The organism is Streptomyces sp. CB01201, from assembly GCF_002803085.1.
Taxonomy (GTDB): domain Bacteria; phylum Actinomycetota; class Actinomycetes; order Streptomycetales; family Streptomycetaceae; genus Streptomyces; species Streptomyces hundungensis.
Genome location: NZ_NNBJ01000028.1, coordinates 1 through 56102 on the forward strand (window position 1 = coordinate 1; position 56102 = coordinate 56102).

The 56102-nt window shown below is 71.2% G+C and carries 53 protein-coding genes and 3 pseudogenes; 24 read left to right on the top strand and 32 right to left on the bottom strand.

Going from position 1 to position 56102, the window contains the following annotated elements:
- Positions 1–180 precede the first annotated feature (180 nt).
- From CG740_RS36330 to CG740_RS41325, 3 genes and pseudogenes are all read right to left on the bottom strand, one after another.
- The gene (locus tag CG740_RS36330) at positions 181–534 is read right to left on the bottom strand and encodes an ASCH domain-containing protein (RefSeq protein ID WP_100579652.1); all 354 of its coding nucleotides are present in this window, start codon (positions 532–534) and stop codon (positions 181–183) included.
- Positions 531–1642: pseudogene (locus CG740_RS36335) on the bottom strand (hypothetical protein). The gene CG740_RS36330 and the pseudogene CG740_RS36335 overlap by 4 nt, the downstream one beginning before the upstream one ends.
- Before the next feature lie 28 nt (positions 1643–1670).
- The gene (locus tag CG740_RS41325; protein WP_324901211.1) at positions 1671–2612 is read right to left on the bottom strand and encodes an ATP-binding protein; all 942 of its coding nucleotides are present in this window, start codon (positions 2610–2612) and stop codon (positions 1671–1673) included.
- Between the two features lie 266 nt (positions 2613–2878).
- Between CG740_RS41325 and CG740_RS41795 the strand changes: the two are divergent.
- Together CG740_RS41795 and CG740_RS41800 are read left to right on the top strand one after the other, a co-directional pair.
- Positions 2879–2980, top strand: a pseudogene (locus CG740_RS41795) (XRE family transcriptional regulator); the annotation flags it as partial.
- Positions 2981–3001: 21 nt separating this feature from the next.
- A pseudogene (locus CG740_RS41800) lies at positions 3002–4155 on the top strand (tyrosine-type recombinase/integrase).
- A 7-nt stretch (positions 4156–4162) separates the two neighbouring features.
- Here CG740_RS41800 and sodN read toward each other — a convergent pair.
- On the bottom strand, positions 4163–4558 hold the full coding sequence (gene sodN / locus CG740_RS36365; RefSeq protein ID WP_053730656.1) for a superoxide dismutase, Ni: 396 nt from the start codon (positions 4556–4558) through the stop codon (positions 4163–4165).
- Between the two features lie 175 nt (positions 4559–4733).
- On the opposite strand from sodN, the gene sodX reads away from it, so the two are divergent.
- Entirely contained in the window at positions 4734–5159 is a 426-nt protein-coding gene (sodX, locus tag CG740_RS36370; protein WP_100579597.1) for a nickel-type superoxide dismutase maturation protease, read from the top strand.
- Here sodX and CG740_RS36375 read toward each other — a convergent pair.
- The gene (locus tag CG740_RS36375; protein ID WP_100579598.1) at positions 5078–5692 is read right to left on the bottom strand and encodes a CGNR zinc finger domain-containing protein; all 615 of its coding nucleotides are present in this window, start codon (positions 5690–5692) and stop codon (positions 5078–5080) included. The two genes, sodX and CG740_RS36375, sit on opposite strands and share 82 nt — an antisense overlap.
- 185 nt (positions 5693–5877) lie before the next feature.
- Here CG740_RS36375 and CG740_RS36380 point away from each other — a divergent pair, with 185 nt between their 5' ends.
- Positions 5878–6567, top strand: a complete 690-nt coding sequence (locus CG740_RS36380; RefSeq protein ID WP_100579653.1) for a class I SAM-dependent methyltransferase — start codon at positions 5878–5880, stop codon at positions 6565–6567.
- A 58-nt stretch (positions 6568–6625) separates the two neighbouring features.
- Here the strand turns inward: CG740_RS36380 and CG740_RS36385 are convergent, their stop codons facing one another.
- From CG740_RS36385 to CG740_RS36395, 3 genes are read right to left on the bottom strand one after another with little or no spacing between them, the layout of a single operon-like run.
- A complete protein-coding gene (locus CG740_RS36385) occupies positions 6626–7393 on the bottom strand; it encodes an amino acid ABC transporter ATP-binding protein (protein WP_100579599.1) in 768 nt (255 codons plus the stop codon).
- Between the two features lie 4 nt (positions 7394–7397).
- Entirely contained in the window at positions 7398–8330 is a 933-nt protein-coding gene (locus CG740_RS36390) for an amino acid ABC transporter permease (RefSeq protein WP_100579600.1), read from the bottom strand.
- Between the two features lie 27 nt (positions 8331–8357).
- The gene (locus CG740_RS36395) at positions 8358–9314 is read right to left on the bottom strand and encodes an ABC transporter substrate-binding protein (RefSeq protein ID WP_100579601.1); all 957 of its coding nucleotides are present in this window, start codon (positions 9312–9314) and stop codon (positions 8358–8360) included.
- 618 nt (positions 9315–9932) lie between these two features.
- On the opposite strand from CG740_RS36395, the gene CG740_RS36400 reads away from it, so the two are divergent.
- The 4 genes from CG740_RS36400 (at position 9933) to CG740_RS36415 (ending at position 13187) form a co-directional block, all read left to right on the top strand.
- Positions 9933–11141, top strand: coding sequence for an NAD(P)-dependent malic enzyme (locus tag CG740_RS36400; protein WP_100579602.1), 1209 nt, complete (start codon positions 9933–9935; stop codon positions 11139–11141).
- Between the two features lie 153 nt (positions 11142–11294).
- Positions 11295–12260 (top strand): zinc-binding dehydrogenase, encoded by a 966-nt coding sequence (locus CG740_RS36405; protein WP_100579603.1) that lies wholly within the window; start codon positions 11295–11297, stop codon positions 12258–12260.
- A gap of 151 nt (positions 12261–12411) precedes the next feature.
- The gene (locus CG740_RS36410; protein ID WP_100579604.1) at positions 12412–12621 is read left to right on the top strand and encodes a helix-turn-helix domain-containing protein; all 210 of its coding nucleotides are present in this window, start codon (positions 12412–12414) and stop codon (positions 12619–12621) included.
- Positions 12621–13187 carry a Clp protease N-terminal domain-containing protein gene (locus CG740_RS36415; RefSeq protein WP_100579605.1) on the top strand — a complete coding sequence of 189 codons (567 nt, stop codon included), beginning with the start codon at positions 12621–12623 and terminating at the stop codon, positions 13185–13187. The genes CG740_RS36410 and CG740_RS36415 overlap by 1 nt, the downstream gene beginning before the upstream one ends.
- A 718-nt stretch (positions 13188–13905) precedes the next feature.
- Here CG740_RS36415 and CG740_RS36420 read toward each other — a convergent pair.
- Positions 13906–14967 (bottom strand): PadR family transcriptional regulator, encoded by a 1062-nt coding sequence (locus CG740_RS36420; RefSeq protein ID WP_100579606.1) that lies wholly within the window; start codon positions 14965–14967, stop codon positions 13906–13908.
- Position 14968: 1 nt separating this feature from the next.
- Complete coding sequence (locus CG740_RS36425) at positions 14969–15874, bottom strand: DUF4097 family beta strand repeat-containing protein (protein ID WP_100579607.1); 906 nt, start codon at positions 15872–15874, stop codon at positions 14969–14971.
- 265 nt (positions 15875–16139) lie between these two features.
- Here CG740_RS36425 and CG740_RS36430 point away from each other — a divergent pair, with 265 nt between their 5' ends.
- Entirely contained in the window at positions 16140–16958 is an 819-nt protein-coding gene (locus CG740_RS36430) for a hypothetical protein (protein ID WP_100579608.1), read from the top strand.
- Between the two features lie 109 nt (positions 16959–17067).
- Here the strand turns inward: CG740_RS36430 and CG740_RS36435 are convergent, their stop codons facing one another.
- Complete coding sequence (locus tag CG740_RS36435; protein ID WP_003961784.1) at positions 17068–17250, bottom strand: DUF6104 family protein; 183 nt, start codon at positions 17248–17250, stop codon at positions 17068–17070.
- Positions 17251–17411: 161 nt separating this feature from the next.
- Between CG740_RS36435 and CG740_RS36440 the strand changes: the two genes are divergently transcribed.
- Both CG740_RS36440 and CG740_RS41345 read left to right on the top strand, forming a co-directional pair.
- Positions 17412–17909 (top strand): hypothetical protein, encoded by a 498-nt coding sequence (locus CG740_RS36440; protein WP_100579609.1) that lies wholly within the window; start codon positions 17412–17414, stop codon positions 17907–17909.
- Between the two features lie 176 nt (positions 17910–18085).
- Positions 18086–18433: a DUF6191 domain-containing protein gene (locus tag CG740_RS41345; RefSeq protein ID WP_100579610.1), complete on the top strand. Its 348-nt coding sequence runs from the start codon at positions 18086–18088 to the stop codon at positions 18431–18433.
- 114 nt (positions 18434–18547) lie between these two features.
- Here CG740_RS41345 and CG740_RS36450 read toward each other — a convergent pair whose 3' ends face one another.
- From CG740_RS36450 to CG740_RS36465, 4 genes are all read right to left on the bottom strand, one after another.
- Positions 18548–22414, bottom strand: a complete 3867-nt coding sequence (locus CG740_RS36450) for a multifunctional oxoglutarate decarboxylase/oxoglutarate dehydrogenase thiamine pyrophosphate-binding subunit/dihydrolipoyllysine-residue succinyltransferase subunit (RefSeq protein WP_100579611.1) — start codon at positions 22412–22414, stop codon at positions 18548–18550.
- Between the two features lie 280 nt (positions 22415–22694).
- Positions 22695–23885, bottom strand: a complete 1191-nt coding sequence (locus CG740_RS36455; protein ID WP_234376702.1) for a HAMP domain-containing sensor histidine kinase — start codon at positions 23883–23885, stop codon at positions 22695–22697.
- Positions 23882–24619 (bottom strand): response regulator transcription factor, encoded by a 738-nt coding sequence (locus tag CG740_RS36460; protein WP_053730675.1) that lies wholly within the window; start codon positions 24617–24619, stop codon positions 23882–23884. The genes CG740_RS36455 and CG740_RS36460 overlap by 4 nt, the downstream gene beginning before the upstream one ends.
- A gap of 90 nt (positions 24620–24709) precedes the next feature.
- Complete coding sequence (locus CG740_RS36465) at positions 24710–25378, bottom strand: spermidine synthase (protein WP_100579655.1); 669 nt, start codon at positions 25376–25378, stop codon at positions 24710–24712.
- A 255-nt stretch (positions 25379–25633) separates the two neighbouring features.
- Here CG740_RS36465 and CG740_RS36470 point away from each other — a divergent pair, with 255 nt between their 5' ends.
- The gene (locus tag CG740_RS36470; RefSeq protein WP_324901213.1) at positions 25634–26491 is read left to right on the top strand and encodes a rhomboid-like protein; all 858 of its coding nucleotides are present in this window, start codon (positions 25634–25636) and stop codon (positions 26489–26491) included.
- Here CG740_RS36470 and CG740_RS36475 read toward each other — a convergent pair.
- Both CG740_RS36475 and CG740_RS36480 read right to left on the bottom strand, forming a co-directional pair.
- A complete protein-coding gene (locus tag CG740_RS36475) occupies positions 26475–27503 on the bottom strand; it encodes a DUF3626 domain-containing protein (RefSeq protein WP_100579612.1) in 1029 nt (342 codons plus the stop codon). The genes CG740_RS36470 and CG740_RS36475 overlap by 17 nt on opposite strands.
- 56 nt (positions 27504–27559) lie before the next feature.
- Entirely contained in the window at positions 27560–28270 is a 711-nt protein-coding gene (locus CG740_RS36480) for a GNAT family N-acetyltransferase (RefSeq protein ID WP_107488381.1), read from the bottom strand.
- A 189-nt stretch (positions 28271–28459) separates the two neighbouring features.
- Here CG740_RS36480 and lon point away from each other — a divergent pair, with 189 nt between their 5' ends.
- Positions 28460–30874 (top strand): endopeptidase La, encoded by a 2415-nt coding sequence (lon, locus tag CG740_RS36485; RefSeq protein ID WP_100579614.1) that lies wholly within the window; start codon positions 28460–28462, stop codon positions 30872–30874.
- Between the two features lie 72 nt (positions 30875–30946).
- Here the strand turns inward: lon and CG740_RS36490 are convergent, their stop codons facing one another.
- Together CG740_RS36490 and CG740_RS36495 are read right to left on the bottom strand one after the other, a co-directional pair.
- Complete coding sequence (locus CG740_RS36490; protein ID WP_100579615.1) at positions 30947–31750, bottom strand: trypsin-like serine peptidase; 804 nt, start codon at positions 31748–31750, stop codon at positions 30947–30949.
- 125 nt (positions 31751–31875) lie between these two features.
- Entirely contained in the window at positions 31876–32709 is an 834-nt protein-coding gene (locus CG740_RS36495; protein ID WP_100579616.1) for a lysozyme, read from the bottom strand.
- Between the two features lie 294 nt (positions 32710–33003).
- Here CG740_RS36495 and CG740_RS36500 point away from each other — a divergent pair, with 294 nt between their 5' ends.
- A complete protein-coding gene (locus tag CG740_RS36500) occupies positions 33004–33456 on the top strand; it encodes a MarR family winged helix-turn-helix transcriptional regulator (RefSeq protein WP_100579617.1) in 453 nt (150 codons plus the stop codon).
- A gap of 41 nt (positions 33457–33497) precedes the next feature.
- Here CG740_RS36500 and CG740_RS36505 read toward each other — a convergent pair whose 3' ends face one another.
- The gene (locus CG740_RS36505; RefSeq protein WP_100579657.1) at positions 33498–34283 is read right to left on the bottom strand and encodes a hypothetical protein; all 786 of its coding nucleotides are present in this window, start codon (positions 34281–34283) and stop codon (positions 33498–33500) included.
- A 337-nt stretch (positions 34284–34620) separates the two neighbouring features.
- Between CG740_RS36505 and CG740_RS36510 the strand changes: the two genes are divergently transcribed.
- Genes CG740_RS36510 through CG740_RS36530 form a run of 5 tightly spaced genes read left to right on the top strand, consistent with a single transcriptional unit; the run spans position 34621 to position 40109 of the window.
- On the top strand, positions 34621–37284 hold the full coding sequence (locus CG740_RS36510; RefSeq protein ID WP_442802875.1) for a nitrate- and nitrite sensing domain-containing protein: 2664 nt from the start codon (positions 34621–34623) through the stop codon (positions 37282–37284).
- Complete coding sequence (locus CG740_RS36515; protein WP_100579619.1) at positions 37281–37823, top strand: roadblock/LC7 domain-containing protein; 543 nt, start codon at positions 37281–37283, stop codon at positions 37821–37823. Before CG740_RS36510 ends, CG740_RS36515 begins: the two co-directional genes overlap by 4 nt.
- Complete coding sequence (locus tag CG740_RS36520; RefSeq protein ID WP_100579620.1) at positions 37820–38227, top strand: DUF742 domain-containing protein; 408 nt, start codon at positions 37820–37822, stop codon at positions 38225–38227. The genes CG740_RS36515 and CG740_RS36520 overlap by 4 nt, the downstream gene beginning before the upstream one ends.
- Positions 38208–38825 (top strand): GTP-binding protein, encoded by a 618-nt coding sequence (locus CG740_RS36525; protein WP_100579621.1) that lies wholly within the window; start codon positions 38208–38210, stop codon positions 38823–38825. Before CG740_RS36520 ends, CG740_RS36525 begins: the two co-directional genes overlap by 20 nt.
- Positions 38826–38873: 48 nt before the next feature.
- Positions 38874–40109: a styrene monooxygenase/indole monooxygenase family protein gene (locus tag CG740_RS36530; protein ID WP_100579622.1), complete on the top strand. Its 1236-nt coding sequence runs from the start codon at positions 38874–38876 to the stop codon at positions 40107–40109.
- Between the two features lie 199 nt (positions 40110–40308).
- On the opposite strand, the gene CG740_RS36535 is transcribed toward CG740_RS36530, so the two are convergent.
- The 5 genes from CG740_RS36535 to CG740_RS36555 form a co-directional block, all read right to left on the bottom strand.
- Positions 40309–40803 (bottom strand): hypothetical protein, encoded by a 495-nt coding sequence (locus CG740_RS36535; RefSeq protein ID WP_100579623.1) that lies wholly within the window; start codon positions 40801–40803, stop codon positions 40309–40311.
- Between the two features lie 310 nt (positions 40804–41113).
- Positions 41114–42283: a C40 family peptidase gene (locus tag CG740_RS36540; RefSeq protein WP_100579624.1), complete on the bottom strand. Its 1170-nt coding sequence runs from the start codon at positions 42281–42283 to the stop codon at positions 41114–41116.
- A gap of 100 nt (positions 42284–42383) precedes the next feature.
- The gene (locus CG740_RS36545) at positions 42384–42683 is read right to left on the bottom strand and encodes a hypothetical protein (protein WP_100579625.1); all 300 of its coding nucleotides are present in this window, start codon (positions 42681–42683) and stop codon (positions 42384–42386) included.
- A gap of 10 nt (positions 42684–42693) precedes the next feature.
- Positions 42694–43419 (bottom strand): TetR/AcrR family transcriptional regulator, encoded by a 726-nt coding sequence (locus tag CG740_RS36550; RefSeq protein ID WP_100579626.1) that lies wholly within the window; start codon positions 43417–43419, stop codon positions 42694–42696.
- Between the two features lie 29 nt (positions 43420–43448).
- Positions 43449–44378, bottom strand: coding sequence for an AurF N-oxygenase family protein (locus CG740_RS36555; protein WP_100579627.1), 930 nt, complete (start codon positions 44376–44378; stop codon positions 43449–43451).
- A 190-nt stretch (positions 44379–44568) separates the two neighbouring features.
- Between CG740_RS36555 and CG740_RS36560 the strand changes: the two genes are divergently transcribed.
- On the top strand, positions 44569–45675 hold the full coding sequence (locus tag CG740_RS36560; protein WP_100579628.1) for a ferritin-like domain-containing protein: 1107 nt from the start codon (positions 44569–44571) through the stop codon (positions 45673–45675).
- Between the two features lie 132 nt (positions 45676–45807).
- The gene (locus tag CG740_RS36565) at positions 45808–46407 is read left to right on the top strand and encodes a Uma2 family endonuclease (protein WP_100579629.1); all 600 of its coding nucleotides are present in this window, start codon (positions 45808–45810) and stop codon (positions 46405–46407) included.
- A gap of 39 nt (positions 46408–46446) precedes the next feature.
- Here CG740_RS36565 and CG740_RS36570 read toward each other — a convergent pair whose 3' ends face one another.
- From CG740_RS36570 to CG740_RS36600, 7 genes are all read right to left on the bottom strand, one after another.
- Entirely contained in the window at positions 46447–47904 is a 1458-nt protein-coding gene (locus tag CG740_RS36570; protein ID WP_100579630.1) for a penicillin-binding transpeptidase domain-containing protein, read from the bottom strand.
- On the bottom strand, positions 47901–49289 hold the full coding sequence (locus tag CG740_RS36575; RefSeq protein WP_100579631.1) for an FtsW/RodA/SpoVE family cell cycle protein: 1389 nt from the start codon (positions 49287–49289) through the stop codon (positions 47901–47903). The genes CG740_RS36570 and CG740_RS36575 overlap by 4 nt, the downstream gene beginning before the upstream one ends.
- Positions 49290–49458: 169 nt before the next feature.
- Entirely contained in the window at positions 49459–49812 is a 354-nt protein-coding gene (locus tag CG740_RS36580; protein ID WP_100579632.1) for an SH3 domain-containing protein, read from the bottom strand.
- 100 nt (positions 49813–49912) lie between these two features.
- The gene (locus tag CG740_RS36585) at positions 49913–51232 is read right to left on the bottom strand and encodes a sensor histidine kinase (protein ID WP_100579633.1); all 1320 of its coding nucleotides are present in this window, start codon (positions 51230–51232) and stop codon (positions 49913–49915) included.
- Positions 51229–52008, bottom strand: coding sequence for a hypothetical protein (locus CG740_RS36590; protein WP_100579634.1), 780 nt, complete (start codon positions 52006–52008; stop codon positions 51229–51231). The genes CG740_RS36585 and CG740_RS36590 overlap by 4 nt, the downstream gene beginning before the upstream one ends.
- 80 nt (positions 52009–52088) lie before the next feature.
- Positions 52089–52733: a class F sortase gene (locus tag CG740_RS36595; protein ID WP_100579635.1), complete on the bottom strand. Its 645-nt coding sequence runs from the start codon at positions 52731–52733 to the stop codon at positions 52089–52091.
- Positions 52734–52977: 244 nt separating this feature from the next.
- Entirely contained in the window at positions 52978–53283 is a 306-nt protein-coding gene (locus tag CG740_RS36600; protein WP_100579636.1) for a zinc-ribbon domain-containing protein, read from the bottom strand.
- A gap of 156 nt (positions 53284–53439) precedes the next feature.
- Here CG740_RS36600 and CG740_RS36605 point away from each other — a divergent pair, with 156 nt between their 5' ends.
- The 3 genes from CG740_RS36605 to CG740_RS36615 all read left to right on the top strand — a co-directional run bounded on the left by CG740_RS36605 (position 53440) and on the right by CG740_RS36615 (position 56064).
- Positions 53440–54261 carry a nuclease-related domain-containing protein gene (locus CG740_RS36605; protein ID WP_100579637.1) on the top strand — a complete coding sequence of 274 codons (822 nt, stop codon included), beginning with the start codon at positions 53440–53442 and terminating at the stop codon, positions 54259–54261.
- Between the two features lie 241 nt (positions 54262–54502).
- Entirely contained in the window at positions 54503–54910 is a 408-nt protein-coding gene (locus CG740_RS36610) for a YciI family protein (RefSeq protein WP_100579638.1), read from the top strand.
- A gap of 8 nt (positions 54911–54918) precedes the next feature.
- Positions 54919–56064 (top strand): RNA polymerase sigma factor, encoded by a 1146-nt coding sequence (locus CG740_RS36615; protein ID WP_100579639.1) that lies wholly within the window; start codon positions 54919–54921, stop codon positions 56062–56064.
- Positions 56065–56102 lie beyond the last annotated feature (38 nt).

Genomic DNA, 56102 nt, shown 5'->3' on the forward strand with positions numbered 1-56102 from the left:
TTCATGTCGACGCACCACGAACGGAGCAACGAACCATCGACTTTACGGACACGGCCTAGGGCCTGGGACAGCTCCTCGAACCGATGGGACCCGAGGTTGGTGAGGGCGTAATCTGTCATGTCGAGCATGATGAGGCACGGCACTGACAATGAGATTGTCTCTTGGCCTGAGCTGTATCAATCATGGCTGGTCGCGCGACAACTCGATCTCGATGGCCAGGGCGCCGAGGGCTTTCTTCTCGGTGCCGTAGATGGACCGGATGTTGGCCAACTGCTCGTCGCGGCTCGCGCTCGGGTTCACGTTGGCTGGGCCCTCGCCATCGAGCAGGGTCTCGTACTCGGTGACGCGCAGGACACGGACGTCGCAGGTCTCGTCGGTACCTTTGATGCGGAAGCGGATGATGTCGCCTGCGGCGAGGTCCTCCAGGTGCGGGTACTTGACCCGCACCTCGATGGTCTTGGTGCCCGCGGCTACGAGGTCGAAGTACTTGCGGTAGAGGTTGAGTTCGCGGACTCGGGCGGTCGTGTCGCTTATGCTGCGGGAACGCTCCTGGGTGCTGGGGCTGCCATCATGCGACCGATCTCGGCGGCTGAGTACGAGCGGAAGAAGTGGCGAGGGTCTGCGAGCAGGGTCTCGGTCAGGGCGAGCAGTTGGTGGGCGTACTCGGGCAACGAGCCGGGCCACTGCCGGGTGTCGAGCATCCAGTCGGCGGCGCCGTCGGGCAAGGGCGCGCGGCCCTCGCGTATCAGGGACTTGGACAACTTGGCGCCGGTGTCGGTGACGATCTGGGGGCAGAAGAGGCGGGCGGGGAGCTGGGCTCGCGTGAGGCCAATGGCCTGGAGGGCTTCGTCGACGAGGTGGGAGCCGAAGACCCAGTCGCCGCCCTTGACCATGACGCGGAGCGTGCCGCGTGGGCTGGACAGGGCGAGTTCCTTGACGAGGTTGCGGTACAGCGTCGCAAGGTCCAGGTATGCGCCCGTAGTGGGGGTGATGGTCGCCTCGTACGGGCCGTGGTGGAGGCAGACGGCTGTGATCGTGGCGGCCTCCGTGTCGGTCGGGCGAGCTTGGGTGCGTTCGGCGTGCTTCTCGGCCCAGCCGCAGCCGGGGAGCGGGCACGGAACGCGGATGTGCGGGGTGCCGGTCGAGCGAGCCACCAGCGGGCGGCGTCGATGCGCGGCAAGACTCGTAACCAGGTGCGGCGGAAGTGCTCGCCGGCCTGCTGCTGGCTGTACGTCTCGATCCGATACGGGATGCCCAGGCGCCGGGACAGCGCGGTGAACAGCGGTTCGTAGAGGGCGGCGACTAGGTCGGAGAGAGCCTGCTCGCCGAGTGCCTGGGCGTATGCGCGCTGGTAGCGGTGACCGGTTGCCAGGTCGGTGGTCAGGTCGTACGGGGCGTTGTCGAGGGCGCTGAAGAGGACTTCCGTCGGCAGGCCGAAGCGGCTTCGGAGGCGGGCGGCCATGGCGAAGGCGAGGGACTGGACCAGCGAGGTGCCGAGGTGCGGGGCACCGTTGATCTGAGTGCCGACGACCAGCACGATCCGTTCCGGTGGTTCGGCCAGGACGCGCGGAGTGAGGACGTCCTCGGCGTGGTGGAGTGCGTTGGCGAGCACGGTGTTCGGTGAGACGGGGTGCATGGTCACGGCGGATTCCCTTGCGTTGGGGAGCAGTTCATTCGCCTGGGTGCGGCCGAAGAGGAGCCGTTGCTGGAGCGTGGAGTGGTCGAGGTACGCGTCGATCTCGGCGGGTGAGGCGGCGCGTGAGGGGGCGTCGAGGCCCAGCACGAGGGCGGCCGGGGTGCGCTGCCGAAGAAGCAAGGTCCAGGGCCTGCCTGCGGGTATGCGCTTGCGGTACGCAGTTCCGTCGAAGCGCAGGGCGACGTCGGTCGGGCTGAGCGGGCGCAGCCTTGGCCCGATATCGGGCGGTGGCGGGGCCGAGGCCGACTGAGGTCGCGACGCGCGCATGCGCTGCTCGATGATCACGGGTGTCTCGTACGGGCTGCGGGGAGGCTGCGGCACGAGCAGCAGACAGCACAGGGTGGCGCCGGCCGGATCGGTGTCGATCCAGGTGGCGGTCGCGAGGGAGGCGATCAGGCCAGCGGACATCGTGGGGTGAGCGGAGCGGACGGGCGTCAGCATCGTGTCGCCTCGGTGTAGTGAAAGACGGCCCACACACGCTTACCGGGCCTTGGCGGGTGGCCACGCCCCAGTCGTCGGCGATGGCGGAGACGAGGAAAAGACCACGACCGTCGTCGCTGGTGTCCGGTGCCTTGTGTTGCTTCGGGGTTCCATCGCCGGCGTCGTGCATTTCCAGCAGCAGGTGGGTGGTGTGGAGCTCCAGGCGGACGAGGATCAGACTTCCGGCGGGGCCGCCGTGCAGCAGGGCGTTGGTCACCAACTCCGAGGCGCACAAGTGGATGTCATCGAGGCGTCGGGTCATCGCCCACTGGGTAAGGGCCTCGGCGACGAACTCACGGGCGGCGTGCGCTGCGGGCCTGTATCGGATGGGAAGTGTCGAGCGTTGCTCGTCGGCACCACCGCCCTCGGCGTCGTCCGGCGAATGTGTCTCGGCTTCTCGCGTGCTCTGCTGGCCATGCCAACAGCCAATCGCCATCGCTCGTTTGGGTCGGGAGCCAGCGCGGGGGCCAAGCGGGGTCCACTACGGGGGCCAGGATCCAGCTCCGAGGAGATGGGATGGGCGACACGGGTATCGGTGCCCTGCTCCTCCGCCTGCGCAAGGAGCGCGGCTGGACCCAGCAGAAGGTTGCCGACGAGTACAACGCCCGCGAGGGCCGCGCTGCCATGACCGGCAAGGAGATCGGGCGCTACGAGCGTGAGGTGCGAATCCCGGTCCCGTACACGCGAAGGCACTTGGCCCACAGCTCAAGGGCGGTCCACGAACAGTGCCTTCGCCTCACAGGCGAAGAGCGCGATGCTCGCGCCCTCACCGAGTACATCGAGGGCGGCGGCTACTGCCACTAACCGACCCATAGGAGAACGAACTTGGCCAACGTCCAGAAGCGCCCCAACGGCAAATGGCGGGCCCGCTACCGCGACCTCGACGGCAAGGAACACGCCCGCCACTTCGAGCGCAAGGTCGACGCCCAGCGCTGGCTCGACGAGGTCACGACCAGCATGGTCACCGGCCTGTACGTCGACCCGCGCGCAGGCAAGATCTCCTTCGAGAAGTACACGACGAAGTGGGAGGCGGAGCAGATCGCAGGCGAGGCCGGTACCCGCATCACCGACAACGCCCTGCGGGTGCACCTGATACCCGCGCTCGGCGGCTACGCGATGGCGTCCCTGCGTCGCAGCCACATCCAGGCTCTCTTCAAGAAGCTCTCGGATCAGCTCGGGCCCGGCAGGGTGCGCAACGTCTACGACGTCCTCGTCCGCGTTATGACGGCGGCCGTCGAGGCAAGGTCATACCCGCCAGCCCTTGCAAGCGGATCACCCTCCCGCCCATGCCGGACGAGGAGATCACGCCACCCATGGTCGCGCAGGTCGAGGCGATGCTCGGCGAGATGCCGCCGTACATCCGCTCGGCGATCATCGTCCTGGCCGGATCGGGCTTGCGCATAGGCGAGTTGCTCGGCCTGAAAGTCTCGGACGTCGACTTCAAGAACGGCACCATCCGCGTCGAGCGGCAGCGCCTGCAGCCCGGCCTGATCGGGCCGCCGAAGACCGGCAAGTCCCGGCGCACGGTCCGGGTCGGCGAGGTCGTAACCGACACGCTCCTCGCGCATCTCGCCGCACGGCCCTCGAAAGAGTGGCTGTTCACGATGGAGGAGGGGGAGCCGCTCAACTACCGACGGTGGAAGACGGAGTGGAACTGCGCCCGCAAGGCGCTCCAAGAGGCGGAGAAGGAGGCGGCCGAGCGCGAGGGCCGTAAGCCCGTCGAGCTGCCGCACATGGTGACCCACGACCTGCGGCACTTCTTCGCCTCCGCGCTCATCGCGGGCGGGGCGAGCGTCAAGCAGGTGCAGATGGTCCTCGGCCACGCGTCCGCCGTCATCACGCTGCGGATCTACGCACACCTCTGGCCGGGTGAAGAAGACCGCACCCGCTCCGTCATGGACGCCGTGCTCGGCGGCCTGCGGACCGGGTGCGGACAGGTAAGCGATCTGACTAGCGAAACCGCAGGTCAGACGGCCTAACCAAAGATCAGGCCTTCTTGGTCTCCCAGAAGATGCGGTCGATCTCGGCGATGAGGTCGAGCGCCTTCTGGCCGGTCGCCGGGTCGGTCGACGCCTTGGCGGCCGAGAGGGCCTTCAGGGTGTCGTTCACCAGCTGGTGCAGCTCCGGGTACTTCTCGAAGTGCGGCGGCTTGAAGTAGTCGCTCCACAGCACCGACACGTGGTGCTTGGCGAGCTCGGCGCGCTGCTCCTTGATGACCACGGCACGGGCACGGAAGTGCGCGTCCTCGTTGGCCTGGAACTTTTCCTGCACGGCCTTGACCGACTCCGCCTCGATGCGGGCCTGGGCCGGGTCGTACACGCCGCAGGGCAGGTCGCAGTGGGCGCTGACCTTCACCTTGGGGGCAAACAGGCGGGAAAGCATTGAGCTGTCCTTCCTCGTGATCGTCTTCTCAGGTGGGACATTACTCGGTGAGAGGCGGTATTTCGCGGGTGCCCCCATGGGCTTAGGTCAAAAGTCCAGGGGCACCCCGGGACTCGTGGCGGAACGTACCGTGGGATCGGCGGCGGGGTGCCGGTGGCCTGGAGGTGGGTGAGGTATGACGGATGAGGGGCGGGAGCCGAGGGTGCCGTTGGGGATCGCCGAGGTGCTGGGAACCTCGATGGTTCCCACGCTGCTGCACGGGGATCAGCTGCTCGTGCACTACGGCGCGGAGCTGCGGACCGGCGATGTGGCCGTGCTGCGGCACCCTTTGCAGCAGGATCTGCTGATCGTCAAGCGGCTCATGGAGCTGCGCGAGAGCGGCTGGTGGGTGCTGGGCGACAACACCGACGACGAGGTCGTGGACAGCCGGGCCTTCGGCGCGGTGCCGGTCGACCTCGTGCTCGGCCGGGTGCGCGGGCGCTTCCGGCCGATGACGGCGGGGCGCCGGCGCACGGTCGGCTACCTGGCGTCCTGGGTGGTCTCCTCGGTGCGGCCGGTGCTGTCCGACCGTTCGGTCTCCAGACGCTTGCGGGCCCGGTAGGCGGCCACGTTGGCGCGGGTGGCGCAGCGGTCCGAGCAGTAGCGGCGCGAGCGGTTGGTCGAGGTGTCCAGATAGGCGTTGCGGCAGGGTGCGGCCTGGCACAGGCCGAGCCGGTCGACCCCGTACTCCGTGAGGTGGAAGGCGAGCCCCATGGAGGCGATCGCGGCGTAGCCCGCCGTCGCGTTGGAGGGGTGGTCGGCGAGGTGCATGTGCCACAGCGGGCGGTCGTCCTCGTCGCGGTGCTCATGGCCGGACACCTGCGGGCTGACCGGGAATTCGAGCAGCAGCGAGTTGAGCAGGTCCACCGCCTGGACCTCCTCGCCCCGGTCCGCCGCCTCGAAGACCGCCCGCAGCCGGGCCCGTACCGAACGGAAGCGCGTGACGTCCGCGTCCGTCGCCCGGCGGGCCGCCGACTGGTTCCCGCCGAACAGGTCCCGGACCGCCTCGACCGAGGTCAGGGCGTCCTTGTTGCGGGCCGGCTCCTCGGTGTTGACCAGACGCACGGCGTAGTCCGAGTAATAGGCCAGTTCCACTTGTAGTCCTTACGGCGGCGGTCTAGGGTCTGAGGTGTTCATAAGTAACGGCTGGATACCCTTTGAGGGTATTACAGAGTGGCTGTATAGGAGGGATCGCGGTGTCGGAGACTGTCACTGGGGCCGGTACGGGCACCGACTGGCGGGGCTGGCAGAACAGCTGGGACCGGCAGCAGGAGTGGTACATGCCGGACCGCGAGGAGCGCTTCCGGGTCATGCTCGACATGGTCGAGGCCTGCGTCGGTCCCGCGCCGCGCGTGCTCGACCTCGCGTGCGGTACGGGGAGTATTACGGACCGGCTCCTCCAGAGGTTCCCGGACGCGGTCAGCACCGGGGTCGACCTCGACCCCGCGCTCCTCGCCATCGCCGAGGGCACCTTCGCCGGGGACGGGCGGGTGGGCTTCGTGTCCGCCGACCTCAAGGATCCGCACTGGGTCTCGCTGCTCCCGTACGACTCCTATGACGCCGTTCTCACGGCGACCGCCCTGCACTGGCTGCACGCCGAGCCGCTCGCCGCGCTCTACGGGCAGATCTCCGGGCTCGTCCGGGACGGGGGCGTGTTCATGAACGCCGACCACATGATCGACCCCGCGACCCCGCGCATCAACGCCGCCGAACGGGCCCAGCGGCACGCCCGGATGGACCGCGCGAAGGCGGACGGCGCCCTCGACTGGGCCGAGTGGTGGGCGCTCGCCGCCGAGGACCCGGTGCTCGCCGGGCCCACCGCCAAGCGGTACGAGATCTACGGCGAGCACGCCGACGGCGACATGCCCGCCGCCGGCTGGCACGCCGAGACCCTGCGTGCGGCCGGCTTCGCCGAGGCCCGCCCGGTCTGGGCCTCGCCCTCGGACACCCTGCTGCTCGCCCTGAAGTAGCGCACAGGGAAGGGGGGTTACGAGCGTCGGCCCGTAACCCCCCTTGTCCATGGGCTGCTTACAGCACCTTCGACAGGAACGACTTCGTCCGGTCGTGCTGAGGGTTCGTCAGGACATCGCGCGGATTGCCCGCTTCGACCACCACGCCGTCGTCCATGAAGACCAGCGAGTCGCCGACCTCGCGTGCGAAGCCCATCTCGTGGGTGACCACGATCATCGTCATGCCGTCCTCGGCGAGGCCGCGCATGACGTCCAGGACATCGCCCACCAGCTCGGGGTCGAGCGCCGACGTCGGCTCGTCGAAGAGCATCAGCTTCGGGTCCATCGCCAGCGCGCGGGCGATCGCCACGCGCTGCTGCTGGCCGCCGGAGAGCTGCGAGGGGTAGTTGCCCGCCTTGTCGGCGAGGCCCACCCGGTCGAGCAGCTTCAGGGCCCGCTCACGGGCCACCGCCTTCGACTCCCGCTTGACCTGGACCGGTGCCTCCATGACGTTCTCGACGGCCGTCATGTGCGGGAACAGGTTGAAGCGCTGGAAGACCATGCCGATGTCCCGGCGCTTCAGGGCGACTTCGCTGTCCTTCAGCTCGTAGAGCTTGTCGCCCTTCTGGCGGTACCCGACCAGCTCGCCGTCGACGTACAGACGGCCGGCGTTGATCTGCTCCAGGTGGTTGATGCACCGCAGGAACGTCGACTTGCCGGAGCCGGAGGGGCCGATCAGGCAGAACACCTCGCCCTCGGCCACCTCCAGGTCGATGCCCTTGAGGATGTGGGCGGGGCCGAACGACTTGTGGACGCCCTCCGCCTTGACCATCGGTTGTGCAGTCATGGGGTCACCGCCGCCAGTTGGAGAGGGAGAGCAGGTTCGACTTGATGCGCTGCAACGGCGTGGGTGGCAGGGCGCGCAGCGAACCGCGGGCGAAACGGCGCTCCAGGTAGTACTGGCCGACGCTGAACACACTGGTCAGGGCCAGGTACCAGAGGGAGGCCAGGAAGAGCATCTCCATCACCGCGAACGAGGTCGCGGCGACGTCCTGGGCGCTGCGCAGCAGGTCCTGGTACTGGACGGCGACGACCAGGGACGAGGTCTTCAGCATGTTGATGAACTCGTTGCCCGTCGGCGGGATGATCACCCGCATCGACTGGGGCAGCACCACACGGCGCATGGTCTGCGTCTGGGTCATGCCGAGCGCGTGCGCGGCCTCGGTCTGGCCCTCGTCCACCGACTGGATGCCGGCCCGGACGATCTCCGCCATGTACGCGCCCTCGTTGAGGCCGAGGCCGAGCAGGGCGGCGAGGAACGGAGTCATGACCGCGGTCATGTAGTCCTTGTAGAACCCGAGGTTGAGGATCGGGAAGATCAGCGCCAGGTTGAACCAGATCAACAGCTGTACGTAGACCGGGGTGCCGCGGAAGAACCAGATGTACAGCCAGGCGACCGAACTGGTCACCGGGTTCTTCGAGAGCCGCATCACGGCGAAGAGCACACCGAGGATCAGACCCACGGCCATGGAGACCACGCTGATCAGAATGGTGTGCCACAGGCCGGTCAGGATGCTGGGGTCGAACAGCTTGTCCGTGACGGTCGCCCAGCGGACGTTGCCCTGGGCGAACGCGTAGACCAGCGCGCCGAGCACGGCGACGACGACCACGGCGCTGACCCAGCGGCCGTAGTGGCGCACCGGGATGGCGCGGATGATGTCCGGCGGGACCTGCTCCGGGGCGGCTTCCGCCGGGCCCGGAGTCTTGTCGAGCTTGTCAGTCACAGCGACTGCCCTTCAGTGGTGCGCGGGTCAGGAGCCGCCGTTGATGGCTGCCTTGGTGACGGCGCCCTGCGCGCCGCCCCACTTGTCGATGGCCGTCTTGTACGAGCCGTCCTTGATGATCGCGTCGAGGGCCTGGGAGAGGGCGTCGCGCAGCTGGGTGTTCTTCTTGTCCACCGCGATGCCGAACGGGCCCGCGTCCGAGGGGTTGGCGACCGACTCGAAGTCGGCGCCGCCGCCCGCGGTCTTCGCGATGTACGCGGCGACGGGGGAGTCGTTCAGGTCGGCCACGGCGCCGCCGGCCTTGACGCGGGTCTGCGCCTCGGCGTCGGTGGCGAAGGGCTCGAAGGCCAGCTTGCCCTTGCCGTCCTTCTCGCACTTGGCGGCGAGGTCCTTGGCGGCCTGCTCGTAGGTGGTGCCGCGCTGCACGGCGATGGTCTTGCCGCACAGGTCGTCGGTGGACTTGATGCCCTGCGGGTTGCCCTTCTTGACCAGGATGCCGGTGCTGGCCGTGTAGTAGTCGACGAAGTCGACGCCCGTACCGGTCTTCTTGCCGTCCTTGTCGAGGCCCTCCTGGCGGGCCTTGGTGTCGCTCACCGAGGACATGACCGCGTCGTAGCGGCCGGTCGGCAGCGCGCCGAGGAGGGTGTCGAAGGTGCCGCTGGTGAACTCGAACTTCACGCCGAGCTGCTTGCCGAGGGCCGCGGCGATGTCGGGGTCGATGCCGACGATGTTCTCGCCCTGCTTGAACTCCATGGGCGCGTACGTGGCGTCCGTACCGACCTTGATGACGCCGGCCTTCTGGATGGCGGCGGGCAGCTTCGAGAAGAGCGGGGCGGAGCTGGAGCCCGAGGACTCGGGGGCCGAGCCCTTCTTCGTCTGGTCGCCGCAGCCGGTCACCAGCAGGGCGCCCGCGACCGCGATCGCTCCGACCGCGGCAATCCGGGACTTCGAGGCGGTCGAACGGCGGGTGGTGCTTGCGGTCATGGTCGGGTTCCTCCGGCAGGTGTTGAGTGGAGTGGCCATGGAGTGCGTACGGACAACGAACGCACAGGTCCTGGGCGGTGGTCGTGCACGCATCCTCGGGTGTCGCGACCGCGGTGTGAACCGCGTGTGAAGTCGCATCTTGCCATTCGGACCTCTGAATTCAGGGTCGCAGCCATGTCAAAATCGGATAACGGGTCACCCCCCGAAGCCCACAAGCCCGGTACCCCAAGGCACACCGGGCCGGACCATGTGCGGAAACCGTCCTCGCAGGCCGGAGATCCTCCGGTTCATCTCGCGTTCTGGACACGTTTCGTGCCGCGTAGCCGACTTGTCGTGACATCCCACCAAGAGTCGTGTCACGGTACGGAGGCCGGCTCCGACCGCGCGGCCCCGCTGAGCCAATATGGACTCGTCGGCGGACGCTTCTGTCCGGTAAGAAGGATCCTTACACCCCTCATCCGGGGCTCAGGGCGCGTGTGCGGCGCGCCCGCGCGTACGTACCTCCACCCCGCGGGGCGGGCCAACCGCCCTCAGCGGGGAACGTACGCGGGTCCGCCCACCCCTCCTCAACAAGGAGTGGCCACCCTCAACTGATGAAGACTTAAGGGGTAAAACACAATGGCAGCGGAGATCGTCAATCCTCGCAGCGACAGCAGCACGGAGGGTTCGGACGAGCCCTTCGACCCGGCCTTCGCGCTCCACCGCGGCGGCAAGATGGCCGTGCAGGCCACCGTGCCGATCCGGGACCGGGACGACCTGTCCCTGGCCTACACGCCCGGCGTCGCCAAGGTGTGCAGCGCGATCGCGGAGAACCCGGAGCTGGTCCACGACTACACCTGGAAGTCCCAGGTCGTCGCCGTCGTGACGGACGGTACCGCGGTGCTCGGCCTCGGTGACATCGGCCCGGAGGCATCCCTCCCGGTCATGGAGGGGAAGGCCATCCTCTTCAAGCAGTTCGGCGGCGTCGACGCGGTCCCGATCGCGCTCGCGACCACGGACACGGACGAGATCATCGAGACCGTGGTCCGGCTCGCCCCGTCCTTCGGTGGGGTGAACCTGGAGGACATCTCCGCCCCCCGCTGCTTCGAGATCGAGCGCCGGCTCCAGGAGGCCCTGGACATCCCGGTCTTCCACGACGACCAGCACGGCACGGCCGTGGTCACCCTGGCCGCCCTGCGCAACGCCGCGAAGCTCACCGGACGCACCCTCGGCGACCTGCGCGCGGTCATCTCCGGCGCCGGCGCGGCCGGTGTCGCCATCGCCAAGTTCCTGCTCGAAGCGGGCCTCGGCGACGTGGCGGTCACGGACCGCAAGGGCATCGTCAGCAGTGACCGTACGGACCTGACGGACGTCAAGCGCGAGCTCGCCGAGCTCACCAACAAGGCGGGCCTGACCGGCTCCCTGGAGACGGCCCTGGCCGGCGCCGACGTCTTCATCGGCGTCTCCGGCGGTACGGTCCCCGAGCCCGCGGTCGCCTCCATGGCGCCGGGTGCCTTCGTCTTCGCGATGGCCAACCCGAACCCCGAGGTGCACCCCGACATCGCGCACAAGTACGCGTCGGTCGTGGCCACCGGACGCTCGGACTACCCGAACCAGATCAACAACGTGCTCGCCTTCCCCGGCATCTTCGCGGGCGCCCTCCAGGTCCGGGCCTCCCGGATCACCGAGGGCATGAAGATCGCCGCGGCGAACGCGCTGGCCGACGTCGTGGGCGACCAGCTCGCCGCCGACTACGTCATCCCGTCGCCGTTCGACGAGCGGGTCGCCCCCGCCGTCACCGCGGCGGTCGCGGCCGCCGCCCGCGCCGAGGGCGTGGCCCGCCGCTAGCGCCGGGTCCTGCGCCACCTGCCGTGCCGGGTTCCCCTTCGGGGGAGCCCGGCACGGCTGTTTTCCCCGCTCCTCGCGACTCCTCCCGGCGTGCGGGGCGTCACAGCCGTGGGAGGTTCCGGCGGCCGGGCCGCGCACCCTAGGGTCAGGGCCATGTTCGCCGCATACGCCGCCCGCATCGACCGTGACCAGCCGCTCAGCGGCCTTGAGTTGGGGGAGCGGCCGGCCCCCGAGGTACGTCCCGGCTGGACCCTCGTGAACGTACGGGCCGCCTCCCTCAACCACCATGACGTCTGGTCGCTGCGCGGGGTCGGGCTCTCCGAGGACAAGCTGCCGATGATCCTCGGCTGCGACGCGGCCGGCGTCGACCAGGACGGCAACGAGGTCGTCCTGCACTCGGTGATCGGCCAGACCGGCCACGGCGTCGGCCCCGCCGAGGGTCGCTCGATCCTCACCGAAAAGTACCAGGGCACCTTCGCCGAACAGGTCGCCGTGCCCACCTGGAACGTACTGCCCAAGCCGAAGGGGCTGAGCTTCGCGGAGGCCGCCTGCCTGCCGACCGCCTGGCTGACGGCGTACCGGATGCTGTTCACCAACGCCGGGGTGCGGCCCGGGGATTCGGTCCTGGTGCAGGGCGCGGGCGGCGGCGTGGCCACGGCCGCGATCGTGCTCGGCAAGGCGGCGGGCCTGCGGGTCTTCGCGACCAGCCGCGACGAGCACAAGCGCAGGCGGGCCGTGGAACTGGGCGCGGTCGAGGCGTACGAGCCCGGGGCGCGGCTGCCGCAGCGGGTGGACGCGGTGATCGAGACGGTGGGCGCCGCGACCTGGTCCCACTCCGTCAAGTCCCTGCGTCCGGGCGGCACTCTGGTCATCTCCGGCGCCACCAGCGGCGACCGCCCCGCCCACGCCGAACTGACCCGCATCTTCTTCCTCGAACTCAAGGTCGTGGGCTCGACGATGGGCACGAAGGACGAGCTGGAGGACCTGCTGGCGTTCTGCGAGGCGACGGGCGTACGACCCGTCATCGACGAGGTGCTTCCGCTGGACCGGGCGCGGGAGGGCTTCGAGAAGGTCGCGTCGGGCGACCTGTTCGGGAAGGTGGTCCTCACGGTGGGGTGAGGCCGGTACGGGGTATCCGCTGATCTTCGGGGCCGCCACCCCGCGCGAAGGGCCGCGCGGGGTGGCGGCCCTTTCGTCCGTCTGCCCGCTCTCCCTCCGCCGATGTCAACCAGGGTTGACAGGCCCTCGCCTGTCAACGTAAATTGACAACATGACCGAGGCAACCGATCTGGCCGCACGAGCCGGCGACCGCGACCCGAGGGTCGGACTGCGAGCCGTCGCCGCGCTGCGACGGCTTCTGGAACAGCTCGAATCCGTACAGGTGCGAAGCGCCCGCAATCAGGGCTGGTCATGGCAGGAGATCGCCGCAGAGCTGGGGGTCAGCCGTCAGGCCGTCCACAAGAAGCACGGGAGGACTTGATGTTCGAGCGATTCACGGCGGATGCGCGGGGGGTGGTGGCGGGTGCGGTCGAGCACGCGTCGCGCGCGGGGTCCCCGGTAGTGACCGAGGAACACCTGCTGCTCGCCCTCCTCGACCGCGAGGGCACGAGGGCGTCCTTCGCGCTCGCCTCCCTCGGCGTGACCGATCGCCGCGCCGAACTCGCGGAGGCGCTGGCCGCCGGGCGGCGCCGGGGCGGCATGTCCAGGGCGGAGGAGGACGCGCTGGCCGGCCTCGGCATCTCCGTCCAGGAGATCGTGGCGAGGGTGGAGGAGGCCCACGGCCCCGGCGCGCTGTCCGGCGAGACGCTGTCCGGCGAGACCCGGGGCAAGGCGTGGCCCTCGGGCCGGCCCTCCTTCACGAAGGGGGCGAAGAAGGTGCTGGAGAAGGCGCTCGGACTGGCGGTCGCCCGCAGGCAGAAGCACATCGGGGATGAGCATCTGCTGCTCGCGCTCGCGGTGCTGCCGGGGCTGGCGGGGGAGGCCCTGGCGGAGTGCGGCGGGACGTACGCGAGCCTGGCCCGACTGCTCTCGCCCCCGGCCGCCTGACCCTGGCCCCCGGGCGCGGGCCTGTTCGCGCCGTTCCCCGCGCCCCTGGCTCCGCGTTCGGCTGGGGGCCGTGGGGGTTGGTTGCGCAGTTCCCCGCGCCCCGGCCCCGCTTTTGGCTGCGGGCTCTGGGGTGGCTGGTTGCGCAGTTCCCCGCGCCCCTGAAACCCGACTCCACCTGCGGGCCGTGGCCGCTTTCTCGCGCCGTTCCTCGCGCCCCCAATCCCGATGTCGACTGCGGGCCGTGGCCGCTTTCTCGCGCCGTTCTCCGCGCCCCCAATCCCGATGTCGACTGCGGGCCGTGGCCGCTTCTCGCGCCGTTCCTCGCGCCCCTAACCCTGATGTCGACTGCGGATCGTGGCCGCTTCTCGCGCCGTTCCTCGCGCCCCTAACCCTGATGTCGACTGCGGATCGTGGCCGCTTCTCGCGCCGTTCCTCGCGCCCCCAATCCCGATGTCGACTGCGGGCCGTGGCCGCTTCTCGCGCCGTTCCCCGCGCCCCTAACCCTGATGGCGACTGCGGATCGTGGCCGCTTCTCGCGCCGTTCCTCGCGCCCCTAAGGGCCTCGGTGCTGGCCCGCATCGGGCATTTCAGCCCGTCCGGCGATTGAGGACGAGCGCCCTTTAGGCGCGATCGGGGTCTGGGGCGGAGCCCCAGGGGGAGCCGGAACCAACCAGCCCCGGGTCACGGGCGGGAGGGTGGGCAAACCCCCCCGGCCCCGTCAGGGGCGGAGCGCCGCGCCGATGTGGCCCGCCGCAGCGGCCAAGTGGCGCCGGGCCTCAAGCAGTTGGGCCTCCGTCACCCCGTGGTCCCGGGCCGCATCCCGGATCTCGTCCCGGAACCGATCGAGCAGCCGGTCGAGATCCCGCGCCGGGTCACCGGACGACTCCTCCCGCGCCCACTCCGGCCCGGCCTCCGGTCCGGCCTCGGGCCCCGGCTTGCCGAGATCCACCCGCTCGTCCGCCTCCGACGGCGCCGCCTGGCCGAACCCGAACCGCCCGAACTCCTTCGTGATCTCGGCGAGCCCGTCCCGTACCCCCTTGGGCCAGTCGCCCCGAGCGAAGTGCTCCTGCACCTGGCGCTGGACGTTCTGGGCGACGCGCTGCATCTCCTCGTACGCCTTGTCCTGCGCCTCCTTGGCCTGGCGCCGAGCCTCCTTGGCCTCGTCGCGGGCCCGCCGGGACTCGTCCTTGGCCCGGCGCGCCTGCTCCTTCCACTCCTGCTTCGCGCGCTTGAACTCCTCCTTGGCCTGCTGCCACCCCTCCGCGTCGCCCCACGAGCCGTCGAAGAAGTCGGAAGCCTCGGGGAACCCCCTCCGGGCACCACGGCCCGCACCGGCGCCCGCACCCGCACCGGCGCCCGCCCCAGCCCCGGCGCCCGCCCCGGTCTGCCCCGTACGGGCCTCACGGGCCGCCCGGCGCATGTCGTCCCGCAGGCTGCCCGCCGCACCGCGTACGTCGTCGCGGATCTCGGCGGCGAGTTCGGAGACCGACTCGCGGATCTCCAGCTCCAGATCGGCGAGTTCACCACCCCGGCCCGCCAACTCCGCGCGGCCCGCGTCGGTGATCGAGTAGACCTTGCGGCCGCCCTCGGTGGTGTGCGTGACCAGACCCTCTGCCTCCAGCTTGGCGAGCCGGGGGTAGACCGTGCCGGCGCTGGGCGCGTACAGCCCCTGGAAGCGCTCTTCGAGCAGGCGGATCACCTCGTACCCGTGACGCGGAGCCTCGTCCAGCAGCTTGAGCAGGTAGAGACGCAGACGTCCGTGGGCGAAGACGGGGGGCATGTCAGAGCACCTTCTTGTTCGGGTCGGCCGGGCCGGACTGGTCATCGGGCGAGGGTGCTTCCGCGAAGTGCGGCTCCTCCTCCGCCGGCCTGCGCAGGAGCGCGATCGAGCCGGAGACCGTCGTCGCCCTCAGCGTGCCCGTGCCCGCCCCCAATGTGCCGGTGATCTTCTTCGTGCCCCACTGCCCGCTGATCCGCAGGTCCTCGAACGCGCTGGAGACCGCCCCGCTCGTGGTGTTGGCCTCGACGTGCGCGTCGGCCGGGTGCGGCAGTCGGATGGCCACCTCGCCCGAGACGGTGGTCAGCCGGATGTCGGTGGACTTCGCGCGGGGGTCGAGATCGAGCAGCATGTCGCCGCTCACCGACTCCGCCTGCACGTGGCCCCCGGCTCCCTCGATGACCGTCAGGTCGCCGGAGACCGACTTGAAGTGCAGTTCGCCGGTGACCGCCTGGGCCTCCAGGTTGCCGGACACGCTCTCGGCCCGGACCGGTCCGGCGAGCTTGACCAGGGTGGCGTCGCCGCTGACCCCGCGTACCTCGGTACGTCCGCGGACCCCGGACACCACGGCCCCCGCGCCGACCGTCCCGACCTCGACATCGGCACCGGCGGGCACCGCGAGCGAGACCACGGCGCTGCGGCTCCAGCTCTTGCGCTCCAGCCACTTGAGGATGCCGCGCCACGGCAGGTCGTCATAGCCGACGGTGAGCGTGGAGCCCTCCCGCGTCACGATCAGCGGTGGTCCCTCGACCGCCGAGACCTCCAGCCGGGCGGAACTTTCCTCGGTGCCGACGACGTTCACAGTTCCGTTGACGATGCGGACCTGGACCTTCGTCACCGGCCCGGCGGCGTCGGACGCGTCGAAGGTGAGCTTCCGCGAATCTGGGACGGCCCACGTGGACTCGGACATGTGCTGACCTCCTGAGCGCTGTGACTGAACAGGGCGAGGAACGATGGCTGCGGCTGCGGCTGCGGTGAAACGGCAGACGCAACATATCGCGTCTCTCGCTAGACACGATATATCGCGGTTGTCGAAAGTCAAGACGGTCCGGGTCGGTCCGGCCGGTTCGGGCCCACCCCCGCCGTCATGCACCCGCACCGCGCCCCTGCTGCCGTGCACCCATAAGCGGCCGTACAAGGAGAAAACGCCCCAAAGGTGGCTTAGCGTATGGATCATGCCCGTCGCCGATGCCGCCGCCCCCGGTGCCCTGCTCCTCTGCCGTGCCGAGCCTCCGGTGGTCCGACCGGTCGCCCATCTGCTGCGCGAGCGCATGCTGCTGGCGCCGGCGGGGGACGGCTGGAGCGTGCTCGTCCCCGCGGCCAAACCCTGGCTGACCGGCGCGGGCCCGGTCGACGAGGTGCTGGCGGGCTGGGCGGGCGCGCTCACCGTCGCGGCGGGCCGGCCGGTGATCGCGCTGTGGTGGGACGACACCCGGGCCGGCTACACCCTGGCCTCGGGCTTCCGCCGGACGGTCGGATACGTCTGGCTGTCCGACGGCACACCGCTCGGCGAGGGCGAGGCGATGCGTACGTTCGCGGCCCGGCTGGGCCTCGATCCCGTACACGACATGGAGGCGCTCGACGGCCTGACCCGCCCCGATTCCGCCGCCGACGCCCGGGCCCGCCTCCTCGGCCTGGTCGCGATCCTGGCCCGCACGGGCGTCGTGCTGCCGGCCGGACTCGGCCCCGGGGAACCGACGGACCGGCTGCGTTCGGTGGCCGCGGCGCACGGTGCCGAGGCGATCGAATGGTCCGGCTGGCGCGATGCCGTACGCGCCGAACTCGACGCGGTCGAGGAGGGGCCGCTCGGCCCCTGGGTGCGGGGCCCCAAGGCCCGCCTGGTCGGCGCGGTCCAGCTGGCCGCGGGTCTCCCGCTCACGGCCTGGGGCCTCGTCCGCCGAAGCGGCGGCTGGACGACGGCGGGCGCGGTCCTGCTCGCCCACGGCGCCCTCGGCCTCGCGTACGACCGGATGCGGGCCCGGCCGGGCGCCTGATCCGGGCCGGGCGCCAGACCGGTAGCGCGGCCGGTATCGCGACCGGCATCCCGATACGCAGGACGCGTGGGGCCGTTCCGCCGGGGACGGCTGGACGGGACGCCCCGGACTACTCGTCCTCGTCCTCGTCGTCGAGCCGGGCCAGCCAGGTGGCGAGCCGCTCCACCGGGACCTCGAAGTCCGGGTTCAGATCGACGAAGGTGCGCAGCTGCTCGGCGAGCCACTCGAAGGTGACCTCCTCCTCGCCGCGCCGCTTCTCCAGCTCCTCGATGCCGCGGTCGGTGAAGTACACAACTTGCTCCTGGGACGCCGTACCGGATGTTCGCCCTTCAGCGTATCCGGCGCCCGCCGCCCCCGTTGAACGCCCTTTGCGTCCGCTTGGGATCCCCATGGGTCGATCATCGGAGCGTCACTGATAGCTTCCGATCGATTTGTGTTCCGGGGGGAGATTCGGTGAAGGTCCAGGTATTCACGACGCGCCAAGCGGTGAGCGCGTCCGTTTTCGCGGGTGGTGTGCTGTTCGCCATCGCCGTCAGCCTTTCGTCCGCCGTCCTCCAGGCCGTGATCGGAGTGGCCGCGCTGGCTCTGGTCGTACGGTTCCTCGCGTTGCCCTCCCAGGTGTGGGTGCGAATCGACGCCGACGCCATCTCGTGGCGTACGCCGCGGTCCGGCGTGAAGAACGGTTTGCCGCCGTCCGGCACCGTGGCCCTGTCGGACGTGGCCGAGGCCACCGTGGTCAGGGACCGCACGACCATACGGACCTTCGGGGCTGCCAAGCAGATGGAAATGCGGGGGGTACGGCTGACCCTGCGGTCCGGGGAGACCGTCATGCTGCCGGTCCGCGCCGCCGCCTCCAATGTGAGCGCCGCGTCGCCGCTCCGGCGGCTCGTCGACGAACTCCGGCGCCAGCACCCCGAGTTGGCCACCGGCCTCGCCGTGCCGACCATGTGAGCGGCCCGGTACCCGATTCGCCCGGCGGGTCCGGGGTACCGCGAGGTCACCGTGCCCGAGCGTTTCCGCGGGGCCTTCCCGGGACGCGGCCGGCGGATCCGGTCGTCATGATCGGGATCTGACAGGGCCCGCACAGCGTTGTGTGAGTACGGGACGGCTGACGGAGGTGGCTTCGGATGTTCGGTGGGCTCGGCGAGATTTTCGCGCCCGGGCGGCGGCACACGGAAGAGGAGCGCCGGCGTCAGGAGATCACCCTCGACGAGGTCGGCGACTCCGATCCCGGCCGTGGCCCGATAGACCTGGCCAGCGGCAGCGTGGTCATACGGGTGTCCCCGTCCCCGAGCGGGGGCGCCGGGCCCACCCATGAGGACGCCGTGGCACCGGACGGTGACGGTCCCGTAGGCCCCACAAGCCCCGCAGACCCTGGCGGTCCCGCTGGGCACGACGGCCCCGGTCCCGATCCTCATGCTCCCGCGGGCCGCGACGACCCCGGCGCCCCCGACGATCACGACGGCGGGCGCTGAGCACGCCCGTCCATGCCGAAGGGCCCGGCATCCCGATTCCACGGGATGCCGGGCCCTTCGGCATGCGTACGGCCGTCGGCGACCAGTCGGTGACCGGTCGCCGACCTGCTGGGGCTAGGCCTCGAAGACCTCGTTGACCAGCTGCTCCTGCTCCTGCTCGTGGCGCTTCTTCGAGCCCACCGCCGGGGACGAGCCGTGCGGCCGCGAGATGCGGCGCAGGCGCTCGCCGTGCGGCACGTCCGCGCCGACGGCCAGGTCCAGGTGGTCGATCAGGTTGAGCGCGATGAACGGCCAGGCACCCTGGTTCGCCGGCTCCTCCTGGGCCCACAGGTACTTCTCGGCGTTCGGGAACTTGGCGATCTCCGCCTGGAGCTCGGCACCCGGCAGCGGGTACAGGCGCTCGATGCGGATAATCGCCGTGTTGGCAGCCGCAGCGTCGTTCGCGCCGCGCTTGTCGCGCTCGGCGGCCAGGTCGTAGTAGACCTTGCCCGCGCAGAAGACGACCTTGCGGACCGCGTTGGCGTCCACGTGCTCGTCGCCGATCACCGGGCGGAAGCCGCCGTTGGTGAACTCCTCGGCCTTCGACGCCGCCGCCTTCAGACGCAGCATCGACTTCGGGGTGAAGACGATGAGCGGCTTGTGGTGCGGGTTGTGGACCTGCCAGCGCAGCAGGTGGAAGTAGTTCGACGGCAGCGTCGGCATCGCGACCGTCATGTTGTTCTGCGCGCACATCTGGAGGAAGCGCTCGGGGCGGGCGGACGAGTGGTCCGGGCCCTGGCCCTCGTAGCCGTGCGGCAGCAGCAGCGTGACGCCGGAGGTCTGGCCCCACTTCTGCTCGGCCGAGGAGATGAACTCGTCCACGACCGTCTGGGCACCGTTGACGAAGTCGCCGAACTGCGCCTCCCACATCACCAGGGACTCGGGACGGGCCAGCGAGTAGCCGTACTCGAAGCCCATCGCCGCGTACTCGGAGAGCAGCGAGTCGTAGACGTTGTAGCGCGCCTGGTCCTCGGACAGGTACATGAGCGGGGTGTAGTCCTCGCCCGTGACCTGGTCGACCAGGACCGCGTGGCGCTGGCCGAAGGTGCCGCGGCGGGTGTCCTGGCCGGAGAGCCGGACCGGGACGCCCTCGATGAGCAGCGAACCGATGGCCAGCGTCTCGCCCATGCCCCAGTCGATCGTGCCGTCCTCGACGGAGGCGGCGCGGCGCAGCATCTGCGGCATCAGACGCGGGTGCACGGTGATCCGGTCGGGGATGTTCACCTGAGACTCGGCGATCCGCTTGACGACCTCCTGGGAGACCGCCGTGGAGACCGCGACCGGGAACTGGGCCTGCGCGTCGGTCGAGTGGATCTCGCTCGGCGCCGAGGTGGCCTCGCGGACCTCCGCGAACACCTTCTCCAGCTGGCCCTGGAAGTCCTGGAGGGCCTGCTCGGCCTCTTCCAGGGTGATGTCGCCGCGACCGATGAGCGACTCGGTGTAGAGCTTGCGCACCGAGCGCTTCTTGTCGATCAGGTTGTACATCTGCGGGTTGGTGAACTGCGGGTTGTCGCCCTCGTTGTGACCGCGGCGGCGGTAGCAGATGAGGTCGATCACGACGTCCTTGTTGAACGTCTGGCGGAACTCGAAGGCGAGCCGCGCGACGCGGACCACGGCCTCCGGGTCGTCGCCGTTCACGTGGATGATCGGCGCCTCGATCATGCGGGCCACGTCGGTGGCGTACATGGAGGAGCGCGACGACTCCGGGGCGGCGGTGAAGCCGACCTGGTTGTTGATGACGATGTGGACCGTGCCGCCGGTGCGGTAGCCGCGCAGCTGCGACATGTTCAGGGTCTCGGCGACCACACCCTGGCCGGCGAAGGCCGCGTCACCGTGCAGGGCGACCGGCAGGACCGTGAAGTCCGTGCCGCCCTTGTTGATGACGTCCTGCTTGGCGCGGGCGACACCCTCCAGGACCGGGTCGACCGCCTCCAGGTGCGAGGGGTTCGCGACCAGCGAGACCTTGATCTGCTCGCCGTCCAGGCCGGTGAAGGTGCCGGAGGCGCCCAGGTGGTACTTCACGTCGCCGGAGCCGTGCATCGACTTCGGGTCGAGGTTGCCCTCGAACTCGCGGAAGATCTGCGCGTACGACTTGCCGACGATGTTGGCGAGGACGTTCAGGCGGCCGCGGTGGGCCATGCCGATGACGACCTCGTCCAGGCGCGACTCGGCGGCGCTGTCGATGACGGCGTCGAGCAGCGGGATGACCGACTCGCCGCCCTCAAGGGAGAAGCGCTTCTGGCCGACGTACTTGGTCTGGAGGAACGTCTCGAACGCCTCCGCGGCGTTCAGGCGGCGCAGGATGCGCAGCTGCTCCTCGCGCTCCGGCTTGGAGTGCGAGCGCTCGACGCGGTCCTGGATCCACTTGCGCTGCTTGGGGTCCTGGATGTGCATGAACTCGATGCCGGTGGTGCGGCAGTACGAGTCGCGCAGGACGCCGAGGACGTCGCGCAGCTTCATCAGGGACTTGCCGGCGAAGCCGCCGACCGCGAACTCCCGCTCCAGGTCCCACAGGGTGAGGCCGTGCTCGGTGATGTCCAGGTCGGGGTGCTTGCGCTGGCGGTACTCCAGCGGGTCGGTGTCGGCCATGACGTGGCCGCGGACCCGGTAGGAGTGGATCAGCTCGAAGACGCGGGCGGCCTTCGTGACGTCGTCGTCGTGCGAGGCGTCGATGTCCTTGAGCCAGCGGACCGGCTCGTAGGGGATGCGCAGCGCCTCGAAGATGTCGTCGTAGAACTCGCTGTCGCCGAGCAGCAGGTTGGCGACGATCCGCAGGAACTCGCCGGACGCCGCACCCTGGATGACCCGGTGGTCGTACGTCGAGGTGAGGGTCATCACCTTCGAGATGCCCAGCTTGTTCAGGGTGTCCTGCGAGGTGCCCTGGAACTCGGCCGGGTAGTCCATCGAGCCGACGCCCATGATGACCGACTGGCCGGGCATCAGACGCGGCACGGAGTGCACGGTGCCGAGGCCGCCGGGGTTGGTCAGCGAGACGGTGACGCCGGTGAAGTCGTCCATCGTCAGCTTGTTGTTCCGGGCCCGGCGGACGATGTCCTCGTAGGCCTGCCAGAACTCGAAGAAGTTGAGCGTCTCGGCCTTCTTGATGCCGGCGACGACGAGCTGGCGGTCGCCGTTGGGCTTCACCAGGTCGATGGCCAGACCGAAGTTCACGTGGTCCGGCTTGACCAGGGTCGGCTTGCCGTCCTTCTCGACGAAGGAGTGGTTCATCGACGGCATGGCCTTGATGGCCTGCACCATCGCGTACCCGATGAGGTGGGTGAAGGAGACCTTCCCGCCCCGGGCGCGCTTGAGGTGGTTGTTGATGACGATGCGGTTGTCGAACAGGAGCTTCACCGGGACGGCGCGCACGGACGTGGCCGTGGGCACCTCAAGGGAGGCGTTCATGTTCTTGGCGACCGCGGCGGAGGGACCGCGCAGCGTCACGTACTCGGGACCGGCCGGGGCCTCCTTGGCCTCGACCGCCTTGGCCTCGGCCGCCTTGGGGGCGGCCTTGGCGGCGGGCGCGGCGGTGGCCGCGGGCTTCGCCGGAGCCGGAGCCGGAGCCGGAGCCTGGGCCGGGGCGGCGGCCGGAGCCGCGGCCTTCACCGGCGCCGGAGCGGCGGCCGGGGTGGCCGGCGCCGCGGGTGCCGGGGCGGCCTGGGCCGGGGCTGCGGGAGCGGCCGGAGCCGCTGCGGCAGGCGCGGCTGCCGGGGCCGCGGTGGGAGCACCCTGAACAGGGTTGTCCGCCGTGCCGGTGGCACCCGGCTTGTAGTCGGCGAAGAAGTCCCACCAGGCACGGTCGACCGAATTGGGATCCTGGAGGTACTGCTGATAAATCTCGTCGACAAGCCACTCATTGGCACCAAAGCCGGCCGCAGGGTTCTTGCCCTGCCCGTCTTGGTCGGTCGAGACGCTCGAATTACTGGGGGACTGAGACGACACGGCGGTAACCGCCCTCTTCCGCTTCACAAGGTGATGGACAGCGGAAATAAAGGCTACGCCTTGCCGGCGTGGACGTGCAGGCCGGGCTTGCCACAGTCGCGTAAGTCACACCGGAACCCTGGTTTCAGGGCGCGAAATGGCGGGAAACAAGCGTGGTTCCGCTGCTGCGCGCGCCGGTCCGGGTACGCGACAGTGCGGCTACGGCCCCCTGGCCCGCACCCTGAACGACCGCTTCCGCCGGTGACCACGCAGAACGGCCGCTTCCGGTTCGAACTTTACGTCAACTTTGCGGGCGGGGAGTGCCCGGGAGGGTGACCTGGATCCGGCAGCCCCGCGCGGATTCGGCCACGCCGATCCGGCCACCGTGAAGATCCACCGCCCAGCGCGCGATGGCGAGCCCGAGCCCCGTGCCGCCGTCGCTGCCGGGGCCGTGCGGGGCGGTCGCGGTGCCGCGGTTGAACCGCTCGAAGACCCGGTGCCACTCCGACTGCGGTATGCCGGGCCCCTCGTCCAGGACCTCCAGGTCGAGCGACTCGGGCTGCGGGCCGCGCCGGGCCCGTACCGTCACGCGGCCGTGCGGCGGGGAGTGCTTGACCGCGTTGTCGATGAGATTCGCCACGACCTGGTGCAGCCGCTCGGCATCCGCGTGCGCGGTCAGCTCGGGCGGCGAGACGTCCAGGTGCAGATGGACATCGGTGCGCTGGTGGTTGCCCGAGCCGGAGGACAGCTTGCGCTGGGCCGCCGCCAGGTTGGCCTCCTTGAGGACGCCGGACAGATACGGCCACACCTCGAAACGGTGGGCGCGCAGCGTGACCACGCCGTTGTCCAGGCGGGACAGGTCGAGGAGGGTCTCGACCAGGCGGCCCAGGCGCTCGGTCTGCTTGAGGGCCGTGCGCATCGTCTCCGGGTCGGCGGCCGAGACCCCGTCCACCACGTTCTCCAGGACCGCGCGCAGCGCCGCGATGGGCGTGCGCAGCTCGTGGGAGACATTCGCCACGAGTTCCTTGCGGTGCCGGTCCACGGCCTCCAGATCGTCGGCCATGCGGTTGATGGTGCCCGCGAGGTCGCCGAGCTCGTCGCGGCGGTCGGCGCCGCGCACCCGGCGCGTGTAGTCGCCGTGCGAGATGGCGCGGGCGACCGTGTTCATCTCGTCCAGCGGGGCGGTGAGCCCATGGGCGACGAACTGGGTGATCAGCAGGGTCGCTATCACCGAGAACACGGTGATGAAGCGGAGCTCGGTACGGGTCTGCAAGGCCACCATGAGCAGCCCTGTGGTGATGAACACGGAGACCACGACGAGCGTGCCGAGCTTGGTCTTGATCGAGATCGACACCGACCGCAGCCCGGCCGCTATCCGGCCGCGCAGCCCGCGCAGGGCCCTGGCCCAGCCGCCGCGCCGGGCGGGCTCGTCCCAGCCGGGCCGCTCGCCGCTGCCGCGCAGCTGCCGGGCCCGGTCTCCGGCCCGGCTCATGGCGCCGGGGTCTCCAGCGCGTAACCCACGCCGTGGACCGTACGGATCCGCTCGGCGCCGATCTTGCGGCGGAGCGCCTTGATGTGGCTGTCCACGGTCCGGGTGCCGGACGCGTCGGCCCAGTCCCACACCTCGGCGAGCAGCTGCTCGCGCGAGAGGACGGCGCGCGGCGTGTTCGCCAGGCAGCTCAGCAGGTCGAACTCGGTCGGCGTCAGATGGACGTCCTCGCCGCGCACCCGTACCCGGCGCTGCGCGTGGTCGATCTCCAGCTCGCCGAGCCGGAGTATGCCCGTACGCGGCGTGGTGGCGGCCAGCGCGGCGCGCTCCACCCGGCGCAGCAGGACGTGCACCCGGGCCGCGAGCTCGCGCATCGAGAACGGCTTGGTCATGTAGTCGTCCGCGCCGACGCCGAGCCCGACCAGCATGTCGGTCTCGTCGTCGCGGGCCGTCAGCATGAGGACCGGCACGGGCCGGCGGGCCTGGACCCGGCGGCAGACCTCCAGGCCGTCGAAGCCCGGCAGCATGATGTCGAGGACCATGAGGTCCGGTTGCCAGGCCTCGGCCGTGTCGACGGCCGCGGGGCCGTCGACGGCCGTCTGCACCTGGAAGCCCTCGGCCCGCAGACGGGCCGCGATGGCGTCGACGATCGTCGTGTCGTCCTCGACGACCAGCACCCTGCGCTGGGCGCCGGGGGTCGCCGCGACGCCGTTGTGGCCGGTGTGTGTCTGCTCCATCGGTTGCCCCGCCCTGAATGTGCTCGCCCGGGGATCCGTGGGGTGATCCCCTGTGTGGCTCAGAGACTAGAGGCACTTTCCGTATCTCGGCTACGCAGGGCGAACACCGAGATGGACCACGTCAGGGACGCCCCGGGCAACTCGGATCTCTTTGGTATTTACCCCGGTGAATCCGGCATTACGGAGTGCCTGCTCAAAGGCGGGGGACGGCTGTGCGGACCATACGGCGAGCACTCCGCCGGGCCTCAACCGCCGTGCGCAGTGGGCGAGTCCGGCCGGTGAGTACAGTCCGCCGTTGCCCTCGGTGACCGTCCAGTCGGGCCCGTTGTCGATGTCGAGGCAGAGCGCGTCGAAGGTGTTCTGGGCGGTCCGTACGTAATCGACCAGATCGGCCTGGATGATCCGGGTGCGCGAATCGGACAGAGCCGGGCCGGAAATGGCGCGGAGCGGACCCGTGCGGTGCCAGTCGATGATGGCCTTCTCCCGCTCAAGCACGGTGATTTGGCCCCAGCGGGGGTCCTGCGCCGCATGTGCGAGGGAGAAGCCGACGCCCAGCCCGCCGATGAGAACGGAAGGGCTGGATGTGCCTGGCAGAAGTGTGTCGTACGCCGCATCGATGAGCAGCCGTTCCGAGCGGCCGTCGGAAGTGTCCATGAGGAAGCACCCGTTGGCGATGATCTCGAAATGCGCGCCGCGCCGCCGCAGCACGACTTCCCCGTGCGGTCCCTCCCGCCGGTCGAGGGTGGCGATGTCGTCCATGTCCGTGAGAATGCCGTGTCCGGCCGCGCCGCGCACGCGAGTTGTGGGTCTCGTACGGGTGGCGCGGCGTGCCCCGGACGCTCAGGATGTGTCAAAGGTTGTCCGATGTGGCGCACGCCATAGACGGGTCCGGAGACGATCACGGAAGGTGAGCCGTTGTAAGGCAGGTAAGCGAGAACGGAACACGGCCGGAGAACGCGGGCGTGGCTTGATTCGGGGCGCGTACACGGTGTCCCGGGGAAGGGGCCTCTCCCGGTGCACCCGCTGGAAACCCGGCAGCCGGCCACGTCGGCGACGCCGCTGCCCGCCGTTACCTCCGCTTCCGCTTCCGCTTCCGCTGCCGTCGCTGCCGCTTCCGGCTCCGCGCTGGACGCGATTCCGCCCCAGCGGCCCTGGCCAGAGCCGGAGCCCGCCGAGCCGTCGCTTTCCGCCGCGGGGGCGACAGTCGGCCCCGGACCGGAGCCGGTGGCCGGAGCCGGTACGCGGGGCGGTCTCGCTCGTGTCCGGGGGCGGCTCCCCTCGCCCGCCTCGTACCCCTTCGCCTTCGGCTACGCGGTCCTGCTCCTGGTGACCTCGCTCTACAGCGAGTACGGCGATCCGCACACCGTGAGCGCGCTGCTGCGCGGATCGAGCACCGATGTGGCCCATCTGTCCACGGCCCCGGTCCTGGCGATCTTCGCGAGCGCACTGTGGATAGCGGGCGGCATCGCCTCCCCGTACGCGATGGTGTTCATCTTCGTCCTGGCCACGCTTGAGCGCCGCATCGGCGGCTGGCGCACGGCCGGTGTCTTTCTGCTCGGCCATGTCGTGGCGACCCTGGCCACCGAGCTTCCGGTCGCCGTCTCGGTCCTGGCCGGCCACCTTCCCGCCAGCTCGCTGCACCGCCTGGACTACGGCATCAGCTTCGGCCTGATGGCCACGGTCGGCGCCCTCGCGGGCCTGCTCGCCCCGCTGCTGCGCTGGGCAGCCCTGGCCGTGGTCGGCGCCCTGCTCGTCCAGGACCTCCTGGAGATGGTGGAACCGCTGGCGGCCTGGGGCCACCCGGTGGCCCTCCTGGCCGGCATCGCCTGCTGGCCGGCCGTACGGCGGGTGCGGCTCACCCCGAAGGGCTGACTCCGGCCCGGTCCGCAGCCCTCGCTTCCGCCCGCTCGTCGGCCCGCCCGAACCGGGCCAGTACGTGCCACAGCTGCTTCACGTACTGGAGCACCTCCTCCCCGCTGCCGAACTCGGCCCACGCCTGCGGCTCCCGTGCGACGGACGCGGCGGCGCGGCCCAGCGTCTCGGCGCTCAGCAGGCCGTCGGCCGCGTAGGCGCGCACGACCCGAGCGGCCAGTGGAACCATCACGGGGCCCCGGAACGCGGCGTCCACCTCGTGCGGCGCGAGCACGAACCCGGCGTGCCACTCGATCGGCACCCCGGTCGAGGCGAGCAGCCGGGCGGTCGCGGTGCCCCGGAACGACGGGTCGAGCACGAGTGCCTCCGCGTCCCGGGTGAGGACGACCGGGCCGTGCACCTGGGCCTCGACATACCCGTCCAGGACTCGCCCGTGCACGCCGGAAGGCACCCCGAGCACATCGGTCCCGTCCTCCGCGAGTGCCGCCAGAACGCACCCGAAGGCGTCGGCGGTCCCCACGTCCTTCGGCCCCAGATGGCTGTCGCCGTGGCAGAACGTGGCCCGCCGGTTCACCTCGGGGCGCAGCCGCACATGGCAGGAGCCGAAGCGCGGCGCGGCGCCGTCCGCGTGGCCGTGCAGATTGAGCGCCCCGTACTTGGCCCGCTCCTCGGGCCGTACGCCGTCGGCGTGGTAGGCGCCGCCGAACAGATCCCGCTCCCACTCGTCCCGGGCTCCGCCGGGGAAGGCGGTGCGCCCGCCGTTGGACAGGCCCGTCTCGTACTGGCTCCGGTAGACCGCGTCCACCGCCAGTGCCTCGGCGACCGTGCGCCCGTCGGTGGGGCGCGGCCGGTCCGGGTGGAAGTTGAGGGAGATGCGCGCCCGGTCCATGACGTGGGACGTGAGTGCCTGCGCGTCCACGCCGCCGAGCCGGCCCGTGGCCTGGCGGTCGGCCGACCGTGCGAGGGTGCGGACGTGGGCGAGCGCGGCGCTCTGTGCGGGGGTGAGCCTCATACGGGCCGAATGTAGGCGTGCGGCCCGCTCGCCCGCCCCGGGTTTTTCGGCGGCGGTCAGCTTGCCGCCGGCTTGAGGACCAGGCTCGCCATGGGGGAGCGGGTCGTCCAGCCGAGGGAGGTGTAGAGGGCGCGGCCCTCGGGGGTGCCCACCAGGATTCCGGTGCGGGCGCCCGCCTCGTGGGCGGTGTTCTGAAGGGTGCGCATCACCAGGCTGCCCAGGCCCCGGCGCTGGTGGTCGCCCGCGGTCTCGATCTGGTCGGCGACGGCGGTCCGGCCGGTCGGCGCGATCTGGCCGCGGGCGGCGAAGTGGCCATCGGCGGTGCGGACGAGGACGCGGGTCACGCCGCCCCGGGTCCACGAGGTGAGGGTGTAGCCGGCCGGCACCTCGGGACGTTCGGCGGCGAGCGCGACCGTCATCAGGTAGCCGGGCTTGTCCGACTCCCAGCCGGCGCCGAGCCAGGGCCGCACGGTGTCGTCGTCCGCGAACAGCTTCAGCCAGGTCCCGGGCGCGCTCGTGGCGGCCACGAGCGCGCGGACGTCCGCCTCGGTGGGGTCGGGCAGTACGTGCCGGGACACGTGGTGGGCCTGTCCGGCGTCGATCGTCCAGCCCCAGGGCCGGTCCATCGGGTCGGAGGTGCCGCGCGACACGACCCAGCCGTCGACCCACGCCCGTACGAGGGTGGCCGTCCCGGCCGGGTCCTCCGTGGCCACCTCGGTCGCTGCTGTTGCTGCCGTCGTCGCCGTTGTGGTCGCTCGCGCTGTCATGTCCGCCCCCGCTGGTAATAGGTGAAATGGCTAACGGAACCTTACAAGTGGAGGTCGGTGTTTGTCCCCCGCTCCTGCTCACGAGGGTGGACGCAGATGATCGCTCAGAGCGAACACGGCTCGGGGAACATTCCCCGACTCACATGCATTGAGTCGGCATAGCTCAACTTGACTGCCGAAGGGGAGATCATGGCTACCGAGTCCACGGCGTACACACCGACCGCCCTGCCCGTGCTGCCGCTCGACGACGAGGTCGTGCTGCCCGGGATGGTCGTTCCGCTGGACCTGTCCGACACCGAGGTGCGGGCCGCCGTCGAGGCGGCGCAGGCCGCCGCCCGGTCCGATGCGGGAAAGCCGCAGGTGCTGCTCGTGCCGCGGATCGACGGGACGTACGCCGGGACCGGTGTGCTCGGGACCGTCGAGCAGGTCGGCCGGCTGTCGGACGGCGACCCCGGCGCCCTCATCCGGGGCCGCCACCGCGTGCGCATCGGCGCCGGCACCACCGGGCCCGGCGCGGCCCTGTGGGTGGAGGGCACCCGGGTCGAGGAGATCCTGCCCGAGCCCCTGCCGGGCCAGGTGACCGAACTGGTCAAGGAATACAAGGCGCTCGCCACCGACTGGCTGAAGAAGCGCGGGGCCTGGCAGGTCGTCGACCGCGTGCAGCAGATCGAGGGCGTGTCCGCGCTCGCCGACAACTCCGGCTACTCGCCGTTCCTCACCACCGCCCAGAAGGTCGAGCTCCTGGAGACCGCCGACCCGGTGGCCCGCCTCAAGCTCGCCACCGAGCAGCTCCGCGAGCACCTTGCCGAGCAGGACGTCGCCGAGTCCATCGCCAAGGACGTCCAGGAAGGCGTGGACAAGCAGCAGCGCGAGTTCCTGCTGCGCCGCCAGCTGGACGCCGTGCGCAAGGAGCTGCGCGAGCTCAACGGCGAGGGCGGCGAGGAGGACGAGAGCGACGACTACCGCGCCCGCGTCGAGGCCGCCGACCTGCCCGAGAAGGTCCGCGAGGCCGCCCTCAAGGAGGTCGACAAGCTGGAGCGGTCCAGCGACCAGTCGCCCGAGGGCTCCTGGATCCGCACCTGGCTCGACACCGTCCTCGAACTGCCCTGGAACGAGAGCACGGAGGACGTGTACGACATCCGGGGCGCCCGGGAGATCCTCGACGCCGAGCACGCCGGTCTGAAGGACGTGAAGGAGCGCATCACCGAGTACCTCGCGGTGCGCAAGCGCCGCGCCGACCGGGGCCTCGGGGTCGTGGGCGGCCGCCGCGGCGGCGCGGTGCTCGCGCTCGTCGGTCCGCCCGGAGTGGGCAAGACCTCGCTAGGCGAGTCCGTCGCGCACGCCATGGGCCGCAAGTTCGTCCGGGTCGCGCTCGGCGGCGTACGCGACGAGGCCGAGATCCGCGGCCACCGCCGCACCTACGTCGGCGCCCTGCCCGGCCGGATCGTGCGGGCCATCAAGGAGGCCGGTTCGATGAACCCGGTCGTGCTGCTCGACGAGATCGACAAGGTGGGCTCCGACTTCCGGGGCGACCCGGCCGCCGCCCTGCTCGAAGTGCTCGACCCGGCGCAGAACCACACCTTCCGGGACCACTACCTGGAGGTCGAGCTCGACCTGAGCGACGTGGTGTTCCTGGCCACGGCCAACGTCCTCGAAGCCATCCCCGAGGCCCTGCTCGACCGTATGGAGCTGGTCCGGCTCGACGGCTACACCGAGGACGAGAAGGTCGTCATCGCCCGCGACCACCTGCTGCCGCGCCAGCTGGAGCGGGCCGGCCTGGAAGACGGTGAGGTCGTCCTGGAGGACGCCTCGCTGCGCAGGCTCGCCGGCGAGTACACCCGCGAGGCGGGCGTTCGGAACCTGGAGCGGTCCATCGCCCGGCTGCTCCGCAAGGTGGCGGCCCAGCACGAACTGGGCGGCCAGGAGCTGCCGTTCACCATCGCACCCGATGATCTGCGCAAGCTGATCGGGCGCCCGCACCATGTGCCCGAGTCCGCCCAGGACCCGGCCGAGCGGCGCACCGCGGTGCCCGGTGTGGCCACCGGCCTCGCGGTCACCGGGGCCGGCGGCGACGTCCTGTTCGTCGAGGCCTCCCTGGCGGATCCGGAGACGGGCGCCGCGGGCCTGACCCTCACCGGTCAGCTCGGCGACGTGATGAAGGAGTCGGCGCAGATCGCGCTGAGCTTCCTGCGCTCCCACGGGGCCGAACTGGAGCTTCCCGTAGGGGACTTGAAGGACCGGGGCGTGCACGTCCACTTCCCGGCGGGCGCGGTCCCCAAGGACGGTCCGAGCGCCGGCATCACGCTGGTGACCGCGCTGTCCTCGCTGCTCTCGGGGCGGCAGGTCCGCACCGACGTGGCGATGACCGGCGAGGTGTCGCTGACCGGTCGGGTGCTGCCGATCGGCGGGCTCAAGCAGAAGCTGCTGGCCGCGCACCGGGCCGGGATCACGACCGTGGTGATCCCCAAGCGGAACGAGGCGGACCTGGACGACGTCCCGGCCGAGGTCCTGGAGAAGCTGGAGGTCCACCCCGTCACGGACGTCCGCCAGGTCCTGGAGATCGCCCTCGCCCCCGCGGAGGTCGCGGTCGCCGCGGCCGCGTGAGACACCGGGGCCGGGGGTTACCGCCCCGGCCGCGTGAGACACCGGGGCCGGGGGTTACCGCCCCGGCCCCGGCTACGCCTGGGTGGCCCGCTCGTACACCGAGCGGGCCTTCGCGTCGAACAGGGCCGCCGTCGACTCGACGTCCGTGTCGCCGCCGCTCAGTACGCCGATGATCCGGCCGAGCCGGTCCGGGTCCCGGTAGTCGATCAGCCAGGGGCTGCCGCTGGTGCCGACCCAGAACCCGCCGCACTCCATGCGCATCATGGCGGGCTCGTCCGGGTCCTGGCGTACGTCGGTGGTGCACATGACCGGCCGGTTGTCGGGGTTGTGGTCCGGGTCCGGGTAGCCGACGACGGTCGCGCGCTGGTCGGGGCCCGCGCCCCACTCGGGCGTCGAGGCGCCGACCACGCTCTGTACGTTGCGGCCGTGCGCGTCCGGCTCCAGCGTGAGGAAGGCGTAGTCCGCCGCGTCCTCGTGGTCCGCGGTCCACCGGTCGTCGACCTGCACCGCCCGCACCTTCCACTTCCCGTACGGGAACGTCCCCGGGGCCGCCCCGGAGAAGCCCGGCGCGAACTCCAGGGTGTCCAGCGGAAGCCCGGTCGCGCAGTGCGCGGCGGTGGCGACGACGTTGCCGTGCGGGCTGGCCACCACGCTGGCGGTGCAGGCGTGCTCGTCGCCGTTGACGAGGACGCCGACCGACGAGACCTTCCCGGCCGGCACCGCGCTGCTCTGGGTACCCGGCGGCGGGGCCGCGGCCTCGCCCGGGGGCCGCTCGGACTGCGGCGAGGGCGCCGCGGACCAGCCGCAGTCCGCGCCACCGGCCGTGACGACCGCGATCAGGGCAACCGCCCGGCACACCGCTCCCACCTTGCGCATGCCCCCCATCCTTACGCATGCCGCGCTCAGGACGGGGTCACGTGTGCGACGGGTGCTCCGTACGGGGAGGCGAAGGCCCCCGGCCACGCAGTGCCGGGGGCCCGCTCGGGTGTGCGTGGGCGCCGTCAGCCGTTGGCGAGCGCCTGGAGGCGGTCGTACGCCCCGTTGAACCGGGAGTGGTCGCCGACGGTCGGGCCCGAGGAGGTGTACTGCCACATCGTCTGGAAGCCCCAGCCGGCCGGCAGGGTGCCGGGGTCGGTGTTGTAGCGGGCGATCCAGAGCGGGTTGCTCGCGCCGAAGGCGGCCGAGTTGCCGGTGCACTGGGTCCACCAGCTGGTCGCGGTGTAGATCACCGCGTCCCGCCCGGTACGGGCCCGGTACTGGTCGAGGAAGTCGCCGATCCAGCCGACCATGCCGGCCGCCGACTTGCCGTAGCAGGCCGCGCCGTACGGGTTCCACTCGATGTCGAGCGCGCCCGGCAGGGTCCGGCCGTCGCGCGACCAGCCGCCGCCGTGGTCCACGAAGTAGTCGGCCTGGGCGGCGCCGCTCGTCGTGTCGGGGGTGGCGAAGTGGTACGCGCCGCGGATCATGCCGACGCTGTACGAGCCGTTGTACTGCTGGGCGAAGTTGGGGTTGGTGTAGTACGTGCCCTCGGTGGCCTTGACGTAGGCCCACTTCACCCCGCTGTTCCACAGGGTCGACCAGGCGACGTTGCCGTTGTGGCTGCTGGTGTCGACCCCCTCGGTCTGCGCGGTCTGTACGGCGCGGACGTCACGGGGCAGCCCGCCCACCCCGTCGTGCTTGGCCACGCCCATACCCAGGGTCGCGGAGCCGCGCGCGGGGATGTCGGCGGCGCTGGAGGTGCCGGTGAAACCGAGGACGAGGGCGAGGGAGGAGAGGAGGATCCCGGCCGCGGCGAGGGGACCGCGGCGGGCCGTTCCGGATCTGTGCACGGGCATTGCGTGCCTCCGAAAGGCGGTGTGGGGGTGGGGAGATGACGTCCTGGTCGACATGGCGGCGACGTCTCGCTGTGGACATGTCAGGGATGTCAGGGATGACGCTACGCACGTAGACCGTTGGCGGGAAAGGGGCTCCAGGCTATGCCGTTGGTTCAGACCTGTGGTGGTGGCGACACGCTGCGGGAACGGCGTGGCCCGGCGGAAACTTTCAGCCGCGGCCGCTCCCGGCGCCATCCGGGATGCCGGGCACACAGCCCGCTGGGAAATACTGTGCCGTCACGACACACCTAGGGCATGGGAGCCGATGTGCACGGTCCGGACCAGGAGTTCCTCGCGCTCGAACGCGAGCTGGCCGTCTTCCTGCGGCGGGCCAGGGCCTCGTCCGGCGAGATGGCCCGCGAGGTGCACCCCGATCTCGAACCGGCGGCGTACGGCCTGCTGGTGCGCCTCGACGAGGCCGGCCCGCAGCGGGCCACCGAACTCGCCGGGTACTTCGGCGTGGGCAAGGCGACGATGAGCCGCCAGCTGCACGCCCTGGAGGATCTCGGCCTGGTCGCCCGCGAACCCGACCCGGCGGACGGGCGCGCCTCCCTGGTCCGCATCACCCCCGAGGGCACGGCACGGTTCGGCCGGGTCCGCGACGCCCGCCGCGAGAGCTATGTGCGCCGGCTGGCAAACTGGGACCGCCTGGAAATCTCCGAACTGGCCCGCCTGCTGCACCAGCTGAACGCGGCGGCGGAGAGCTAGGGCGGGGCGCGGGCGAACCTCGGGGCCGCGCCCGGCGGGGTCTAGAACCCCACCGCCACCACCGTCGCGTCGTCGTGCCGCTTGCTCCGCCCCAGGAACGCCCGCGCCACGTCCCCCGCCTCCAACTCCCGCACCCGCTCGACCAGTCCGTCCGGGCCCGCCTTGCGGACCAGCGCCGCGCAGTCGGCCCACGAGCCCTCGCGGAACTTCTCGACCCAGCGGGTCGCCCCGTCCGTCAGGGCGAGCACGGAACGCACGGAGGCGAGCGGCTCGCGGCCGGTGACCGCGCGGGCCGCCACCGACGGGTCCGCGGCCGCCGTGAAGAACCCGCCCTCCCTGTTGCGGACCGTCGCGTCCGCGACCGCGTCGCTGACCAGCAACTCCCGCGGCACCCGGTCGAGCCGGTCGTCCAGGACCGCCCGCACCGAGCCGTCGGCCGATTCGACGAGCAGCGCCGAGTCCGACAGGACGAGGTACTCCAGGTCCACCGCGTCCCACCGCGCGAGCACCACGGTTGCCTGAGGCGTACGCGGGTGAGAAAGGTCACAGGTGTCGCGATGGGCGTCCGCGGTGCGCCGGATGGATTCCGCCAGGATCTCGGCCAGCGTCATATCCCGCCGCGAAGCCGACAGTTCGGTCAGTGCGCCGCCGAGCCGGGCGGTGAACCACGGCACGTCGTGCACACAGTCGCCGTTGCCGGGCAGCGGGGTCACGCCGTCCAGGACGACGAGCAGCCCGCCCAAGCCCGAAGCGGGCAGTGCGGTGGCCGCCCAGTCCTCGTTGGGGCGGGCGGGGTCTCCGGGCACGGTGGTCAGCTGGATGCGCATGCCGGCCAGTCTGCACGAGCCCTCCACGGTGCCTCCATGGCATCGGCAGCGGCGCCGGACGCCCCGTCAAGTGGCTCCGGACGACGGCCGAACCGCATGATCCCGGGAGGAATCCGCCACTCCGCCGAGCTGTGGGCGGGCATCCTGCCAAAGGCCGCGCGGAAGTTCCAACCGGCGCCACGGCGGGCCGGGGCCGGGCGTTCCGGGGAAGTTGATGGTCAACTCCGAAGTGATGTTCACTCGTTCAGGTGGCCGAGCAGTGACTACTCGTCATGACCAGTCGTCACCTTGGCTTCCTTGGTGGACTGGCAAACACGAGTGAAGATTGAGAGCACCGGTGCAGAACAAGCGGCCTCGGGGCAGCGACGGCACACGCGCACAACGCACCGCTCGGGTGCGGAGCCGCCTGGTCGTCTCCGTCGCCGTTGTCTCCCTCACCGTGCTCGGAGCCGGTGCGCCCACCCTCTTCGCGGCCTCCGGGGACCTCAAGGACTCCCAGCACCTGGTCACCCTCGCGCAGCTGGACCAGCAGGCGATCAGCCTCGCCCACGCGCTCGGTGACGAACGAGACGGCGTCACGCAGTACGTCGCCGCCGGCCGGCCCAGCGGCAAGGATGCGGCCCTCAAGGAGCCCGCCGCCCGCGTCGACCGGCAGATCGACGAACTGCGCGCCACCGCCCCCGCGGGCCTCGCGCGCGATCTCGCCACCGTGTCGGCCCTGCGCCGCACCGCGCTCACCGGCAAGGGCACGGCCCTGGAGGCGCAGAAGTCGTACACCGACGTGATCGCCACGCTGCTCGACGTGGCCGACGAGCTCGCCGACCGCACACCGCCGCGCGCCGCCGAGGCGACCCGCGCGCCCGGGGCGCTGGGGCGGGCGGTGGAACAGGCCTCGGCCACCCGGGGGCTGCTGCTCGGCGCGCTCTCGGTGCCGGCCGGCTCGACCTCCCGCGTGTTCGACCCCGTCAGCGGCAAGTACGTGTCGAAGGAGAACGACGGGGACGCGGCCCGCACCCGGGACGCGCTCAGCGGCGCCGCGCAGCAGGCCCATGTGCGCGAGCAGTCCGCGCTCGCCGACTTCGACCAGGCCGCCGCCGCGGACGCCCGCGACCGGTTCGCCAGCACCGTCACCGGGCCCGAGGTGGCGGCCGCCGACGGCTTCCTCACCCGGCTCACCGACCAGCCCCAGCTCAGCGCCTCCGAGCGCAAGTCCGACCCGGACGCGGTGGGCGCGGCCCTCTCCGCGCGGATCGACCGGATGCGCGGCGCCGAAGCCGCGCTCGCCACCGCACAGGTCAAGAAGTTCGAGCAGCTGCGCGACGACGACGTCAGCGCCCTGGAGATCCGGATCGGGCTCATCGGCGCGCTGCTGCTGCTCGCCATCGGCATCTCGGCCGCGACCGCCCGCAGTCTGACCCGTCCGCTCGCCGTGCTACGGCGCGGCTCGGCCCGGCTCGCGGAGGCGCCCGAGACCGAGGAGCCGGTGCGCTTCACCGGCCGCAACGACGAGTTCGCCCAGGTCGTACGGTCGCTCAACGAGCTGCACGCCAAGTTCGTCGAGCAGCACTCCCGGGTCGCCGAACTGGATCAGGGCCTCGGCAAGCAGCGCGGCCGGCTCGCCCGCCTGGCCGCCGAGAAGGACGAACTCCGCGGTCGGGTGCAGGAGTTGACGAACCAGCTGGAGCGCGCGGAGGGCACGGTCAAGCATGCCTTCGTCAACCTGGGCCTGCGCAGCCTCGGTCTGATCGAACGTCAGCTGACCGTCATCGAGGGCCTGGAGGAGCGCGAGCAAGACCCGGACCAGCTCGGCGTCCTGTTCAAGCTCGACCATCTGGCCACCGTCATCCGGCGCCACGGCGAGAACCTCCTGGTCCTGGCCGGCACCGAGCACCACCACAACCACCCGGGCCCGGTGCCGCTGGTCGATGTGATGCGGGCCGCGGTGAGCGAGATCGAGCGGTACGAGCGGGTCGTCATCCAGGCGCTGCCGCCGCACGCCCAGGTCGCGGGCTTCGCCGCCGACGACCTGAGCCATCTGGTCGCCGAGCTCCTGGAGAACGCCACCTCCTTCTCGCCGCCCGAGGTCCAAGTGCAGCTCTCGGGATGGCAGTTGGAGAACGGCGAGATCATGCTTTCGGTCCAGGACGAGGGCATCGGCGTGCCCCCCGAGCGCCGCGCCGAACTGAACCGCCGGCTCGCCGACCCCGCCTCCTACGAACCCGGCGAGCCCGGCACCGAGGCGGGCGGCCTCGGGCTGCACGTCTCGGCCCTGCTCGCCCACCGGCACGGCGTACGCATCGAGCTGCGCGAACAGAAGCAGGGCGGTGTCGCCGCGGTCGTGGTGCTGCCCGGGGCGATCCTGCCGACCACCCCGGCGGTGGATGCCCCGCATCTGGTGCCTTCGCCGGGCGAGGCGCCGCGCTTCACGCTGCCGGGCGCGCTCGCCGAGGCCAACTCCAATGTGCTGCCGGAGCGCACGGAACGCTCGGGCGAGGTCCTCAGGCCCACCGCCCCCGAGCCCGCAGAGCCGACCGAGCCCGTCGCGGACGCCGAGCCCGTCGCCAACGCCGAACACGCCCTGGACCAGCCCACCTTCGAGATGCGGCTGCCCGAGCCCCGGCCCGAAGCCCCCGGTCCCGAGCACACCCCTTCGCGGCCCGCGCCCATGCCGGAGGCCGCCCCCGAGCCCGCCCCCGTCGCCGCCCCCGAGCCCGTGCCCAACCCGGAGGCCGAGCCCGACCCGGCCCCCGAGGGCCCTCAGCGGCTGACGGACAAGGGCCTGCCCAAGCGGACCCCCAAGGTCGTGCAGGCCGGCGTGGGCGGGGTACAGGAGCGCAAGGGAGGCACCGACGCGGCGGAGGCACTGCGCCGCAGGCTCGGCGGATTCCAGAAGGGCGCGACCGAGGGCCGGCGCGATGTGGCGGCGGAACTCGAAGAGACCGAACAGCAGGCAGACACGGACACGGACACGGGGGAGACAGTCGAGGAGGTACGCAGATGAGTGCGACCGGCACCACCGGTATCGGCAGGCCCGGCACCACCGATATCGGCAGGCCCGGCGGCGCGGCGTCCGGCACCGGCACGATCGGAGCAAGCACCGAGGCCCGCAACCTGCAGTGGCTCCTGGCCAACCTCGTCGAGGAGGTGCCCGGGATCCACTCCGTCGCGGTCGTCTCCTCCGACGGACTTCTGCTGCTCTCGTCCGACCCCGAGCAGCGCCAGGTCACCGTCGCCCGGCAGGGCCCGCGCGGCTCCAGCGCCGATCTCGCCACCATCGTCTCCGGCATCGGCAGCCTCACCATCGGGGCCGCCCGCCTCATGGAGGGCGGCGGCGTCAAGCAGACGATGGTCGCGATGGAGGAGGGCAGCGTCTTCGTCATGTCCATCAGCGACGGCTCGCTGCTCGGCGTGCACGCCGCCCCGGACTGCGACATGAGCGTCGTCGCGTACCACATGGCGCTCTTCGTGGGCCGCGCCGGACACGTTCTGACCCCCGAAGTCCGCAGTGCGCTGCGCCAGTCGATGGAGGCCGTCCAGTGAACCCGCCCGCCGCGAAATCCGCGCGGCTCCCGATACGCGGCGCGGACCGGACGCCCGCCCGGGTCCGCCCGTACTCGCTGACCGGTGGCCGCACCCGGTTCGGCCACGTACTGCTCGTCGAGACGTTCGTCGCGGCCATCGAGGCACCGCCCGAGCGCAAGGAGCTCGGCGGCCGCACCCACCGGGTCATGCCGGAGATGCTGGCCATCGTGGAGATCTGCCGCGCGATGCGTACCGTCGCCGAGATCTCCGCCCTCCTCAAGATGCCGCTCGGCGTGGTCCGGGTGCTGCTCAGCGACCTGGCCGACCAGGGAAGAATCCGTGTGTACGGGACCGGGCAGGGCTCGGGCCAGCCCAACCGCGCACTGCTCGAAAGGGTGCTCAGTGGACTCCGCCGTCTCTGAACTCCTCGTCCCCGACGAGGAGTTGCAGCCCTGGCAGCAGGACCGCAGCCGGGCCCCCATCGCGACCAAGGTCGTGGTCGCGGGCGGCTTCGGCGTGGGCAAGACCACCTTCGTGTCGGCGGTCTCCGAGATCACTCCGCTCCAGACCGAGGCGGTGATGACCCGGGCCAGCGAGGCCACCGACGACCTGTCGGCGACGCCGGAGAAGCTGACCACCACCGTCGCCATGGACTTCGGCCGCATCACGCTCGCCGACGACCTCGTCCTGTACGTGTTCGGCACGCCCGGGCAGCAGCGGTTCTGGTTCATGTGGGACGACATCGTGCGCGGCGCGATCGGCGCGATCGTGCTCGCCGACACCCGGCGCCTCACGGACTGCTTCCCCGCGCTCGACTACTTCGAGAGCTGCGGCATTCCGTACGTCGTGGCCGTCAACCACTTCGAGGGCACCGAGTCCTTCGCGGCCGAGGACGTGCGCGAGGCGCTCACCGTGCCGCCGCACATCCCGGTGATGATCATGGACGCGCGTGACCGGCTCTCGGTCGTCGACTCGCTGCTCGGCCTGGTGGCCCACGCCCTGGAAGCCTGCCCGGAATAGACGCCGCCCCCCACGGCACGCAACGCACACAACGGAGAACGGTCCCGCATGCGGAGAATACTCATAGTCGGAGCCGGCCAGTCCGGCCTTCAGCTGGCCCTCGGACTACAGGCGCAGGGGTACGAGGTCACCCTGATGTCGAACCGCACGTCGGACGAGATCCGGTCCGGCCGGGTCATGTCGACGCAGTGCATGTTCCACACCGCGCTCCAGCACGAGCGCGACCTCTCGCTGAACTTCTGGGAGTCCCAGGCCCCGCTCATCGAGGGCGTGGGCGTCTCGGTCGCGGCCCCCGACTCCTCCCGGGCCATCGACTGGGTCGGGAAGCTGGACGGCTACGCGCAGTCCGTGGACCAGCGGGTCAAGATGGCCGGCTGGATGGAGACCTTCGCACAGCGCGGCGGCCAGCTCGTCATCCACGGCGCGGCCGTCTCCGACCTCGACTTCTTCGCGCGCACCTACGACCTGGTGCTGGTCTCCGCGGGCAAGGGCGAGCTGGTCTCGATGTTCGGCCGCGACGCCGCGCGCTCCCCGTACGCCGAGCCGCAGCGCGCGCTCGCGGTGTCGTACGTGCACGGCCTCGGCCCGCGCCCCGAGCACCCCGAGTTCGACGCGGTGCGCTGCAACCTGGTGCCCGGCGTGGGCGAGCTGTTCGTGATGCCGACCCTGACCGTCTCCGGCCGCGCCGACATCCTGTTCTGGGAGGGAGTGCCCGGCGGCCCGCTGGACGTCTTCCACGGCGTGAAGGACCCGAACGACCACCTCGCGCTCACCCTGGAGCTGATGGAGAAGTTCCTGCCCTGGGAGTACGCCCGCGCCACCAGGGTCGAACTGACCGACGCGGGCGGCACGTTGGCGGGCCGCTACGCCCCGACCGTGCGCAACCCCGTCGGCCGGCTGCCCGGCGGCGGACTGGTCCTCGGCGTCGGTGACGTGGTCGTCGCGAACGACCCGATCACCGGCCAGGGCTCCAACTCGGCGTCCAAGTGCGCCGCTTCGTACCTCTCCTCGATCGTCGAGCACGGCGAGAAGGAGTTCGACGAGGCCTGGATGCGCTCGACCTTCGACCGCTACTGGGACACCGCCCAGCACGTGACGAAGTGGACCAACGCCATGCTGGGGGTGCCGCCCGAGCACGTCCTGAACCTGCTCGGCGCGGCAGGCGACCTCCAGCCGGCCGCCGACCGCTTCGCCAACGGCTTCAACGACCCGGCCGACTTCGAGAACTTCTTCTACGAGCCGGAGAAGACGGCCGCCTACCTGGCTTCGGTCGCGGGAGCCTGACTCGCTTCTGACCAGCGGTCCAGCCGCCATTGATGGCTGTCATCGGTGGCTGCGGGCCGTCTGCGGGCCGCCTTGGGGCGGCCCGCAGACGGCCCAGAACTCGCTCCCGGCCGCACGGCGGCCGCCCCTCCGGAGGGGCCAAGCCCCCTTCGTCCCGAAGCAACCCGGGGTGCCCGCTGCCCATGAACCGGCGAGCCTTTCACCTGCCCTGCTGGTTCGCTGACGCGGATCTGCTCAAGAGCCCATCCCCGGGGAAGCCTTGCTGCGGCAGTTCCCCGGCAGCAACCCCGAATCCGGAGGATTCATCCCACGGAACCGCTTTCCACAGGCTCACCACAGCGGCCCAGATGTGGTGCACGAGGGCCCAGTCGGGGTTGTCTCCGCCGAGGGTGACGGTGGCAAGCAGGTCGCATCCCCAGATACCCCGCTCGTCATGGGGCGATGCAGCGATCACGGACTCCGCGATCTCGGCTACACCCACGTGCAGTTCCAGTGTCAGCAAGTCCGCGACCGGCCCGTCGCTGTCCTTGCTGCGAGTGCCGAGCCTGAACGCGGCCACCGAGTCCTCGTACGGCCCCAGCCACTCGCCCAGCAAAGCGTTGCCGCTCTCCAGCAAGTGGTCCAGCAGGTGATCAAGAGCCTCGTCGCCGCTCTCTTCCCCGGAGCGGCAGAAGAAGCTGAGTTGGTAGGCCACGATTCCCCTGTCGTCCGCGCTGGTCGGGAGCTGATGTACCGCACCATCATGCCTTGCCGCGCCTGCGACCTGGCATTTTCATGCTTGCTTGCTTGCTCGCTCTGCGCCGGGCCACTCCGGTCAGAGGTTGGCCAAGGAGACCCTGGCTTGCCCGCCGTGTCCAGGTTGCCGGGCGCCAACAGCAGTGAGTGCCCCCGAACCGGCGCCCAGAGGCGCCGAGTTCCAGCTACGCCAAGGGCGGCCCCCGCTCGCGCCGATGGCCGGAGAGGAGCGCCGCCGCCGATCTCGCCGAAGTGGCAGGCGTACCAGGCTAGTTGGAGGGCTCCGCGTCGGTCGAGTACCCCGTGTCCGCCCCCTCCGAGGCGCCCTCGGGCAGCCTCCGGGGGCGGTACGAGGACAGGGAGCCCGCCGCCGGGTCCGGGCGAACCGCACCCAGCAGGGGGTTGGCGGCGATGGGGGAGACCTTGACGCGGGTGCCGGGGCGCGGGGCCTGTACCACCAGGCCGTCGCCCAGGTACATCGCCACATGGGTGGCCTTGGGGAAGTAGATCACCAGGTCGCCCGGGCGCAGCGAGTTCAGCGGGACGCGCGGGAGTTCGGCCCACTGCTCCTGGCTGGTGCGCGGGATCGAGCGGCCCGCGTGCGCCCACGCCTGCGAGGTGAGGCCCGAGCAGTCGTAGGACTCGGGGCCCTCGGCGCCCCACACATACGGCTTGCCGATCTGGTCGACGGCGTAGGTGAGCGCCCGGTCGCCCTCCGAGGAGGGGGCCCGGGTCGAGCTGAGGGCGCCCGAGGAGAGCAGGGTCTGCTGGGCCCGCTCGGTGCCCTGCTGTTCCAGCCGGGTGAGCTCGGCCAGCTGGTCGGGGGAGAGGCCGGAGAGCAGCTTCTCGACTTCCCTGAGCCGCGCCTCGACCTCGTCCTTGGCCTGTTGCTGCTGCCGGGCGAGGGCCTGCTGCTCGTCGAGGGCCTGGCGCGAGGCCCTGGCGAGTTCCGCGGCCCGCCGCTCGCCGCCGGCCAGCCGGTTCATCGCGGCCTGGCGTTCGCCGGCCGCGCGGTCCAGGACATGGCGCTGGTCGAGTGCGCTCTGCGGGTCGTCGGCCAGCAGCAGGCGCAGGTAGCCGGAGAGGTCGCTGCGGCCCTGGTACTGCTCGCGGGCCAGGCGGCCGGCGTCGCCGCGGCTGTGCGCGAGCGCGGTGCGGGCCTGGGCGAGCGAGGCGGTCAGTTTCCTGTCCTCGCCCTCGCGGCGCTTCAGCTCGACATCGGTGGTCTTGTACGCCTCGGTCGCCTCCTCCGTCTGCCGGTACAGCGTCTGGAGCTGGTTGAGGAGGGCCGGCGGTGAGGTCGCGGGGGGCCCGCCGGGCAGCGCGGCCGACGACTCGCCGGGCGGCTGGGGTGCCGCGACCGCGAGCGGGCCCACGGCCGCCGTCGCCAGGGCCGCGGCGACGGCCACCGCACATACCGAGCGCACACGACCTGACATGTGCTCACCTCCGGTCCGGAACCGGTCGGTCCGGCCCCACCGGATCGTGGCACGCGCCGCCGCGACCGTCCTGGCGGGAGAAGTGAACGGTGGATTCGGCTCACTCGTGCGGCGGCTGCCCGGTGCGGGGGCTTGCGTCGGTGCCCTTCTTGGTCCATGGCCAGCGCCGCGGTTCGCGGCCCTCGGGCACATAGGTGTACTTCCAGCCGCGGGGCAGCCCGAGCCGCTTGGTGTGGGAGGCCGGCTCCAGACGGTAGGCGTGGACGGTCGCCGGGCCGCCCTCGGCATCGGGCACGGGCACCTCGTACCACTGCGGCGGCTTGCCGGTCGGGCCGGTCAGTACCGGCAGGACGCGCCCGTCGAGGGGGCCGCCCACAAAGAGGGTGTTCTCGCTTCGCACCCCCCAAGTCTCACAGCAGGTGGGCCGCCTCGCTCACGACGGGTATCACCCGGCGGGCCAGCACCCCGGCCGCGCCTTCGGGGGACTCGTGGGACAGCGCGCCGCGCACCGCCGCCGACGTCTGCGCGTCGGTGGCCGCCGTCGCGGTGAGCAGCGCCACCAGATGGTCCACCAGCCAGTCCCGCAGCTCGGGCAGCGGGGGCTGCTTCTCCTCGTCCAGCCAGATCAGCGAGGCGGCCTCGACCGCCGCGATCCAGGTGCGCACCATCATCCGCAGCCGCGGCCCCGGCTCGGCCACCTCCAGGTGGACCAGGATCTGCTCGGCCGCGGCCCGCCGCACCTCGTCCACGATCGCGGTCGTCCGGGACGTCTCGGCCATGCTGCCGCCTTGGAGCAGCGCGGAGAACCCGGCGTCGTGCTGGTCGACGAAGGCGAGGTAGCGGTCGAGCGCCCGGGTGAGCCGCTGGGTGAGCGGCCCGCTCTGCGCCTCGGCGAAGCACAGCTCCAGCTCGTCGGCCGACGAGCGCAGCGCGGCCTCGTACAACTGCTGCTTGCCGCCCGGGAAGTAGCGATAGACCAGCGGCCGCGAGACCCCGGCCGCCTCGGCCACGTCGTCGAGCGACACGTCCTCCGGCGCCCGGTGCGCGAAGAGCGTCAGGGCCGCGCCGAGGAGCTGGGTGCGACGCTCCTCGACACTGAGCCTGCGGTACGCGGGGGTGGCGGCGGGAGAGGTCATACGGGCAGCGTAATCGCCGGGTCCGGGGTTTACGCCAGGAGTCCCGAGCTCTTCCACAGCCGCCGGCTGACCCCGTTCAGGACGCCGATGTCGTCGAGGAATTCGGTCAGGCGGCCCGCGCCGCTCTGCATGACCTCGCGGCGGTGGCCGCTCGCCTTCACCTGGGCCACGGCCTCGCGGCGGTCCAGGCCCACGTTCTCGTACACCTGCGGGTTCACGAAGCAGGTGGCGAAGACGCGGGCCGCCTCGCCGCAGCTGACCCTGGTCAACTCCCGCTCCCAGCGCGGCGCGGATACCATCTGGCGCCTCAACTCCTCGCGCGCGTACCGGACATGGCGGGCCTCCTCGACCACATGGATGCGGGTCACGCCGCGCACGATGGTCTGGACGCGCTCGTCCGGGAAGGTCAGGCGCTGCATCCAGTCCAGGATCTCCTCGCCGAGCAGGGTGGCCGCGAAGGAGCCCGGGGTGGTGGAGACGGTCTTCAGGACGCGGGCGAGGTTGTGGTAGATCCTCGGCACCCGGTACGTCGGCGCCCCGCCCTTCTTGATCATGCGGGCGAACATCATCGAGTGGCGGCACTCGTCGGCGATCTCGGTGAGCGCGTAGCGGACGTGGTTGCTGGTCAGCGCCTTGTCGTAGATGTGCCGGACCAGCAGCTGCATCAGGATGATCTCGAACCAGATCCCGAGCGAGGCGAGGGACGCCGCCTCGTGGCGGGCCAGGTCCATGCGCTGCTCCTCGGACATCTTCCGCCACAGCGGGGTGTCGTAGAGGGAGAGCAGCTCCGGCGGCCAGAACCACTTCCCGTCCTCGACGGGGGCGTCCCAGTCCAGCTCCTTGTCGGGGTCGAAGGAGTGCTTCGCGGACGATTCGAGCAGCCGCTCAGCCACTTGCTCGCGGTCCCTGAGCAGGCCGAGTGCGTCGCGGAGCAGTTCGCGTTCGGTCACGGTCGTCATGGCGTGGGGCACCTCGTGGCTGGGTTACCTGCGGTCACCTCTTATGAGACTGCTTGTCAGCAAGACCGTCAATCCCTTGCGCCCGACTTGTTGACCCCGCGTCTACCGCCGTGTGAACCTGCCAACTGCACAGCAGTGTGCAGAAGTTGAGCCGCTGGACGATGCCGTCCGCGAGGCGAAGGAGCCGCACGTGTCGACGCACGACCTCTATGTGAAGGGCCCGCAGGAACCGCTCTGGCAGGTGCCCGCCTCCGGTGCCGCCCGCTTCAGCTGGGAGTACGACGACGGGCGCGACCGCCTGCTCGCCCTCTACCAGAAGGGCAAGGACAAGCAGTGGGACGGCGCCAAGCGCATCGACTGGGACCTGGAGGTCGACCCGTACGACCCCCTCGGCACCCCCGACGAGGCGATGACGCTGTACGGCACCCCGCACTGGGCCAAGATGACCGACCGGGACAAGGGTGAGCTGCGACTGCACTACACCTCCTGGCAGTTCAGCCAGTTCCTGCACGGCGAGCAGGGCGCGATGGTGTGCGCCGCCCGCATCGTGGAGTCCGTGCCCGACCTGGACGCCAAGTTCTACTCGGCCACCCAGACCATGGACGAGGCCCGGCACGCCGAGATCTACGGCCGCTTCCTGCACGAGAAGCTCGGCATGCTCTACCCGGTCAACGACAACCTCCAGGCGCTGCTCGGCGACACCCTGCGGGACTCCCGCTGGGACATGCCCTACCTCGGCATGCAGGTCCTGATCGAGGGCCTGGCGCTCGCGGCCTTCGGCATGATCCGCGACACCACGGACAAGCCGCTGCCCAAGCAGATCCTGGCGTACGTCATGCAGGACGAGGCCCGCCACGTGGCCTTCGGGCGCATGGCGCTGCGCGACTACTACCGCCAGCTGTCCGACGCGGAGCTGAAGGAGCGCGAGGAGTTCGTCATCGAGGGCTGCTACCTGATGCGCGACCGGCTGCGCGGGGTGGAGGTCCTGGAGAACTTCGGCATCCCGAAGAAGGAGGCCGAACAGCTCAGCGAGGAGAGCGAGTTCCTCCACCTGTTCCGCAAGCTCCTCTTCAGCCGCATCGTCCCCTGCGTGAAGGACATCGGCCTGTGGGGCGAGCGCCTCCAGAAGGCGTACCTCGACATGGGCGTCTTCGACCTCGGCGACTCCAACCTGGACCTCCTGATGGCCCAGGACGAGGAGATCGCCGAGCAACTGGACCGTGAACGCTTCGCCACGGAGGAGTCGGCACGGGTGGCGGAGGTGACGGAGGCGATCGAGGAGGGCGCGGCATCCTGACGTCCCCCGCGCCGGTCGCGCGGCCTCAGCCGTCAACGCGGCGACCGGCGCACAGTCTTTCGGGCGGCGCACCCTTGATAGCCGCTGGGTAGGCTGTCAGTGCGAGACAGACTCCGTCGCATGGGAGCAATCATGAGCGCCGCACGCGAGTACGAGCTGGACAGCGAGTACCGGTGGCCCCGCCCGCCGGTGGGCGGCTGGACGGCGGACGACCTGGACCGGCTTCCGAATCTCCCTCCGCACACGGAGCTGATCGACGGGAGCCTCGTCTTCATGAGTCCGCAGACCCGGTTTCACTCGCGCGCCATTCACTTCCTGGTGAGCGAGCTGACGCGGCAGGCGCCGGAGCACTTGGAGGCCATCGGGGAGATGACCGTGAAGCTGGACCCGCGCAACCGGCCCGAGCCCGATGTCCTCGTGGTGCCCGTCGAGGCGGACACCGGTTTCCAGCAGACCTGGTTCAAGCCGGAGGACGTCCTGCTGGCCGTCGAGGTGGTATCCGTCGAATCGGCGGACCGGGACCGAGAGGTCAAGCCCCGCAAGTACGCCCGGGCGGGTGTCCAGCACTTCTGGCGGGTCGAGCTGTCCGACGGTCAGCCCGTCGTGTACGTCTTCGAGCTGGACCCGGCGACCAAGGCCTACAATCCGATCGGGACGTTCCACAAGGAGCTCAAGGTAGACCTCCCCTTCCCCATCGAGATCGACCTCAGCGCAATGGACCGCCGCCGCTGACCCGGCGACCGGCGCCGCCGACCCGCGCGCGACGCCCCGTCACGGGGCCAGCGCCGCCTCCATCACCGCCTTGGCGATCGGCGCCGCGTCGCCGCCGCCGCTGATGTCGCCGCGCCTGGCCGACGCGTCCTCGACGACGACCGCGACCGCCACGGCCGGGCGGACCGCGCCGTCCGCCTGGGCCCAGGAGATGAACCAGGCGTACGGGCTGCCGATGTTGCCGATGCCGTTCTGCGCGGTGCCGGTCTTGCCGCCGACCGTCGCTCCCGGGATCGCGGCGCTGGTGCCGGTACCGGTGCGCACCACGTCCACCATCATCTGCTGCAACCGCATCGCGGTCGCCGGGTTCATCGCACGCTGGTAGGTCCGCGGCACGGTCGTGGACACCGTGGAGCCGCGCGAGGTCGTCGTACGGTCCACCAGATAGGGGTACTTGAGGTCCCCGCCGTTGGCGACGGCCGCCGAGACCATCGCCATCTGGAGCGGAGTGGCCGTCGTGTCGAACTGTCCGATGGAGGACAGGGCCAGCTGGTCCGGGCTCATCCGGGTGTCGAAGTTGGACTTCGCGACCCCGGACGGGATCCGCAGCTTCGTGTCGTTGAAGCCGAACTTCCGTACCGCGTCCAGCATTCCGCGCAGCCCCACCTTCACCCCGAGCTGCGCCATCACCGTGTTGCAGGAGACCGTGACCGCGTACGTGAGCGACGCGTTGCCGCAGCCGCTCGCCTCGTTGGGCAGCGTGGTGCTGGTGTTGGGCAGGACGTAAGGATCGGGGGTGTCGGTCGCGGCGTCGACGTCCGTGACCGCCCCCGCGTCGAGCGCTGCGGCGGCCGTCACGATCTTGAACGCCGAACCGGGCGGATAGGTCTGCCGGATCGCCCGGTTCAGCATGGGCTGGTTCGGGTCCGTGGTGAGCCGCGCCCAGGCGCCCGCGACCGCCTTGCCCGTGCCCGAGAGCACCCCGGGTTCGTAGGAGGGGCTGCTGACCAGCGCCAGGATCTTGCCCGTCGCGGGTTCGACCGCCGCGACCGCGCCCTTCTTGCCGCCCAGACCGTCGTACGCGGCCCGCTGCATCGACGCCTTGATGGTGGTGACGGCCCGCCCGCCGGAGTGCCGGCCCCGCGTCACGTCGTTCCACAGCGGGAACACCGAAAGGAGCGAGGAGGTGCCGGACAGGACACCGTCCTCCGCGTTCTCGACGAGCGTCGTGCCGTAGGTCTGCGAGGCGTACCCGGTGACGGGCGCGTACAGCGGACCGTTCTTGTACGTCCGCTCGTACCGCAGCTGCTGGCCGCTGTCCCGGGACCCGGTGACGCTCTCCTTGTCGACCATGATGGCGCCGCGCGGCTGGTGGTAACGGGCAATGGCCAGGCGGCGGTTGGCGGGATTGTTGTCGAGTGCGTCGGCCTCGAAGACCTGGACGCGGGCCGCGTTCACGAGGAGTGCCACGAGCAGCACCAGACAGAAGGCGGCGGCCCGCCGGATGTACCGGATCACCTGGCTGTTCCCTCCACCGGTTCGGGCCGTGCGATGACACCCGGCTCGACCGCGGGGAGCGGGCGGCGGGCGGAGTCGCTGATCCGGATGAGCAGCGCCACGATGATCCAGTTGGTGACCACGGAGGAGCCGCCCTGCGCCAGGAACGGCATCGCCATGCCGGTGAGCGGGATCAGGCCCATCACACCGCCCGCGATGACGAACACCTGGAGCGCCAGGATCGAGGCGAGCCCGATGGCGAGGAGCCGCCCGAACGGGCTCGGCAGACAGAGCCCGGCCCGATAGCCCCGGGCCACGAGCAGGGCGTAGAGCAGGAAGATCGCGGCCAGCCCGGACAGGCCGAGTTCCTCGCCCGCGGTGGCCAGGATGAAGTCGGACTTCGCGGCGAAGCCGATCAGGACGGAGTGGCCGAGCCCGAGCCCCGTGCCGAGCGTGCCGCCGGCCGCGAAGGCGAACAGCGACTGGGCCAGCTGGCTGGGGCCGATGCCGGCCTCGATGGTGGCGTACGGGTTCAGCCAGTCGGTGACCCGGGCGTGCACATGCGGCTCGAACAGGGCGACCGCCGCCGCCCCGGCCGAGGCGAGCAGCAGGCCCACCGCGATCCAGCCGGTGCGCCCGGTCGCCACGTACAGCATCACCACGAACAGCCCGAAGAACAGCAGCGAGGTGCCGAGGTCGCGTTCGAGGACGAGGACGCCGACGCTCAGCAGCCAGATCGCCACGATCGGCCCGAGCACCCGGCCGGTGGGCAGTTGGAGCCGCCAGATCCGGCGTCCGGTGTACGCGAGGGCGTTGCGGTTGGCGGCCAGATAGGCGGCGAAGAACAGGGCCAGCAGGATCTTGGCGAGCTCGGCCGGCTGGAAGGAGAACCCGGCGACCCTGATCCAGATCTTGGCGCCGTTGATCGCGGGGAACAGGATCGGGACGAGCATGAGGACCAGAGCGGCGGCCATCGAGAGGTAGGCGTACCGCTGGAGCACCCGGTGGTCGCGCAGCACCAGGACGACGCCGAGGAACAGGACGACCCCGAGCGTCGACCACACCAGCTGGGCCGGGGCCGCCCGGCTGCCCGGTGTCGCGAGGTCGAGCCGGTAGATCAGTACCAGGCCGAGCCCGTTGAGCAGCACCGCGATCGGCAGCAGCAGGGGATCGGCGTACGGCGCGCGGAAGCGGACCACGAGGTGGGTGATCAGGGCGAGCAGGCCGAGTCCGGCGGCATAGCGTGTGGCGTCGTGCGGGACGGAGCCGGTGCGGGCGAGCCCGACGTTCACATAGCCGAGCACCACGACGAGGACGGCACCGACGAGCAGCGAGAGTTCGACGCCCCGCCGCTTGGGGAGGCGCAGCTCGGGCGGTGGGGCGTCCGCCGCCGACGGTGCGGTCATGGCACGCAACGTAGCAAGCCGAGGCCTTATGTCCGTGTATGTCGTAGGGTGCCGGGCGGGCGGGCGGCGCCGGTGCTGCGGCCGCCTGGCCCGTCCGGGTGACGGGGGCTCCGAAGAGCCGCCCGCCCACGTTCGGTTCGCGTCCGCTGAGCGATGGCGGCTCAGGGGGTCAGCACCAGCGCGGTACGGCCCCGATGTTGTCGATGTAGTAGGCCGAACCCCACGCCCAGGTGCCGTCGGTGAGCAGGTACCAGCGGTCGTTCCCGTTGACCCGGTCGCCGCCGGTCTTGCAGAAGATGTGCACGATCGAGCCGTACGGGGCCTTGCCGACGATCCGGCTGCTCCGGGTCGGCCGGTCGCGCAGGATCAGGCCGGACTTGGCGGTGACGCGGCCCTTGTACTCGTTGTGCGCGGACTCCTCGGCGGCGGCGGGCGCCGCCGTGGCGAGGACGGCCACGGCTCCGGTGGCCACGCAGAGACCGAGTGCGGCCAGGGCAGGCCCTAGGGGGGAACGCAGGGACATGGTGCCTCCTGGAACGGGGCGGGGCCGCAGGTGAACGACCCTCAGTTCGCCTGGCTCACACTAAATTCGCCGCTTCGTCCTCGCAAAGCGTGACGAGCCGTCACGCGCCGTGCGGGGCGGCATCGGTGCCCGGCACCTCGAAGCTGACGTACTCCGGGAGTTCGAGCCGGGCCACCGCGCCGCCGTCCGGGGCGTTGTGGAAGGTCAGCTCCGCGCCGATCACGGCCGCCTGGCCCACCGCGATGGTCAGGCCGAGGCCGTGGCCCTTGCTTCCGGCGTCCGTGCGGAAGCGCTGCGGGCCGTGGTCGAGGAGGTAGTCCGGATAGCCGGTGCCGTGGTCGCGAACGGTGACGACCGGCCCGTGCACGGTCAGCTCCACCGGGGCCTTGCCGTGCTTGTGGGCGTTGGCGAGCAGATTGCCGAGGACCCGTTCGAGGCGGCGCTTGTCGGTCTCGACGCAGGTGTCCCGCACGACCGTCACGGTGGTGTCCGCCTCGGCGGTGCCGGAGGCCACGGAGGCGCGCACCAGCCGCTCGACCACCGGGGCCAGCTCCTGGAGGTCGAGGTCGACCGTCTCGCTGCCCGCGTCGAGCCGGGATATCTCCAGGAGGTCCTCGGTGAGCGAGCGCATCGCCCGCACCCGGTCGCGCACCAGCTCGGCCGGGCGTCCCTCGGGCAGCAGCTCGGCCGCGGCGTGCAGACCGGTCAGCGGGGTGCGCAGCTCGTGCGCCACGTCCGCGGTGAAGCGCTGTTCGCTGAGCAGTTTCCCCTGGAGCGTGGAGGCCATCGTGTCGAGGGCGCCGGCCACCGTGGCCACTTCGTCCTGGGGGCGCGAGGGGTCCCTGGTACGCGGGTCGTTGACCCGGGCGTCGAGGTCGCCCGCGTCGATCCGGCGGGCGACGGTCGCCGTCTGGTGCAGCCGCCGGGTGATCCGGGTGACCGCGAAGACACCGACGAGCAGGGTCGCGCCGATGGCGAGGATGGACGAGCCGAGGATGGCCTTGTCGAGTCCGTTGATGGTGCGGGCGCTCTGGGTGTAGTCGATCTCGGCGGCGAGCGCCTTGCCGTCGGCCGGGCCCGCCGCCCACATGGTGGGGCGTCCGTGGTCGTCGTCGACGAGGGTGCCGCGCTTGCCGGAGACGGCGAGCGCGCGCAGCGAAGGGGGCAGCTCGGGCGGGTCGAGAGCGGCGCCGGGCGGCAACTGCTCGCCCGCCTCGTACATGCGGGTGACGTCGGTCAGCCGGTCGAGCGCCTTGTGCCGGGCTTCGCCCACGGTCTGCCGGGTCACCGACACATGCACCAGGACGCCGAGCAGGGAGGCGAGGGCGCAGCACATCACGGTGATGAACACCGCGGCCTTCCAGGTGAGGGTCGCGGTCCAGGCGGGCAGGCGCAGCCGGGTGGTCCGGGGCTTTTTCATGGTGCGTCCGCCGTGGGGGTGGCCGACGGGCTCGCCGTCGGCGGCTTCTTCTTCGGCGACGGCGCGAGCGGACCGCCGCCGCCGGGGGGCACGGGGTGCTTGCCGCTCGGCTTGTTGCGCACGATCTCGTCCCGGGTGGGGAGCATCGCCTGCTGGTGGTCGTCCCAGGACCATGCCGTGCGGTACTCGTAGCCCGGCATGCCCGCCGACACCGACCGCAGGATGACATCGCTGCCGGCCAGGTCGACGCTGATGATCTGGTCGACGGTGGACATGATGCGGATCAGACCGCCGTCCTTGGCCGGCATGTAGCAGCGCACCGCCAGATTCTGGTCGGGCATCCGGATGCCCAGGATCAGCTCGTCCTTGCCGTCCCCGGTCAGGTCCCGGTAGTAGGGCTTGAGCACCGGGCAGCCGGCCGGCTTCTGCTTGCAGGCGGCCAGCTGGCGAACCGTTTCGTCGTACAGCCCGTCCGCGCCGCTGTAGGTGTTGGGGTGCGCCTTCACCTCGGCCTGCACCACCGCGACCGGGTTCAGCTTGCGGACGTCGCCGCCGGGGACCTTGATGCCCGGCACCTGCTCGGTGTCGGTCTGGCCGTAGTCATTGGGGGTGGCGGTCGCGGGCGGCAGCTCCGGCCACAGGTGGATCGGCCCGATGGCGGTCGGCGTCGCACCCGAACTCTCCAGGTGGCCCGCCCCGCCGCAGCCGGACAGCAGCAACGCACCCACTGCGATCAGCAGGGGTGCCAGGAGGGCTGTGCGGCGGTTGCGGATCAAGGTGCTCCTGTCGTGCGGGAACCCCAGGCTATTTCACCTTCCGCCGGGCCTTCGCCGGAGCCCCGGTGCCTTGTCGGGCCTCATCGGGCCTGGACCAGGTCGGCATAGAAGATGATGTTGGCCGATCGGTGACCGTCCACGATGGGGCCGCCGCAGGTGATGAGGCGGAGCTCGGGGCGATCGGTCTTCCCGTAAACCTTATGCGTGGGGAAGTCCTTTTTCTCGACCTGCTGGGTCTCCCTGATCCTGAACACCGCGGTCGAGCCGTCCGCCCGGCCGACCTCGATCACATCCCCGACCTTCATGCCCTTCACATTCCGCATCAGCGCCGGGCCGTTCGCGGTGTCGTAGTGCGCGACCAGGACGGAAGCGCCCTTCTCGCCCGGCGTGACGCTGCCGGTGTACCAGCCGGCCTGCTCGGCCCGGTCCACCGGCGGCACCTGAAGCTCCTGATCGGAGTCCACCCCGAGCCGCAGCACCGGGCTCGCGTCGACCTTCGCGGACGGGATGACGAGCCGGGTCGGCTCGGAAGCCCGCAGCGGCCCGACGACGGCCTCGGCCCGCGCGGTGGCCGCGTTCTGCACCCGCACGTCCGGGGCCTTGGCCACCGGGCCGGGGGTGCAGGCCATGAGGCCGCCGCCGACACCGAGAGCGAGCGCGGAGGCGACCGCGAGGCGGGCGGTGCGGGTGGTGCGGGCGGTGCGGGGCGGGGTGGGCGTGGTCATGGGTACGACGCTAAAGCCCCGCCATTGCGACATTGCGGCGCATATGTAACAGCTCGCCGTAGGTCACCGGGCAGTGTGGTTACCACTGCGGCGCGGGGCCGTTCGCGCAGTTCCCCGCGCCCCTGAGCCCTTTTCTGTCCGCGGGCCGTGGTCGCTTCTCGCGCAGTTCCCCGCGCCCCTGTAGGTGGCCCTGAATGCTCCGGTGCGGGCCAGTGCAGGCATCCCCGGGCGAGCGGGGTGCGGGCTACTGCTGGTAGGGGTTCTGGCCCTGGATCTGGCCGGGCTGGGCCGACTGACCGTACGGCTCCTGCGGAGCGACCGGCGCCGCAAGCAACCCCTCGGCCTGCTCCTTGGTGATCCCCTGCTCAAGCCCGCAGAAGGTGCACTGCGTACGGAACTTCGTCGAGATCGGGAACAGCGGCACGAAGAACAGCGTGAACTTCGTGACGGACTTGCGGATCGCATGCGCCGCCGGATTCCCGCAGCGTCCGCACACCAACGTGAGCATGGCGAGCTGGTACAGATAGCCGCGGGTGCCGAAGATGATCATTGAGTGGTTCCCCTCCCGGAATTACCGATGTCGTGCCGCGCGCAAGTGTCGTGGCCATGACCGCCTCGCGTCCATCGCGTTGTGACGACGCCCACACGACTTATTGCCCCCACGGCCGTCGGGCTGTTCCCATGGATCGTGGTGGGGTGATGGGGCATGGCAGGACTACGGGTCACACCGGTACACGGGCACGGGCACGGCCGGACGCACGGGCAGGCGCGACTGTACGTCAGCCTCCCGGACGGCCGTGCCGCCGCCTGGTACGACCGGGACACCGGCCGCGTATCGCTGCTGCTCGACGACCGCAGGGCCGAGGTGCTCGCCGCGCTGCGCCCGTACGTCGTGGGCGAGCCGACCGTCGGCCCGCCGCCCGTGCCGACCCGTTCCGATCTGGTCCGGCTCTCCCTGCACCCCGACGACGACCTCGCGCCCAACCGGCCCGGTGAGGCGCTGCTCGGCGACCTGGACCGGCACGCCGGCCCCCGCCGCCTGCGGCCCGATCCCCGCCGCCGAGAGCTGGCCGCGCAACAGCTGGCCGGGGCCGCGCTCGAACGGCTCGAAGGCGCGGGCTGGCGGGTCCTGCACTCGGTGCCGCTGCCCGGCGCGGCAACGATCGACCACCTGCTGGTCGGGCCCGCGGGCGTGTACGCCGTGCGCTCGCTCGACGCCCGGCGGCGTCGGGTGCGGATCGCCGACCCGCTGGTCACGGTGGGCAGGGCCGCTCCGCTGCCGCTCCTGCGGGACGCCCGGCACCGGGCCGAACGCGCCTCCTTCGCTCTGGCGGCGGCGGTGCGGGCGGTGCTGCTCCTGGTGGATGCGGAACGGGTCGAGCGGGGCCCGGCCGTGGCCCCGGACGTGCGCGTCCTGACGGACCGCGACCTCCCTGAGCTGGCCCGCGCCGGCGGCGTGCTCAAGCCCGCCGACGTCGAGTCCCTGTACTGGACGGCCCGGGACCGCAGGACATGGCTGCGCGTGTGAACCGACCCGTTCATCCCGCGGCCCGCGCAAGGCAGCGGCAGAGCTGCCGGGCCGCGCAAGGCACCGACAGGGATGCCGGGCCGCGCAAGGCACCGACAGGGATGCCGGCCCGCGGAATGGCGCCGACGGCGATGCCGGTCGGTAAAAAAGTTCCGACGGCGATGTCGAGAACCCGTGCCCGGCTCCGTCCTCGGAGTGAACGCGGCCAGAATGGGCCGCACCCGCACCGAGGAGAGCCACCATGGCCAAGTACCTGCTCCTGAAGCACTACCGCGGCGCCCCGGCTCCGGTGAACGACGTGCCGATGGCCGAGTGGACGCCGGAGGAGATCTCGGCCCACATCCAGTACATGAACGACTTCGCCGCCCGCCTGGAGAAGACCGGCGAATTCGTCGACAGCCAGGCCCTCGCGCCCGAGGGGACGTTCGTCCGCTACGACGGCGAAGGGCGGCCGCCGGTCACCGACGGCCCGTTCGCCGAGACCAAGGACGTCATCGCGGGCTGGATGGTGATCGACGTCGACAGCTACGAGCGGGCCGTGGAACTGGCCGGGGAGCTGTCGGCCGCGCCCGGCGCCGGCGGCAGGCCGATCCACGAGTGGCTGGAGCTGCGCCCGTTCCTGGGCGCGCACCCCACCGTCACGGAGTGAACTTCCCCGTGGACGAGGCGCTGCTGAGAAGCCTCACCCCCGGAGTGCTCACCGTCCTCGTCCGCCGCGGAGTCGACTTCGCGGCGGCCGAGGACGCGGTGCAGGACGCCCTGGTCGAGGCGGTCCGGGTCTGGCCGGCCGAGCGGCCCCGGGACCCGAAGGGCTGGCTGGTCACCGTCGCCTGGCGCCGCTTCCTCGACGCGACCCGCTCGGACGCGGCCCGGCGCCGGCGCGAGGAGCGGGTCGAGGAGGAGCCGGCCCCCGGGCCCGCGCCCGCGTCGGACGACACCCTCCGGCTGTACTTCCTGTGCGCCCACCCCTCCCTCACTCCGTCGTCGGCGGTCGCGCTCACGCTGCGCGCCGTCGGAGGCCTGACGACGCGTCAGATCGCCCAGGCGTATCTGGTTCCCGAGGCGACCATGGCGCAGCGCATCAGCCGGGCCAAGCGCACGGTCTCCGGCGTGCGGCTCGACCGGGCCGGAGATGTCGCCACCGTGCTGCGCGTCCTCTACCTGGTCTTCAACGAGGGCTACTCCGGCGATGTCGACCTCGCCGCCGAGGCCATCCGCCTCACCCGGCAGCTCAAGGCTGCGATCGACCACCCCGAGGTCGCGGGGCTGCTCGCCCTGATGCTGCTCCACCACGCCCGCCGCGCCGCGCGGACCGCGCCCGACGGCAGCCTGGTGCCGCTCGCCGAGCAGGACCGCGGCACATGGGACACCCGGGCGATCGCCGAGGGCGTGCGGGTGCTCCAACTGGCTCTCGCCCAGGACCGGTTGGGGGAGTACCAGGCGCAGGCCGCGATCGCGGCACTGCACGCCGACGCGCTCAGCGCCGAGGAGACCGACTGGGTGCAGATCGTCGAGTGGTACGACGAGCTGGTGCGTCTGACCGGCAGCCCCGTCGTCCGGCTCAACCGCGCGGTGGCCGTCGGCGAGGCCGACGGGCCGCGCGCGGGCCTCGCGGCGCTCGCGGACCTGGACGCCTCGCTGCCCCGCCACACCGCGGTGGCCGCCCACCTGCACGAGCGGGCCGGCGACCTGGCGACGGCGGCACGTCTGTACGCCGAAGCGGCCCACCGGGCACCGAACCTCGCCGAGCGTGACCACCTCACCCGTCAGGCAGCCCGGCTCAACGCCCGCCGACCGCGCTGACCGACCCGGGCCTGTGCGCCGGGGCCGCCCGCGACGGA

Excerpts from the sequence above, each read along its gene's own strand:
- CG740_RS41325 (WP_324901211.1), bottom strand. The coding sequence starts at position 2,612 with ATGGCGATTGGCTGTTGGCATGGCCAGCAGAGCACGCGAGAAGCCGAG.
- sodN (WP_053730656.1), bottom strand. The coding sequence starts at position 4,558 with ATGCTTTCCCGCCTGTTTGCCCCCAAGGTGAAGGTCAGCGCCCACTGC.
- sodX (WP_100579597.1), top strand. The coding sequence starts at position 4,734 with ATGACGGATGAGGGGCGGGAGCCGAGGGTGCCGTTGGGGATCGCCGAG.
- CG740_RS36380 (WP_100579653.1), top strand. The coding sequence starts at position 5,878 with ATGCCGGACCGCGAGGAGCGCTTCCGGGTCATGCTCGACATGGTCGAG.
- CG740_RS36385 (WP_100579599.1), bottom strand. The coding sequence starts at position 7,393 with ATGACTGCACAACCGATGGTCAAGGCGGAGGGCGTCCACAAGTCGTTC.
- CG740_RS36395 (WP_100579601.1), bottom strand. The coding sequence starts at position 9,314 with ATGACCGCAAGCACCACCCGCCGTTCGACCGCCTCGAAGTCCCGGATT.
- CG740_RS36400 (WP_100579602.1), top strand. The coding sequence starts at position 9,933 with ATGGCAGCGGAGATCGTCAATCCTCGCAGCGACAGCAGCACGGAGGGT.
- CG740_RS36405 (WP_100579603.1), top strand. The coding sequence starts at position 11,295 with ATGTTCGCCGCATACGCCGCCCGCATCGACCGTGACCAGCCGCTCAGC.
- CG740_RS36410 (WP_100579604.1), top strand. The coding sequence starts at position 12,412 with ATGACCGAGGCAACCGATCTGGCCGCACGAGCCGGCGACCGCGACCCG.
- CG740_RS36415 (WP_100579605.1), top strand. The coding sequence starts at position 12,621 with ATGTTCGAGCGATTCACGGCGGATGCGCGGGGGGTGGTGGCGGGTGCG.
- CG740_RS36420 (WP_100579606.1), bottom strand. The coding sequence starts at position 14,967 with ATGCCCCCCGTCTTCGCCCACGGACGTCTGCGTCTCTACCTGCTCAAG.
- CG740_RS36425 (WP_100579607.1), bottom strand. The coding sequence starts at position 15,874 with ATGTCCGAGTCCACGTGGGCCGTCCCAGATTCGCGGAAGCTCACCTTC.
- CG740_RS36430 (WP_100579608.1), top strand. The coding sequence starts at position 16,140 with ATGCCCGTCGCCGATGCCGCCGCCCCCGGTGCCCTGCTCCTCTGCCGT.
- CG740_RS41345 (WP_100579610.1), top strand. The coding sequence starts at position 18,086 with ATGTTCGGTGGGCTCGGCGAGATTTTCGCGCCCGGGCGGCGGCACACG.
- CG740_RS36455 (WP_234376702.1), bottom strand. The coding sequence starts at position 23,885 with ATGAGCCGGGCCGGAGACCGGGCCCGGCAGCTGCGCGGCAGCGGCGAG.
- CG740_RS36460 (WP_053730675.1), bottom strand. The coding sequence starts at position 24,619 with ATGGAGCAGACACACACCGGCCACAACGGCGTCGCGGCGACCCCCGGC.
- CG740_RS36465 (WP_100579655.1), bottom strand. The coding sequence starts at position 25,378 with ATGGACGACATCGCCACCCTCGACCGGCGGGAGGGACCGCACGGGGAA.
- CG740_RS36475 (WP_100579612.1), bottom strand. The coding sequence starts at position 27,503 with ATGAGGCTCACCCCCGCACAGAGCGCCGCGCTCGCCCACGTCCGCACC.
- CG740_RS36480 (WP_107488381.1), bottom strand. The coding sequence starts at position 28,270 with ATGACAGCGCGAGCGACCACAACGGCGACGACGGCAGCAACAGCAGCG.
- lon (WP_100579614.1), top strand. The coding sequence starts at position 28,460 with ATGGCTACCGAGTCCACGGCGTACACACCGACCGCCCTGCCCGTGCTG.
- CG740_RS36490 (WP_100579615.1), bottom strand. The coding sequence starts at position 31,750 with ATGCGCAAGGTGGGAGCGGTGTGCCGGGCGGTTGCCCTGATCGCGGTC.
- CG740_RS36495 (WP_100579616.1), bottom strand. The coding sequence starts at position 32,709 with ATGCCCGTGCACAGATCCGGAACGGCCCGCCGCGGTCCCCTCGCCGCG.
- CG740_RS36500 (WP_100579617.1), top strand. The coding sequence starts at position 33,004 with ATGGGAGCCGATGTGCACGGTCCGGACCAGGAGTTCCTCGCGCTCGAA.
- CG740_RS36505 (WP_100579657.1), bottom strand. The coding sequence starts at position 34,283 with ATGCGCATCCAGCTGACCACCGTGCCCGGAGACCCCGCCCGCCCCAAC.
- CG740_RS36515 (WP_100579619.1), top strand. The coding sequence starts at position 37,281 with ATGAGTGCGACCGGCACCACCGGTATCGGCAGGCCCGGCACCACCGAT.
- CG740_RS36530 (WP_100579622.1), top strand. The coding sequence starts at position 38,874 with ATGCGGAGAATACTCATAGTCGGAGCCGGCCAGTCCGGCCTTCAGCTG.
- CG740_RS36540 (WP_100579624.1), bottom strand. The coding sequence starts at position 42,283 with ATGTCAGGTCGTGTGCGCTCGGTATGTGCGGTGGCCGTCGCCGCGGCC.
- CG740_RS36550 (WP_100579626.1), bottom strand. The coding sequence starts at position 43,419 with ATGACCTCTCCCGCCGCCACCCCCGCGTACCGCAGGCTCAGTGTCGAG.
- CG740_RS36555 (WP_100579627.1), bottom strand. The coding sequence starts at position 44,378 with ATGACGACCGTGACCGAACGCGAACTGCTCCGCGACGCACTCGGCCTG.
- CG740_RS36565 (WP_100579629.1), top strand. The coding sequence starts at position 45,808 with ATGAGCGCCGCACGCGAGTACGAGCTGGACAGCGAGTACCGGTGGCCC.
- CG740_RS36575 (WP_100579631.1), bottom strand. The coding sequence starts at position 49,289 with ATGACCGCACCGTCGGCGGCGGACGCCCCACCGCCCGAGCTGCGCCTC.
- CG740_RS36580 (WP_100579632.1), bottom strand. The coding sequence starts at position 49,812 with ATGTCCCTGCGTTCCCCCCTAGGGCCTGCCCTGGCCGCACTCGGTCTC.
- CG740_RS36585 (WP_100579633.1), bottom strand. The coding sequence starts at position 51,232 with ATGAAAAAGCCCCGGACCACCCGGCTGCGCCTGCCCGCCTGGACCGCG.
- CG740_RS36595 (WP_100579635.1), bottom strand. The coding sequence starts at position 52,733 with ATGACCACGCCCACCCCGCCCCGCACCGCCCGCACCACCCGCACCGCC.
- CG740_RS36600 (WP_100579636.1), bottom strand. The coding sequence starts at position 53,283 with ATGATCATCTTCGGCACCCGCGGCTATCTGTACCAGCTCGCCATGCTC.
- CG740_RS36605 (WP_100579637.1), top strand. The coding sequence starts at position 53,440 with ATGGCAGGACTACGGGTCACACCGGTACACGGGCACGGGCACGGCCGG.
- CG740_RS36610 (WP_100579638.1), top strand. The coding sequence starts at position 54,503 with ATGGCCAAGTACCTGCTCCTGAAGCACTACCGCGGCGCCCCGGCTCCG.